General features: G+C 69.9%; 58 protein-coding genes and 1 pseudogene (2 of these 59 running past the window's edge). 27 read left to right on the forward strand and 32 right to left on the reverse strand.

The window, feature by feature from the left end; all coding sequences use genetic code 11:
- Window positions 1-861, forward strand: partial view of a L,D-transpeptidase family protein gene (locus AAHG09_RS10850; RefSeq protein ID WP_342107105.1) — the 3' portion only. It extends 438 nt beyond the left edge of the window; the window shows 861 of its 1,299 coding nt (coding positions 439-1,299); the start codon falls outside the window, past its left edge; the stop codon is at window positions 859-861.
- 180 nt (window positions 862-1,041) lie between these two features.
- The gene (locus AAHG09_RS10855; RefSeq protein ID WP_342107107.1) at window positions 1,042-2,703 is read left to right on the forward strand and encodes a calcineurin-like phosphoesterase family protein; all 1,662 of its coding nucleotides are present in this window, start codon (window positions 1,042-1,044) and stop codon (window positions 2,701-2,703) included.
- 106 nt (window positions 2,704-2,809) lie between these two features.
- Here the strand turns inward: AAHG09_RS10855 and AAHG09_RS10860 are convergent, their stop codons facing one another.
- Window positions 2,810-3,388 (reverse strand): type 1 glutamine amidotransferase domain-containing protein, encoded by a 579-nt coding sequence (locus AAHG09_RS10860; RefSeq protein WP_342107110.1) that lies wholly within the window; start codon window positions 3,386-3,388, stop codon window positions 2,810-2,812.
- Window positions 3,389-3,544: 156 nt separating this feature from the next.
- Here AAHG09_RS10860 and AAHG09_RS10865 point away from each other — a divergent pair, with 156 nt between their 5' ends.
- Window positions 3,545-3,748 (forward strand): hypothetical protein, encoded by a 204-nt coding sequence (locus AAHG09_RS10865; RefSeq protein ID WP_091712736.1) that lies wholly within the window; start codon window positions 3,545-3,547, stop codon window positions 3,746-3,748.
- Window positions 3,749-3,757: 9 nt separating this feature from the next.
- Here AAHG09_RS10865 and AAHG09_RS10870 read toward each other — a convergent pair whose 3' ends face one another.
- Complete coding sequence (locus AAHG09_RS10870; RefSeq protein WP_091712734.1) at window positions 3,758-4,147, reverse strand: hypothetical protein; 390 nt, start codon at window positions 4,145-4,147, stop codon at window positions 3,758-3,760.
- Window positions 4,148-4,464: 317 nt separating this feature from the next.
- Here AAHG09_RS10870 and AAHG09_RS10875 point away from each other — a divergent pair, with 317 nt between their 5' ends.
- The gene (locus AAHG09_RS10875) at window positions 4,465-4,674 is read left to right on the forward strand and encodes a cold-shock protein (protein ID WP_091712733.1); all 210 of its coding nucleotides are present in this window, start codon (window positions 4,465-4,467) and stop codon (window positions 4,672-4,674) included.
- A gap of 231 nt (window positions 4,675-4,905) precedes the next feature.
- Entirely contained in the window at window positions 4,906-5,142 is a 237-nt protein-coding gene (locus AAHG09_RS10880) for an AsnC family transcriptional regulator (RefSeq protein ID WP_342107111.1), read from the forward strand.
- Window positions 5,143-5,157: 15 nt separating this feature from the next.
- On the opposite strand, the gene AAHG09_RS10885 is transcribed toward AAHG09_RS10880, so the two are convergent.
- Complete coding sequence (locus tag AAHG09_RS10885) at window positions 5,158-5,973, reverse strand: inositol monophosphatase family protein (protein WP_342107112.1); 816 nt, start codon at window positions 5,971-5,973, stop codon at window positions 5,158-5,160.
- 404 nt (window positions 5,974-6,377) lie between these two features.
- Here AAHG09_RS10885 and AAHG09_RS10890 point away from each other — a divergent pair, with 404 nt between their 5' ends.
- Window positions 6,378-6,833 (forward strand): DUF6101 family protein, encoded by a 456-nt coding sequence (locus AAHG09_RS10890; RefSeq protein ID WP_342107113.1) that lies wholly within the window; start codon window positions 6,378-6,380, stop codon window positions 6,831-6,833.
- A 13-nt stretch (window positions 6,834-6,846) separates the two neighbouring features.
- Here the strand turns inward: AAHG09_RS10890 and ubiA are convergent, their stop codons facing one another.
- Both ubiA and AAHG09_RS10900 read right to left on the reverse strand, forming a co-directional pair.
- The gene (gene ubiA, locus AAHG09_RS10895) at window positions 6,847-7,809 is read right to left on the reverse strand and encodes a 4-hydroxybenzoate octaprenyltransferase (protein WP_342107114.1); all 963 of its coding nucleotides are present in this window, start codon (window positions 7,807-7,809) and stop codon (window positions 6,847-6,849) included.
- 141 nt (window positions 7,810-7,950) lie between these two features.
- Window positions 7,951-8,430: a hypothetical protein gene (locus AAHG09_RS10900; RefSeq protein WP_342107115.1), complete on the reverse strand. Its 480-nt coding sequence runs from the start codon at window positions 8,428-8,430 to the stop codon at window positions 7,951-7,953.
- Between the two features lie 220 nt (window positions 8,431-8,650).
- On the opposite strand from AAHG09_RS10900, the gene AAHG09_RS10905 reads away from it, so the two are divergent.
- The 5 genes from AAHG09_RS10905 (at window position 8,651) to AAHG09_RS10925 (ending at window position 12,427) form a co-directional block, all read left to right on the forward strand.
- Window positions 8,651-9,403, forward strand: a complete 753-nt coding sequence (locus AAHG09_RS10905; RefSeq protein WP_342107117.1) for a 16S rRNA (uracil(1498)-N(3))-methyltransferase — start codon at window positions 8,651-8,653, stop codon at window positions 9,401-9,403.
- 294 nt (window positions 9,404-9,697) lie between these two features.
- Window positions 9,698-11,065, forward strand: a complete 1,368-nt coding sequence (locus AAHG09_RS10910) for a glutamate--cysteine ligase (RefSeq protein WP_342107119.1) — start codon at window positions 9,698-9,700, stop codon at window positions 11,063-11,065.
- Window positions 11,066-11,205: 140 nt separating this feature from the next.
- Window positions 11,206-11,514, forward strand: a complete 309-nt coding sequence (locus tag AAHG09_RS10915) for a hypothetical protein (RefSeq protein ID WP_342107120.1) — start codon at window positions 11,206-11,208, stop codon at window positions 11,512-11,514.
- 61 nt (window positions 11,515-11,575) lie between these two features.
- Window positions 11,576-11,824 carry a sulfurtransferase TusA family protein gene (locus AAHG09_RS10920; RefSeq protein ID WP_342107121.1) on the forward strand — a complete coding sequence of 83 codons (249 nt, stop codon included), beginning with the start codon at window positions 11,576-11,578 and terminating at the stop codon, window positions 11,822-11,824.
- Window positions 11,825-11,863: 39 nt separating this feature from the next.
- The gene (locus AAHG09_RS10925) at window positions 11,864-12,427 is read left to right on the forward strand and encodes an NUDIX hydrolase (RefSeq protein WP_342107122.1); all 564 of its coding nucleotides are present in this window, start codon (window positions 11,864-11,866) and stop codon (window positions 12,425-12,427) included.
- A gap of 120 nt (window positions 12,428-12,547) precedes the next feature.
- On the opposite strand, the gene AAHG09_RS10930 is transcribed toward AAHG09_RS10925, so the two are convergent.
- From AAHG09_RS10930 to AAHG09_RS10950, 5 genes are all read right to left on the reverse strand, one after another.
- Window positions 12,548-13,411, reverse strand: coding sequence for a WecB/TagA/CpsF family glycosyltransferase (locus AAHG09_RS10930; RefSeq protein WP_342107123.1), 864 nt, complete (start codon window positions 13,409-13,411; stop codon window positions 12,548-12,550).
- Window positions 13,404-14,879, reverse strand: a complete 1,476-nt coding sequence (locus AAHG09_RS10935) for a GumC family protein (RefSeq protein WP_342107124.1) — start codon at window positions 14,877-14,879, stop codon at window positions 13,404-13,406. The genes AAHG09_RS10930 and AAHG09_RS10935 overlap by 8 nt, the downstream gene beginning before the upstream one ends.
- Before the next feature lie 263 nt (window positions 14,880-15,142).
- Window positions 15,143-16,267, reverse strand: coding sequence for a glycosyltransferase (locus tag AAHG09_RS10940; protein ID WP_342107125.1), 1,125 nt, complete (start codon window positions 16,265-16,267; stop codon window positions 15,143-15,145).
- Window positions 16,264-18,150, reverse strand: a complete 1,887-nt coding sequence (locus AAHG09_RS10945) for a glycosyltransferase (protein ID WP_342107126.1) — start codon at window positions 18,148-18,150, stop codon at window positions 16,264-16,266. Before AAHG09_RS10945 ends, AAHG09_RS10940 begins: the two co-directional genes overlap by 4 nt.
- A gap of 325 nt (window positions 18,151-18,475) precedes the next feature.
- Window positions 18,476-19,195: a cytochrome c biogenesis CcdA family protein gene (locus tag AAHG09_RS10950; protein ID WP_342107128.1), complete on the reverse strand. Its 720-nt coding sequence runs from the start codon at window positions 19,193-19,195 to the stop codon at window positions 18,476-18,478.
- Between the two features lie 178 nt (window positions 19,196-19,373).
- On the opposite strand from AAHG09_RS10950, the gene AAHG09_RS10955 reads away from it, so the two are divergent.
- The 3 genes from AAHG09_RS10955 (at window position 19,374) to AAHG09_RS10965 (ending at window position 20,560) form a co-directional block, all read left to right on the forward strand.
- A complete protein-coding gene (locus tag AAHG09_RS10955; RefSeq protein WP_342107129.1) occupies window positions 19,374-19,883 on the forward strand; it encodes a metallophosphoesterase in 510 nt (169 codons plus the stop codon).
- 127 nt (window positions 19,884-20,010) lie between these two features.
- Entirely contained in the window at window positions 20,011-20,334 is a 324-nt protein-coding gene (locus AAHG09_RS10960; RefSeq protein ID WP_342107130.1) for a hypothetical protein, read from the forward strand.
- An 88-nt stretch (window positions 20,335-20,422) separates the two neighbouring features.
- Window positions 20,423-20,560 carry a hypothetical protein gene (locus AAHG09_RS10965; RefSeq protein WP_342107131.1) on the forward strand — a complete coding sequence of 46 codons (138 nt, stop codon included), beginning with the start codon at window positions 20,423-20,425 and terminating at the stop codon, window positions 20,558-20,560.
- Here AAHG09_RS10965 and AAHG09_RS10970 read toward each other — a convergent pair whose 3' ends face one another.
- Entirely contained in the window at window positions 20,561-20,806 is a 246-nt protein-coding gene (locus AAHG09_RS10970) for a hypothetical protein (RefSeq protein WP_342107132.1), read from the reverse strand. It abuts the gene before it with no gap.
- A gap of 167 nt (window positions 20,807-20,973) precedes the next feature.
- On the opposite strand from AAHG09_RS10970, the gene flaF reads away from it, so the two are divergent.
- Window positions 20,974-21,345 carry a flagellar biosynthesis regulator FlaF gene (gene flaF, locus AAHG09_RS10975; RefSeq protein ID WP_342107133.1) on the forward strand — a complete coding sequence of 124 codons (372 nt, stop codon included), beginning with the start codon at window positions 20,974-20,976 and terminating at the stop codon, window positions 21,343-21,345.
- 9 nt (window positions 21,346-21,354) lie between these two features.
- On the opposite strand, the gene AAHG09_RS10980 is transcribed toward flaF, so the two are convergent.
- A complete protein-coding gene (locus tag AAHG09_RS10980) occupies window positions 21,355-21,768 on the reverse strand; it encodes a flagellar biosynthesis repressor FlbT (RefSeq protein ID WP_342107134.1) in 414 nt (137 codons plus the stop codon).
- A gap of 255 nt (window positions 21,769-22,023) precedes the next feature.
- Between AAHG09_RS10980 and AAHG09_RS10985 the strand changes: the two genes are divergently transcribed.
- On the forward strand, window positions 22,024-22,800 hold the full coding sequence (locus AAHG09_RS10985; RefSeq protein ID WP_342107136.1) for an SDR family NAD(P)-dependent oxidoreductase: 777 nt from the start codon (window positions 22,024-22,026) through the stop codon (window positions 22,798-22,800).
- 125 nt (window positions 22,801-22,925) lie between these two features.
- Here AAHG09_RS10985 and AAHG09_RS10990 read toward each other — a convergent pair whose 3' ends face one another.
- From AAHG09_RS10990 to AAHG09_RS11010, 5 genes are all read right to left on the reverse strand, one after another.
- A complete protein-coding gene (locus tag AAHG09_RS10990) occupies window positions 22,926-23,156 on the reverse strand; it encodes a hypothetical protein (protein ID WP_342107138.1) in 231 nt (76 codons plus the stop codon).
- Window positions 23,157-23,377: 221 nt separating this feature from the next.
- Entirely contained in the window at window positions 23,378-23,629 is a 252-nt protein-coding gene (moaD, locus tag AAHG09_RS10995; protein ID WP_342107140.1) for a molybdopterin converting factor subunit 1, read from the reverse strand.
- An 11-nt stretch (window positions 23,630-23,640) separates the two neighbouring features.
- On the reverse strand, window positions 23,641-24,240 hold the full coding sequence (gene pgsA, locus AAHG09_RS11000) for a CDP-diacylglycerol--glycerol-3-phosphate 3-phosphatidyltransferase (RefSeq protein ID WP_342107397.1): 600 nt from the start codon (window positions 24,238-24,240) through the stop codon (window positions 23,641-23,643).
- A gap of 73 nt (window positions 24,241-24,313) precedes the next feature.
- Window positions 24,314-26,380 (reverse strand): excinuclease ABC subunit UvrC, encoded by a 2,067-nt coding sequence (gene uvrC / locus AAHG09_RS11005; protein WP_342107142.1) that lies wholly within the window; start codon window positions 26,378-26,380, stop codon window positions 24,314-24,316.
- 80 nt (window positions 26,381-26,460) lie between these two features.
- Window positions 26,461-27,177 carry a protein phosphatase CheZ gene (locus tag AAHG09_RS11010; protein WP_342107399.1) on the reverse strand — a complete coding sequence of 239 codons (717 nt, stop codon included), beginning with the start codon at window positions 27,175-27,177 and terminating at the stop codon, window positions 26,461-26,463.
- A 290-nt stretch (window positions 27,178-27,467) separates the two neighbouring features.
- On the opposite strand from AAHG09_RS11010, the gene AAHG09_RS11015 reads away from it, so the two are divergent.
- Window positions 27,468-28,274 (forward strand): L,D-transpeptidase, encoded by an 807-nt coding sequence (locus AAHG09_RS11015; protein WP_342107144.1) that lies wholly within the window; start codon window positions 27,468-27,470, stop codon window positions 28,272-28,274.
- A gap of 92 nt (window positions 28,275-28,366) precedes the next feature.
- On the opposite strand, the gene AAHG09_RS11020 is transcribed toward AAHG09_RS11015, so the two are convergent.
- From AAHG09_RS11020 to pgeF, 3 genes are all read right to left on the reverse strand, one after another.
- Entirely contained in the window at window positions 28,367-29,131 is a 765-nt protein-coding gene (locus AAHG09_RS11020; RefSeq protein ID WP_342107146.1) for a DUF2076 domain-containing protein, read from the reverse strand.
- Window positions 29,132-29,350: 219 nt separating this feature from the next.
- A complete protein-coding gene (locus AAHG09_RS11025) occupies window positions 29,351-30,190 on the reverse strand; it encodes an outer membrane protein (protein WP_342107148.1) in 840 nt (279 codons plus the stop codon).
- Between the two features lie 282 nt (window positions 30,191-30,472).
- Entirely contained in the window at window positions 30,473-31,243 is a 771-nt protein-coding gene (gene pgeF / locus AAHG09_RS11030) for a peptidoglycan editing factor PgeF (protein ID WP_342107401.1), read from the reverse strand.
- Between the two features lie 52 nt (window positions 31,244-31,295).
- On the opposite strand from pgeF, the gene AAHG09_RS11035 reads away from it, so the two are divergent.
- Window positions 31,296-31,586 carry a hypothetical protein gene (locus AAHG09_RS11035; RefSeq protein WP_342107150.1) on the forward strand — a complete coding sequence of 97 codons (291 nt, stop codon included), beginning with the start codon at window positions 31,296-31,298 and terminating at the stop codon, window positions 31,584-31,586.
- Window positions 31,587-31,597: 11 nt separating this feature from the next.
- On the opposite strand, the gene AAHG09_RS11040 is transcribed toward AAHG09_RS11035, so the two are convergent.
- From AAHG09_RS11040 to paoA, 11 genes and pseudogenes are all read right to left on the reverse strand, one after another.
- The gene (locus AAHG09_RS11040; RefSeq protein ID WP_342107152.1) at window positions 31,598-32,668 is read right to left on the reverse strand and encodes a class I SAM-dependent methyltransferase; all 1,071 of its coding nucleotides are present in this window, start codon (window positions 32,666-32,668) and stop codon (window positions 31,598-31,600) included.
- A complete protein-coding gene (gene lgt, locus AAHG09_RS11045; protein ID WP_342107153.1) occupies window positions 32,665-33,567 on the reverse strand; it encodes a prolipoprotein diacylglyceryl transferase in 903 nt (300 codons plus the stop codon). The genes AAHG09_RS11040 and lgt overlap by 4 nt, the downstream gene beginning before the upstream one ends.
- Window positions 33,568-33,649: 82 nt before the next feature.
- Window positions 33,650-34,546 (reverse strand): VOC family protein, encoded by an 897-nt coding sequence (locus tag AAHG09_RS11050; RefSeq protein ID WP_342107156.1) that lies wholly within the window; start codon window positions 34,544-34,546, stop codon window positions 33,650-33,652.
- Window positions 34,543-35,445 carry an SMP-30/gluconolactonase/LRE family protein gene (locus AAHG09_RS11055; RefSeq protein WP_342107157.1) on the reverse strand — a complete coding sequence of 301 codons (903 nt, stop codon included), beginning with the start codon at window positions 35,443-35,445 and terminating at the stop codon, window positions 34,543-34,545. The genes AAHG09_RS11050 and AAHG09_RS11055 overlap by 4 nt, the downstream gene beginning before the upstream one ends.
- A 10-nt stretch (window positions 35,446-35,455) precedes the next feature.
- Window positions 35,456-35,905, reverse strand: a complete 450-nt coding sequence (locus AAHG09_RS11060) for a cupin domain-containing protein (protein WP_342107158.1) — start codon at window positions 35,903-35,905, stop codon at window positions 35,456-35,458.
- 87 nt (window positions 35,906-35,992) lie between these two features.
- Entirely contained in the window at window positions 35,993-36,256 is a 264-nt protein-coding gene (locus AAHG09_RS31920) for a DUF29 family protein (protein ID WP_412760025.1), read from the reverse strand.
- Window positions 36,243-36,476 (reverse strand): annotated as a pseudogene (locus AAHG09_RS31925) (DUF29 domain-containing protein); the annotation flags it as partial. The pseudogene AAHG09_RS31925 and the gene AAHG09_RS31920, both read right to left, overlap by 14 nt.
- A gap of 45 nt (window positions 36,477-36,521) precedes the next feature.
- The gene (locus AAHG09_RS11065) at window positions 36,522-38,009 is read right to left on the reverse strand and encodes a replicative DNA helicase (RefSeq protein ID WP_342107159.1); all 1,488 of its coding nucleotides are present in this window, start codon (window positions 38,007-38,009) and stop codon (window positions 36,522-36,524) included.
- 242 nt (window positions 38,010-38,251) lie between these two features.
- Window positions 38,252-40,474, reverse strand: coding sequence for a xanthine dehydrogenase family protein molybdopterin-binding subunit (locus AAHG09_RS11070; protein ID WP_342107161.1), 2,223 nt, complete (start codon window positions 40,472-40,474; stop codon window positions 38,252-38,254).
- A gap of 21 nt (window positions 40,475-40,495) precedes the next feature.
- The gene (locus AAHG09_RS11075; RefSeq protein ID WP_342107163.1) at window positions 40,496-41,467 is read right to left on the reverse strand and encodes an FAD binding domain-containing protein; all 972 of its coding nucleotides are present in this window, start codon (window positions 41,465-41,467) and stop codon (window positions 40,496-40,498) included.
- Window positions 41,468-41,477: 10 nt separating this feature from the next.
- Complete coding sequence (gene paoA / locus AAHG09_RS11080; protein WP_342107165.1) at window positions 41,478-42,128, reverse strand: aldehyde dehydrogenase iron-sulfur subunit PaoA; 651 nt, start codon at window positions 42,126-42,128, stop codon at window positions 41,478-41,480.
- A 254-nt stretch (window positions 42,129-42,382) separates the two neighbouring features.
- Here paoA and AAHG09_RS11085 point away from each other — a divergent pair, with 254 nt between their 5' ends.
- The 9 genes from AAHG09_RS11085 to lptB all read left to right on the forward strand — a co-directional run bounded on the left by AAHG09_RS11085 (window position 42,383) and on the right by lptB (window position 53,331).
- Complete coding sequence (locus AAHG09_RS11085; protein ID WP_342107166.1) at window positions 42,383-43,213, forward strand: aldo/keto reductase; 831 nt, start codon at window positions 42,383-42,385, stop codon at window positions 43,211-43,213.
- Window positions 43,214-43,350: 137 nt separating this feature from the next.
- Entirely contained in the window at window positions 43,351-44,367 is a 1,017-nt protein-coding gene (gene nadA / locus AAHG09_RS11090; protein WP_342107168.1) for a quinolinate synthase NadA, read from the forward strand.
- The gene (locus tag AAHG09_RS11095; RefSeq protein ID WP_342107170.1) at window positions 44,364-45,887 is read left to right on the forward strand and encodes an L-aspartate oxidase; all 1,524 of its coding nucleotides are present in this window, start codon (window positions 44,364-44,366) and stop codon (window positions 45,885-45,887) included. Before nadA ends, AAHG09_RS11095 begins: the two co-directional genes overlap by 4 nt.
- A complete protein-coding gene (gene nadC, locus AAHG09_RS11100; RefSeq protein WP_342107172.1) occupies window positions 45,884-46,756 on the forward strand; it encodes a carboxylating nicotinate-nucleotide diphosphorylase in 873 nt (290 codons plus the stop codon). Before AAHG09_RS11095 ends, nadC begins: the two co-directional genes overlap by 4 nt.
- 147 nt (window positions 46,757-46,903) lie before the next feature.
- The gene (locus AAHG09_RS11105; protein WP_412760016.1) at window positions 46,904-48,892 is read left to right on the forward strand and encodes a potassium transporter Kup; all 1,989 of its coding nucleotides are present in this window, start codon (window positions 46,904-46,906) and stop codon (window positions 48,890-48,892) included.
- Between the two features lie 134 nt (window positions 48,893-49,026).
- Window positions 49,027-50,859 (forward strand): molecular chaperone HtpG, encoded by a 1,833-nt coding sequence (gene htpG / locus AAHG09_RS11110; protein ID WP_342107174.1) that lies wholly within the window; start codon window positions 49,027-49,029, stop codon window positions 50,857-50,859.
- 209 nt (window positions 50,860-51,068) lie between these two features.
- On the forward strand, window positions 51,069-51,812 hold the full coding sequence (gene lptC, locus AAHG09_RS11115; protein ID WP_342107175.1) for an LPS export ABC transporter periplasmic protein LptC: 744 nt from the start codon (window positions 51,069-51,071) through the stop codon (window positions 51,810-51,812).
- A complete protein-coding gene (locus AAHG09_RS11120) occupies window positions 51,809-52,471 on the forward strand; it encodes an LptA/OstA family protein (protein WP_342107176.1) in 663 nt (220 codons plus the stop codon). Before lptC ends, AAHG09_RS11120 begins: the two co-directional genes overlap by 4 nt.
- Entirely contained in the window at window positions 52,468-53,331 is an 864-nt protein-coding gene (gene lptB, locus AAHG09_RS11125; RefSeq protein WP_412760017.1) for an LPS export ABC transporter ATP-binding protein, read from the forward strand. The genes AAHG09_RS11120 and lptB overlap by 4 nt, the downstream gene beginning before the upstream one ends.
- Before the next feature lie 38 nt (window positions 53,332-53,369).
- On the opposite strand, the gene AAHG09_RS11130 is transcribed toward lptB, so the two are convergent.
- Window positions 53,370-54,347: the 3' portion of a dimethylmenaquinone methyltransferase gene (locus tag AAHG09_RS11130; RefSeq protein WP_342107178.1), read on the reverse strand. It continues 174 nt past the right edge of the window; only the last 978 of its 1,152 coding nucleotides appear in the window; its start codon lies beyond the right edge, outside the window — the gene reads right to left on this strand; the stop codon is at window positions 53,370-53,372.

Raw genomic sequence — 54,347 nt, forward strand, 5'->3', positions numbered from 1 at the left:
ATGAGCCTCGCCACCCAGCAGGCCATGAACGTGCCGGCCGAGGTGCGCCTGCGCCAGCTCGAGACCAACGTGGTGCGCCTGCGCTCCTATTCGGGCGATCTCGGCCGCCGCTTCGTGATCACCAACATCCCGGCCGCTCTGGTCGAGACGGTCGAGAACGGCCAAGTCGTCACGCTGCACGCCGCGGGCGTCGGCAAGATCGACCGCCAGTCGCCGATCATGAACACCAAGGCGACGCAGATCAACTTCAACCCGACCTGGACGGTCCCGGCTTCCATCGTGAAGAAGGACCTGATCCCGAAGATGCAGAAGGATCCGAACTACCTCACCGACAACCGGATCCGCATCCTCTCGAACGGTCAGGAAGTCTCGCCGAAATCGGTGAACTGGTTCTCGGACGAGGGCACCCGCTACACCTACCGGCAGGATTCGGGCGCCGACTTCAACTCGATGGGCATCGTGCGCATCAACATCCCGAACCCCTACGGCGTGTTCATGCACGACACGAACACCAAGGGCGTGTTCGGCGACGACTTCCGCTTCATCTCCTCGGGCTGCGTGCGCGTGCAGAACGTGCGCGAGTACATCACGTGGCTCCTGAAGGACACGCCCGGCTGGGATCGCCAGAAGGTCGAGGAGGCGATCGAGAGCGGCAAGCGCGTCGACGCCAATATTGCCCAGCCGGTGCCGGTCTACTGGACCTACATCACCGCGTGGTCGACCCCGGACGGCATCGTCCAGTTCCGCGACGACATCTACAAGCGCGATGGCGTCAACGTCCCCTCGACCATCGGCGCCCCGACCCCGGTCGCCAGCGCCGAGCCGCTGCCGCAGAGCTTCGAGCCCGGCGACGAAGAGTAATCGACCGTCCGGTTGAATCCGGTCTATCCGAGGCCCGCATCTCCGCCGAGATGCGGGCCTCGCGCGTTTGGGGGCGGGATCTGTCATCCGCCGGTCAAGCGCGTCTGCTTGGCCCTCTGAACCTATGCCGCGAAGGCCGCCGCGTCGGCATCCGGACGCAGTTGCAGACGAGGAGTCCCGATGTCGCGTGAACCCGTATCCGGCAGCGGACGCCTCACCCGCCGGGAGACCATGGCGGGCCTCGCGGGGCTCAGCCTCGCGGGCGGCCGTGCCGAGGCGCAGGGCACTGCGGAGGCGACCGGGATCGTCTACGCCACCGACGTCACCGGCGTGGATCGCGCCCCATTGCCCGGCGTGCTGGTCTCCAACGGGCGCGAGATCGCGCGCACCGACGACCAGGGGCGCTACCGCCTGCCGATACCCGGCGACGGGGCGGTCTTCGTGATCAAGCCGCCGGGCTACGCCCTGCCGCGGGACGCCGACAACGTGCCGCGCCACTCCTACATCCACCAGCCGGACGGCACGCCGGCCAGCCTGGGCCTGCGCTACCGCGGCGTCGCGCCGACCGGTCCCCTGCCGGCCGCGATCGACTTCACCCTGACCCGGGTCGACGAGCCCGCGGATTTTGACGTCGTCCTGTTCACCGATCCGCAGCCCGAGAGCCGGTTCGAGCTCGACCACGTGCGCGACACCGCGGTCGCCCGTGCCATGGCGATCCCGGCCGCCTTCGGCATGACCATGGGCGACGTGCTGTTCGACGATCTCTCGCTCTACGGCCGGTCGAACCGGATCGTCGGGCGGATCGGGCTGCCCTGGTACAGCCTGCCGGGCAATCACGACCTCAACATGCAGGCTCCCGATGCCCGCTACAGCCGCGAGACCTGGAAGCGGGTCTTCGGCGCGCCGACCTACGCGTTCCGCCACGGGCGGGCGTGGTTCGTGATGCTCGACAATGTCGAGTGGCTGGGGCCGCCCGTGCCGGTGGGCGCCAACACCTACCGGGGCCGGATCGGCGAACGCAGCCTGACCTTCCTGCGCAACCTGCTCGCCGAGATCCCGCGGGACGACCTGATCGTCCTCGCCATGCACATTCCGCTCGTCACCGACACGACGCCGGACGATCCCCACGGCATCACCACCGACCGTGCGGCGCTCCTCGACCTGCTGGCGGGGCGCAAGGTGCTGAGCCTGGCCGGCCACACCCACACCACCGAGCACCATTATCCGGCCGAAGGACACCACCATCACGTGTTGACGGCCGTCTCCGGCTCGTGGTGGAGCGGGCCCGACACGCGCACCGGCATCCCGTCGGCCGACAGCCGCGACGGGACGCCGAACGGCTTCCACGTCCTGTCGGTGCGCGGGACCGACTACACGACGCGCTACGTCCCGGCGCAAGGCCAGCCGGACGAGACCATGCGCCTCCTGTTCGAGAGCGAGGCGCGGGGCGGTGCCGTCGAGGTGATCCGCCTCACCCGGCCGGTGCAGGGCCTCCGTCCGCCGGTTCCGCAGGACGCGCTCGCCGACACGACCCTCGTGGTGAACGTGTTCGACGGCGGCCCGCGGACCAATCTGGCGTTCCGGATCGGCGAGCGGCCGGCGCAGGCCATGACCCGGACCCGGCGAACCGATCCGTTCGTCGCGGAACTCTTCGCCCGCTATCCCGAGACGAAGAAGAGCTGGGTGCAGGCCACGCCCTCCACCCATATCTGGACAGCACGGCTGCCCGACGACCTCTCGCCGGGAGCCCACCGCGTCACCGTGGAGGGGACCGACGAGTACGGGCGCCCGATCCGGAGCTGCACCGTGCTGGAGATCCTCGGCGAGCGCGGGCGCGGATAATCCCTCCGCCTCCGCTTCCCGCAGGCACGAGAAGGTCCCTGCGGGCCTCTCCCCACATACGGGGAGAGGAGAAGGTGCGTTCTCGGCCCACGCCGATTGAGCTGCCTCAGGCCGCCAACTGCCGCGTGCCGTGGCCGCCTTCCTGGATCTCCTCGACGATCTTCGCGCAGAAGGCGTCGAGGTCATTCGGATTGCGGCTCGTCACGATGCCCTGGTCGGTCACCACCTCCTTGTCGTGCCAGCGGCCGCCGGCATTGACCACGTCGGTGCGGATCGAGCTGAACGAGGTGAGATCGCGGCCCTTGGCCGCGCCGGCCTCGATGAGCAGCCAAGGTGCGTGGCAGATCGCGGCGACCACCTTGCCCGAGGTCAAGAAGGTCTTGATCACCTCGAGGGCCTTCGGCTCGAGGCGGAGCTTGTCGGGGTTGATCTGGCCGCCCGGCAGGACCAGCGCGTCGTAGGCGGACGGATCGACCTGCTCCAGATCGGTATCGACCGAGACGTCCTTCCCCCAGTCGGTCTTGTCCCAGCCCCGGATCGTGCCCTTGCTCTGGCGCGATTGCGGGGCGGCGACCGTCACGGTGGCGCCGGCCTGGGACAGCTTGGATTGCGGAACGGTCAGTTCGCTCTCCTCGAACCCGTCGGTGGCGAGGATCAGGATCTTGGCTTGGCGGATGTCGGGCATGGATAGCCTCCTGCTGATCGGGGTTGGCCCGATCAACCAAGCGCCCGGCGGCCTGTTCCCGGGGATCCGAATGGGCCTACCCTGCGGCAAACGCAGATCGGAACCCGCCGGAGCCCGATCCGTTGGTCCCCATCCCGAACCGATAGGAGCCGCGACATGGCCAATCCCGGCCTACCCGAGCCCACGCCCGGCGATCTGCCGCCGCCCCCGCCCATCCCCGATGAGGAGCCGGACATCGGCCCGACCGGACCGCGCACCCCCTATCCGGTGAACGATCCCGGCATCGGCGAGCCGGGTGGCCCCGGCTCCGAGCCGGACATCTTCCCGGGCACGCCGACCGATCCCGGCACCCGGATGTAGACCGAAAGGTCAGTGGCCGCCGTGCGAGGTGCGTACGTCGCGCGGCGCGTTGAGGATCTCGGAGAGGCTCGTCACCACGTGGCGGGCCTCTTCGTCGGTCAGGCGCAGCTGGAAGGGCGGCAGGGCCCCGGCCTGGAGCGCGACCACGGCCTGCCCCTCCTCGTCGGTGCCGATCTCGATCGCCGACGACGTCACGTCGAGCATGGCGATCTCCTCGTCGCCCATCTCATCCGCCATGTCGGGCTCGTCGGTATCGTCGATGGCCGTGAGGAGCTGCCCGACGGCCCGCACCAGGGCCCGGGCGGCGCGGGCATCCATCACCACCGCCGTCGCCTGATCGTCCTTCTGGAAGGACAGCTGGATGTTCGCGCCGTCCAGCGAAACCGATATGCCTGCCATGTATCGTCCAGAGCCGCGCGCCGTAACTGCTTGCGCGCACACCGTATATGCATCGTCAAGGCCCGAAATCCCAGGGGGCTGCGGATCGCGGTGGCGCCTTCATCCCCGCCTTCGATGCAGAAGATACGCGCCGAGCGCCTTGTTGCGGCCGCAGCGGACGCTTAAATACGTCCTCGGGGGGCTTACCCACCGAGGCTGACGCCATTCAAGGTTCAGCGGCTCGCGCCCCGCCACACTGGCCAAACCCAGAAAGACCGTGGTGCACCACGCGGCCTTCGCGCCGCGCGGGTGGCCTATGGACGAACGAGGTACACTACGTGAATACCGGCACTGTGAAGTGGTTCAACGAGACCAAGGGCTACGGCTTCATCCAGCCCGATGACGGCGGCAAGGACGTGTTCGTTCACATCTCGGCCGTCGAGCGCGCCGGGATGCGCAACCTGATCGAAGGTCAACGGGTCACTTACGAGATCCTGACCGACAAGCGCAGCGGCAAGGACGCTGCGGGTAACCTCCAGGCGGCCTGATCCGTCGGCGGGTCCGACGACCCCCGCTCCCCTGACGCGCCTGACGCGACAGGGGGGCTCCCGCGAGACGGGAGCCTGGGCGAGGATCGCGAACCGGCCGCACGAGGCGGCTCCCCCTTCCGACGCTATCGAACCGGGCAATACCGTTCGGGAGCGGATCGCGTCGGAGGCAATATCCCAGAAACGACGCCGGACGGAGACAACGTCCGGTCCAGAAAAGAAAAGACGCTTATGTTAGTCGAGTACACACGCCGCCGCGGCATCCGGTCCCCCGTGACCGACGCCCCGACCTTCCGGGTCGGCAAGCTGGCCGAGGCCAGGCAGGCGGATCAGAACGGGGTCGACATCAGTCACCTGATCGACCGCTCCTACAACTACCATTCCTCGCGGGAGCTGCATTGGCATCTCGCCGACCGCCTCGGGCTCGCGCCCACCGCGGTCACGCTTCGCGAAGTGCGCGCGGCCTGAGGAGCCGCGCCGTCCTCAGCGGCCCCAGGCCGCCAGGACGGGATCGCGCAGGGCCGCCGGCACCGCGAGCAGTTCGCCGTGGACCGGCTCGGCCCGATTATAAGGGGTCGCCGCGCCGTCGAAGTCGCAGACCACCCCCCCGGCCTCCCGCAGGACGAGATCGGCTGCGGCCAGATCCCAATCCCGGGCATGGCCCGAGATCATCCCGACATCGACGCTGCCCTCCGCAACCCGCGAGAGCCGCAGGGCGAGGGACGGGATCCGGGCGACCACGCTGAAGTCGGGGGCCGGCCCGGCACCCCGCGTCAGCCGGTCGAGCATGGGCTTCGGGCCGGTGATGCGGGCGCCCGCCAGATCCTGCCGTGCATCCACCCGGATCGGCGTGCCGTTCCGGGTCGCACCGCGCCCGCGCACGGCCTCGTAATTCGCCTCCCCCGCCGGCGCATGCACGAAGCCGATCAGCGGCTCACCGCCGGCCAGCAGGGCGACGGCGATCGACCAATCCGGATGACCCGACAGGAACGCCCGGGTGCCGTCGATCGGATCGACGATCCAGACGAGGTCGTGGCCGAGGCGGGCCGGATCGTCCGCCGTCTCCTCGGACAGCCAGGCCGCCTGCGGGACGAGCGCGCTCAGGCGAACCTTCAGAAAGGCGTCCACCGCCACGTCGGCCTCGGTGACGGGCGAGCCGCCGGCCTTCGACCAGATCCGCGCGGAGGTGTGTCCGCCGAGCTTGAAGAACGGCTGCGCGATCTCGGCGGCCTCGCGCATGACGGTGCGCAGCTCCGGCATCAGGGCCGATACGGCGTCGTCGGTGAGGGGCTCGGGCATCGCACTCCGCGCGGGATCCGTGGGGGCTCGGACAGCCCAGCACGCCGTTCATCCGGTCGCGCGGATGGCAGGGCGTTCGGGCTGAGAGGGCCGGGCGCGGATGATCGCGCGCCCGATCCTGCCGTTGTACGGCGCCGCCCGCATCGCCACAAGGACGCTGGTTGATCAATCGATAACGACCAATCCGCGCAAGGAAATGTTGAGCATTCAAGGAAGCATTGAGCATTCCGCAAATGACAGCCCTGTCCAGATTCGCTTAACGACGGCTCTTAAGCGGTGCGGAGGAGTTCGGGTGCGATTTTGCTTGGCATGACGGACGGCCCGACAGGGGCTGCCACTTGCCCCAGGGACTCGGACCGATGAACACTTCCCCGATCACGGACGAACGTCGCGCAGGACATTGCATGCAGGGTGCCGAGGGCCCAACGGAGTTCGCCGCCTCGCCGCTTCCGGTGATCGGCCGCGTCGCCGGCGCCCGTCGCGCCGCCGGGATCGCGCTCGCCTATGCGGTCGAGGAGGCCGAGATGGCGGGGGCCGACCGGTTCAGCCTGATCCTGGTCGATGCCGAGGGCGGGGAACTCCACCGGCTCGGCTGCTACGACGAGGACGATGTGGTCGCCATCTGGCGCGACATCGCGGCGCGCGCCGGTCTGGTGCGGATGATCATCCGGGAGGATGGGATGCTCATGCCGGTCACCGAGCAGATCGGCCGGCTGATCCTCGGCCGCGTGCGGATCCGGCGGCGCCATGCCGGGCTCGGCGGACGCCGCCCGCGCTTCCTGGCCCGGCGCAAGACCGGCCGGCTTCCGGCCCGGCCTCAGATCCACCGCGGCGAGAACGAGATCATCGCCCGCAGCTGAGCGGCGCGGCAACCTACGAGAAGTTGCGCACCAGCGCATCCGCCGTGAGGCCGACGAACAGGATCAGGCCCGCATCGCGGTTCGATCGGAACAGGGTCAGCGCTCCGCGCCCGTCCCGCTCCCGCAGCGACAGGACCTGCCAGGCGAGATGCCCGGCGAAGGCCGCCACCCCCAGGAACCCCACGAGTCCCGCCCCGGCCCGCCACGCCGCCAGCGCCACCAGCAGGGCCGCGAGCGCGTAGCAGAGGCCGACCGCGCCCCGGACATGCCGCCCGAACAGGCGCGCCGAGGAGCGGATCCCGGCCATCTCGTCGTCCTCGATGTCCTGGACGGCGTAGATCGTGTCGTAGCCGACCACCCAGAACCAGGCGCCCGCGTAGAGCAGCAGCGGCGCCGCATCGAGGCGTGCGAACACCGCCGCCCAGCCCATCAGCGCGCCCCAGGCGAAGGCGAGCCCCAGCACACCCTGCGGGAGCGGCATGACGCGCTTCATGAACGGGTAGATCGCCACCGGCAGCAGGGAGCAGAGCCCGATCAGGATCGCCTGCTCGTTGAACTGCAGCAGCACCGCCAGCCCCACCAGGGCCTGGACCACGAGGAACAGGGCGGCGTGGCGCGGCCGGATCTGTCCCGAGGGAAGGGGGCGCAGCCGGGTGCGCTCGACCTGGGCGTCGAGGTCGCGGTCGGCGATGTCGTTGTAGGTCGAGCCCGCCCCGCGCATCGCGACGGCGCCGATCAGGAACAGCAGGCAGTGCCAGGGATCGGGGAAGGCTTGGTCCGCGGCGATCGCCGCCAGGGCCGCCGACCACCAGCACGGGAGCAGGAGCAGCCACCAGCCCACCGGCCGGTCGATCCGCGCCAGGCGGAGATAGGGGCGCCAGGATCGCGGCGCGATCCGCTCGACCCAGTGGCCCGCCACCGCATCGGCCGGGCGTCGATCCTGGATCACGGTTCCGCCCGTGGGCTGCCCGCTCATCGGCCGGGTCTCCGGTCGTCCCGCATGTCGGTCCTTCCTCCGCGGCGGAGGGAGGATCCGCGCTGGATCCGCAACCCCTTAGAGCCGCAGCCGATCGCGTTGCAATCGGTTGCGGCGCAAAATCGCTGTGGCGCGATGCGCTTACAGGGCGCCCTGCGGCAGCTTGAAGCTCCCGGTCAGGCCGGGGCCGCCGAGCAGGCCGCCACCCTGGCCGTTCGCCTGAGCCTGAGCCTGGGCGCGGGCCTGGGCCTCCATCTTGGTCGCCTGGGCGGCGACGCTGCAGATCTTGGTGCGGATGCCGCTGACCTTCAGGTGGTCGGCCTTGAAGCCCTCGGCGAAGGAATCTGGAATCGAGCACCATTCCTTGTTGGCGGTGATCCACTTCAGGCCCTCGGCGCCGTTGGCCTGGAGCTTGCCGAACAGGGCGCAGGCTTCCTGCGGGGTCATCTTCTTCTTCGTCTGGGAGGCCGCATTGGCCTTGCCGACCAGCGCCTTGCGCTCGGCCAGGGTCTTCTGGATGGTGCCGCATTCGGGCGCGGCACCCTGCGCCGAGGCCGCGGTTCCGAACAACACGGTGCTGACCAGCACCGCGGCTCCCAGGCTCAAGCTCCCCTTCACCATTCCGCGACTCCCTCGACGCCCCTGCCGAATCCGCGTGCGGCCGGCCCAATTCCGTAGTGTTGGGTTCGCCATAGGAATGTGGCGTCAATCGAGCGACATCCCGGCTCTCCAACACGCTTGTGCGTTGAAAGCCGAAAAGCCGCGGCCGTAACCCTTTGGCAACACTTCCGCCGATGCCGGGCGCGTTGACAGGCCGGAGGCGCCTTGCGACCACGCCGACATGCCGGCCTACGATTTCACCGCCCCGCGCCTCCACGTCGCGGCCGACCTCACCGAGGGCGTGCGCCTGCCGCTCGACCGGGCGCAGGCCAACTATCTCCTGAACGTCCTGCGCCGGGGGCCGGACGACCCCGTACTGGTCTTCAACGGCCGCGACGGCGAGTGGCGTGCCCATCTGGTCCAGACCGGGCGGAAGGGCGCCGACCTGCACGTCGCCGCGCAGACCCGCCCGCAGCCCGCGCCGGCCGACCTCCACTACCTGTTCGCCCCGCTGAAGAGCGCGCGCCTGGATTACCTCGCGCAGAAGGCGGTCGAGATGGGCGCGGGCACGATCCGCCCGGTGATCACGCGCTATACCCAGGGCGACCGGGTCAACATGGACCGGTTGCGGGCCAACACCATCGAAGCCGCCGAACAATGCGGGATCCTGGCGATCCCGGACTGCCCCGAGCCCGCACGGCTTCCGGAGGCCTTGGCCGGTCTCGATCCGGCGCGGCTCGTCGTATTCTGCGACGAGGATGCACCGGTGCGCGATCCGGTTCGGGCGCTCGCGGGCGCGGCCGACCCGACGGCGCCGCCGCCGCTCGCCGTGCTGGTCGGTCCGGAGGGTGGATTCTCCGAGGAGGAGCGGGCGCTGATCCGCGCCCGGCCGAATACGGTTGCACTCTCCCTCGGGCCGCGGATCCTGCGCGCCGACACCGCCGCGGTCGCCGTTCTGGCCCTGGTCCAGGCGGTGCTCGGCGACGCGCGCTGACAATTCGATCGGCCCTGTAGAGATGTGTGCCCGCGCACATCAGGGCGCCGATGCGGCTGAATGCTTCCTGGGTTGAGACGTGTTGGCGCGCCTGGGTCCACGCCGCCGCGTTGTGGGTTCCGAACGCCTCGACTATGTCCGTCGACGGACGCCGCCTGCGCCGCAGGCTCGTGGGGATCGGGGGCGGGCGTCCGCCCGGATCCCGTTCGCGAGAGGGGGATCTGGACGGACCCACCGGGTAAATCCGGTGCGCCCGCATCCCAAACTCAAGTCAGACGCACGGACGGGCAGCGCATGGCGCGCGACAGCAACGACAGCACGCCGCTCACCACGCGTGCCGAACTGATCGAATGGTTCGCGGCCGGCGAGAAGCCGCGCGCGCGGTTCGCCATCGGCACCGAGCACGAGAAGATCCCGTTCTACCGGGATAGCCGGGCGCCGGTCCCGTATGACGGGGACCAGGGCATCAAGGCCCTTCTGGAGGGGCTCGCCCGGGAGACGGGCTGGGAGCCGATCCTCGACCTGGGCAACATCATCGGCCTCGCGGCCGAGGAGGGCGGGGCGATTTCGATCGAGCCGGGCGGCCAATTCGAGCTGTCCGGTGCCGCGCTGCCGGACGTCCATGCCACCGCGGCGGAACTTGCGACCCATCTCGCGGCCACCAAGCGGGTGGCCGATCCCCTGGGCATCGGCTTCCTGACGCTCGGCATGAGCCCGAAATGGCGCCGGGACGAGACCCCGGTGATGCCCAAGAGCCGCTACAGGATCATGGCCTCCTACATGCCGAAGGTCGGGTCCCTCGGCCTCGACATGATGCTGCGCACCGCGACCGTGCAGGTGAACCTCGATTTCGCCTCCGAGGCCGACATGGTGCGCAAGATGCGCGCCTCCCTGGCGCTCCAGCCGGTCGCGACCGCCTTGTTCGCCAATTCCCCCTTCACCGACGGCCGGCCGAACGGGTTCCTGTCCCGCCGCTCCGAGATCTGGCGCGACACCGACGCGGACCGCACCGGCATGCTGCCCTTCGCGTTCGAGGCGGGGTTCGGCTACGAGGCCTATGCCGACTGGCTGCTCGATATGCCGATGTACTTCGTCAAGCGCGGGGACATCTATCACGACGTGTCCGGCGCCTCGTTCCGGGACCTGATGGCCGGAAAGCTGCCGCAACTGCCGGGCGAGTACGCGACGGTGGCGGATTGGGCCAACCACGCCTCCACGGCCTTTCCGGAAGTGCGGCTCAAGCGCTTCCTGGAGATGCGCGGGGCGGATGTCGGCGATCCCGGCATGATCGCCGCGCAGGCGGCCTTCTGGGCCGGGCTGCTCTACGACGACGCCGCCCTGGATGCCGCGCTCGACCTCGTAAAGGGCTGGAACGCCGGCAACCGTGAAGCCGCCCGCGCCACCGCGCCGCGTCTCGGCCTTGCGACCCCGGTGGCGAACACGACCCTCGGCGTGGTCGCCGCGGAGGCACTGGCCATCGCCCGGTCCGGCCTGCGCGCCCGGGCCCGCCGCGACGCCGAGGGGCGCGACGAGACGGTGTTCCTGCAACCCCTCGAAGCGATCGTGGCCGCCGGTCGGACCCATGCCGACGATCTGCTCGCCGATTACGAAGGCCGGTGGGGCGCCTGCGTGCGCGCCGCCTTCTTGGAATGCGTGTTCTAGGGCGATCCGCGGACGGGCGCCCTTCATAGCCAAGGTTGAGGGCAGGCCGATCGCGCGATCGCGTCGCCGGCGCGAATCGCTTTCCCATCATGCTATTGGAACGTTCTCAGGCACCTGCGCGGTGCACAGGAGAGCGTTTCATGTTCCGTTTCACCGCCGCCGTTCTGGCTGGGGCGGCCGTCCTGACTGCTGGCGTCGGCGCGAGCCGTGCGGCGGACCCCGCCCCGTTTCGCGGGCAGTCGGATCCCGGCCGGCGCGTGCCCGGTCCGACCCGGCCGCCGCTCTACAGCTACTATGGCGAGTACCAGTACCCAGTGCCGTTCGGGTACGGATATTCCTTCGCGCCGACCCGCTCGCACGGTATGGAGTACGGGTATTACGGGCCGCGCTATTCCTGGTCCGAGCCGGACTGGTATTACGGCCCGGCCTTCAGCTATCCCGAATGGTGAGCGGCGGCCGGCCTGCCATCGTCGCGGGGCCGGTGTTGCGCGCGGGACAGGAGCTTGCCGGGTGGACGAGACCGACGTCGTCCTCGATCTCAGCGGCCTGAAATGTCCGCTGCCGGTCCTGCGGACCCGGAAGGCGCTGCGCCGCCTCGCCGCCGGCCGGATCCTCGTGGTGACCTGCACCGATCCGCTGGCAATGATCGACATCCCGAACCTCGTCCGCGAGGAGGGCGCGCGCCTGGATGCGGCGGAGCGGCAGGGCGAGCACCTGCGCTTCCGCATCGTGCCCTCCGCGAAGCCGCCGCATTCGTGAACGATCCGTCACGGCTTCCAGGGGTGGGATGGGACCGGCATGGCACCACGGATCGGGGGCGTGCGCCTCGTGCACGACGGCTGGGCACGCTTTCTCGTGGCCGAAGTCATTCCGGAGGACGGAACCCGCATGACGCGGGAGATCGAGGATCACGGCCGGGCGGTCGCAGTCCTCCCCTACGATCCGGAGCGGCGGGTCGCCACGCTGGTGTCGCAGTTCCGGGCGCCCGTCCTCTATTCGGAAGGTCCGCCGACCCACATGGAGGTGCCGGCCGGACTCCTCGACGAGGGCGCGGCCGAGGACGAGGCCCGGCGCGAGGCGATGGAGGAGACGGGCCTGCGCCTCAGCGCACTGGACCTCATCGCCAGCGCTTGGTCGATGCCGGGAATCTCCACCGAGCGAATGGACCTGTTCCTGGCCGCCTACGGCGTCGCCGATCGGACCGGGGCCGGGGGCGGCTTGGCCGCGGAGGGTGAGGCCGTGGCGGTCCACGAGATCCCGCTGCGGGACCTCGCCGCCATGGGCTGGGACGGGCGGCTCACCGACATGAAGTCGCTGGTGCTTCTATACGCCCTGCAGTTGCGGCGGCCGGACCTGTTCTGATCCGTTGGAGCGTGGCCGCCCCGACGGGCGGGATCGGCCGCGCCTTGCAGACCCCGCCACGGAGGGGTGGAGAAGCTTTGGAGGGCCCACGATCGAGCCCTCCAGAGCGATGGCCGCTTCTTAGCCGCCGTGATCCACGATCCGGCCCCGGGCGGCGATGCCGATGAAGCGCCACGACTTGACGAAGTAGCGGCGGAACAGCCGGCGCGGCGCCTGGAGGAACCGGAAGATCCATTCGAGCCCCAGGCGTTGCATCAGGCCCGGGGCCCGCGTCAGGTACCCCGCCGCCACATTCAGCGCGTCGCCGATGCAGAACACCACGGGATTGCCGAGCACGGACCGGTGCCGGTCGATCCAGATCTCCGATTTGGGCGCCCCGACACCCATCACCAGCAGCGTCGTCCCGTGCGCCCGGATCCGCGCCGCGAGGTCCCGGCTGTAGTCCCGGTCGCTCTCGAAGCCGAAGGGCGGAACGGCGCTCGCCACGGCCCCCTCCGGCAGACCCTTGGCGCGCAGGCGGGCCGCCAGCGCGTCCGCCGCATCCTGGCGCGCCGAGACCAGGAAGATCCGCCGGGCGAAGGGCGGCGGGTCGGCCAGCACGCAGCCCAGGAGGTCGTGGCCGGTCACCCGGTGGACCGGACGCCGGCACGCCGCCCGCGCCAGCCACACCAGCGGCATCCCGTCGAGGGTCCGCGCGGCGGCCCGGCTGTAGGCGCTCCGGAAGGCCGGATCCGCGTTGAGCTGGACGATGTGATCGACATTGGCCGTCACGATCATCCGGGGGCCGTCGTCACGCCGGGCCGCCACCGCGGCCACGATCGATTCGGCACTGCTGGTCTGGAAGCGCAGGCCGAACAGCTCGACCGACGCGCCCGGTAGGGCCGAGCCGGGGAGCAGGGAGGCGGGCAACCGTACGGCGCGCACCTCCCGGGGAAGCGTATCGGTCGCTTCCAGGTCGAGTCCGATCCGCCCGAGGTCACGCATCGGCGGCTCGGAAGCTTGCGGCGGGACGCGGGGCGGTGCGCTGCGACCGGCGCCGGTCGCTGTCGGCGCCGAGCGCCAACGCGATGCCGCCGCCCATGAGCAGGCCGAGCACCAGGGCCAGCGGCAGGACGATCTTCGGCGACGGCGGGAAGGTCCGCTGGCGGGCCGGCGTGGCCACCGAGATGATCCGCACGTTGGTCGTGTTGAGCCGCTCCTGCTCGCTCGCCTCGCGGGCACGCTTCAGATACGCCTCGTAGACCCCCCGGCGGGCATCGAGCGTCCGCTCCAGCTCACGCAGGCCGACATAGGCCCGGTCGCTGGAGACGGTCTCGGTCTTGGCCCGATCGAGGCCGGACCGGATCGCGGCTTCGCTGGCGGCGGCCCGATCGTAGTCCTTCTGGGTCGTGTCGATGATCCGCTCTTTCTCGCGCTGGATCAGGCGCTGCAGATCGCGCTGCTGGGCATATTGCTCGGCCATGGCCGGGTGGCGCTCGCCGAGCCGGGTGGCAAGCTCGGCGGTGTTGCGGGAGAGCGTGGCGTATTGCTGGCGCAGCGCCTGCATCTCCAGCGACTGCAGCATCTCGGGCAGGGCGGTGCTCGGGTCCGAGGAGCGCATCTTGCGCGCCTGATCGAGCCGCGACTTCGCCTCGGCGGTCTTGATCGAGGCGGTGACGAGCTGCTGGTTCAGGTCGCCGAGCTGCTGGTCTGAAAGCAGGCGCCCGCTCGAAGCCACGAGCTTGTGGTCTTCGCGGTAGCGCACCACCGCGTCCTCGGCCTGCTCGACGTCCCGCTTGAGGCTGGCGAGGCGGCCCGCCAGGGCATCCGAGGCGCGGCGGGCGGTGTCGGTCCGGGCGGCGGCCTCCTCGGCGAAGTAGGCATCGCCGATCGCATTGGCGATCTGCGCGGCCTTCTCGGGGTCGCCAGACTGGACCGAGACGTCGATCACGAAGGTCCGCTCGGCCCGGCGGACGCTGAGCCGGTTCTGGAGCGTGTCGAGGGCGATGTTGACCGGGTTGCGGCTCGCGGGCGGGGGCAGCATGCCGAGCGCGCCCTTGATCCAGGTGAGCGTCGCGTTGTTGCCGTCCGGCAGCACGAACTCATCGTCCTGGTCGAGGTGAAGCTTGGCGATCACCCGCCGCAGGACGTTGTCGGACTGGATCACCCGCACTTGGCTTTCGGCGATCGAGACGCCGCTATCGGCCTGGGGCTGGCGGGCATTCACGTCGTTCTCGACGACGCGCAGGTCGCTCGGATCGACCAGGATCTGGATGCCGGAGGTGTAGCGCGGCGGGATCAGGCCGAGCAGCGCCACCGCGACCGCGACCATGAACAGGGCGCTCAGCACGATGAAACTGCGGCCGCGCCAGAGACGGCGCAGCATCACCTTCGGGTCGGTGCGGGGCGTGACCTCCGGAAGCACAATCCGGACGGGTTGCTCACCGCTTATTCGTGTCGAGAAGTCGAACATACGCCTCGCTCCCTGACCTGTTGGGACGGACAGATCGTCCACCGTCCCCGTCGTCCTGTTTCCGTTCCGGTCAGCTTCGTGCCGATTCGGGACAGGACTACGCCGAGGGCAGTGCCTTGGATGATACGTCAGCAAACGGCGTACCGGTAAAGTACTCTCGTCTTGATCCGGCGGACACGACTGAAGGGCTGCAGATCACGTTTCTACAGACACGATGAAGTGACACGCCTTTAAGGCGAGAAAAGCCGCCGTACCGCCGGAGACTACGTATGCGGATCCTGGGCGCCCGGCGCTGCGACACTGGAATCCGCGGCGTCGTAGGCCGTGGGATCACCGGCGAGGAAACGGTGGAAGCGTCCGCGATCCTCGGCTGCGGCGGCGTTCCAGCGCCGCACGTTCTCCCGGCTGGCCTCTGCCGCGCGGGCGAGGCCGTCCCCGGCGAGCCAGTCCATCAATGTGCGTGCGGCGGTATCCGGCGCCTCCGGGCGGATCAGCAGGGCGGACCGGCCCAGCACCTCGCGGAACACGGCCTCGTCGGGTGCCACGACCGGCAGGCCGCCGTGCTGGACCTCCAGCAGCGGCAGGCCGAGGCCCTCCGCCTTCGAGGTCGAGAGCAGGAGGTGGCACGATCCCGCGAGGCCGCGCAGCTCCGCGTCCGACAGGTAGCCGTGCCGGTGCAGGAAGGGCGGAGGATCGTCCAGGAAGGCGTGCCGGCCCCAGCCGACCCGGCCCACGAGGTGGAGTTCCGCCGGCACGCCGGCCCGGATCAGCGCCGCCGTCAGCGCGAGGGCGGCCGGATAGTTCTTGCGCGGCTCGATGGTCCCGATTGCGAGCAGGCGCAGCGTGGCGCCCGGCCCGTAGGGCGCCGACCCCGGCAGGTCGCCGAGGCCGAACGCGTCGCGCACGGGCGGCCGCAGCAGCGCGACCCGGGCCCGATCCGCGCAGACGGCGCGCACGGCCTCGCCCGTGGTCCGGCTGTTGACGAACAGGTTCGGGCACCAGCGCAGGGCGAGGGCGAAGCTCGGGCTCATGTAGAGCCGGCTGCGCAGGCTGAGATCCTCCGGCCGGGTCAGGAGGAAGGTGTCGTGCACGTAGAGCAGGCAGCGCTCGGCCGCGAGCGCGCAGAGCGGGCTCGGCGGGAAGCCCGGGAACAGGAAGAGCGCGGTCCGGTCGCGCAGCGCGTGCAGGGGCAGGGCGATGTGCTGCGCCGCGATCATGCCGGGCAGCGATCCGCTGGTGACCGGCCGGACCGCGTGCGGCGCAAGCGTCTCGGGGGCGAACAGGTCGAGGGTGACCCGCTCGATCCCGGTGACGTGCCCGCGCAGATGAGTCTGGTCGAGATAGATTCGCCGGACCCGTCCGGCCGGTGCGTCGGGTTGCGGTGTCACGGCAGGCTCCGGCGCAGGCGTCCCGCCAGATAGAGGCAGCGGCGCACGAGGAGGGGCATCCGGCGCCCGAGGACCATCTGCTTGGCCCGGCGCAGCCGCCGCACGAGGGGCCGCGAGACCGCCGGCACGGTCCCGACCGCGCCCGCCTGGCGCATGGCCGCGAAGGGGAAATGGCCGAGCATGGCGGGAGCAAAGCGCGGCCGCGCATTCGGGTCCCTGAGCCCGTGACGCCGGAAGACGCCCTCCAGCGACAGGACGGCGGCGGCCGGGCTGTAGCGGCTCTCCAGGGCGATCCGCGCGAAGGCGCCGAGCCGGGCGCGCGCCGACGGATCGTCCACCAGCGCCGCCAGGGCTTCGGCAAGGGCGCCGGGCTTCACCGGTACGAGGCGGCCCGACACGCCGTCGATCACCGCGGAGGTCAGCCCGGAGGTGCGGTAGGCCAGGGTCGGCACGCCGCACAGGCCGGCCTCGATCGGCGTCTGCCCGAGGGTCTCGTGGCGGCTCGCGGTGACGTGGAGATCGCAGGCGCCGTACCACGCGGCCAGCGTGTCCTCGTCGGCGATCAGCCCCGGCGCGTACAGGTTGGCGAGGCCGAGCCGCGCCGGATCGTCGAGCCGGCCGATCGCCACGACGCCCACCTCCGGACGCGCCACCTCCTGGAGAGCGGCGCGCAGGTCGTCGAAGCCCTTGTCGGGGCCGTCGACGATCACCGATGAGATCAGGATCAGCACGTCGTCCGCCGGCAGGCCGAGCCGGCGCCGCAGCCCCGCGCGATCGTTCGGCCGGAACACGGCGGTCGGGAAGGCGAGGCGGATCGGTTCCGCGACGGCTTCCGGGGGCGCGAGTTCCCGGGCGCGCGCCAGCGTCCAATCGGAATTGGCAAGCAGCCACGGGCCGGCGGGGCCGGCCAGGACCGCGCGCTTGCCGGCATGCATGCCGGCGATCCGGCGGGGTGCGAGCTGCGGATACTCGTCCGGCCCCGGACAGGCGGCGTCGCAGCCGATCAAGGCGCGGCCGCAATCCCGGGGGTGGCAGCACCGGCCGGTCAGCGGAAACAGATCGTGCAGCACGAGGGCGACTGGATGGCGGCGCCGCAGGCGGTCCACCACGTCGAGGCTGCGGGTCGCGCCGTGCAGGTTGCCGGCGAGGACGAGGTCGGGCGCGGCCGCCGCGACCGCCGCCTCGGCCTCGGGAAAGGCGTCGGTCCACTCGGCCGCCTCGGGGCGGTCGCTCAGGACGAGTTCGGTCAGCCGATGACCGGCCAGCGCGAGCGCATCGGCCAGCCGCCGCTGCGCCACGCCGGCCCCGCCCTGTGTACCGGTCCCGGTGAGCGACACGATGGACAGGCTGTCCGACCGCGCCGGGACTGTCCCAACCCTGTGCAGCAGCACCGGGCGGCCGATGGTCCGGCGGGCGTCCTCCGGGATGGCCGACCACGCCGCGGTGGCGTCGAGCCGGCCTTCGGGATCGAGCGGGATTTCCGACGCGAAGCGGTCTGGCGTCCAGAGCACACCGCCGCTCGATCGCTCCGCGACGGCCGTGCTGTCGAGGCCGTGAACCGCCGTGTCGAACAGGACGCGCAGGCCCGCCACCGCGGTCGCCCCCGTCAGCGCCGCCTCCAGTGCCAGGGCGATGAGCGCCCCGGGGGCGAGCAGATCGCCGGCCTCGAGCCACAGCAGGTGCGGGACGCCCGGATCGGCCAGGATCCGCGCGACGGCCGACCGGGCGTCGCCGGGCGCGACCAGATCGTGCCGGAGTTCGGGATAATCCTGGCGCAGCACCGAGGCGATGGTCTCGCCGAGCGCCGCTCCGGACCGGATCACGGTGACGACGCGGATCCGGGGCCAGAGCCGTCCGTTGGGCAGGGACGGGGGCCGGGCCAAGCCGCGAACGGCCGGTCCGTACGGCCAACCGGCGACGCCGTGGGCGGGCGGTGATGGGGCGGAGGTATCGGTCAAGGCGTCGCGGGTGGCAGGGCTGAACTCGTATTCGGCCTCACCCTGGAGACCAATGTTGAAGATTGCCTCTCTTGGGTCGACCGGAGGCCCGCTGCCAGCCTCGGACGAGCTTCGTACGTCGTCAGTCGTCCACGCGAATCGATGCGGGTCCGGCCTCTGATCCACCGGGCCGTCCGTGAGCGGGATGAGTCATGGCCACAGGGACGATGACGCAGGGCTATCCCCGTACCCTGGGGCCGCGAAAACCCCGTCAGAAGCGCGTCGTGATCGCGTTCAGCCAATCCGGCGAGGCCGCCACGATGACGGCCTCTGCGCGCTTGTCGAGCCCGCTCAGCACCAGCAGGCCGAGCGCGACGAGGAGAGCGCCCAGGCCCGCCTTCGCGGTCCGGCCGGCCGCCGCGAGCCCGCCGCGCCAGCGCATCAACGCCTCCCGCGAGGCGAAGCCCAGCAGCATCAGCGGCAGGGCCGCGCCGATCCCGAAGGCCAGCATCGTCAGGGCGACGCTCCCGAGGTGCTCGCCGCGGGCCGCCATCAGCGAGGCGGCGCCGAGGGTCGGGCCGACGCAGGGGCTCCAGGCGGCGCCGAGCAGCAGGCCCACGGCGAACTGGCCGGAGAGCCCGCCCGCCCCGACCCCGCCGAAGCGTTCCTCGGCCCAGGCGCCGACCGGACCCGCGGCCGTCGCGACCCGGGCCTGCAGCCGCGGCAGCATCAGCACGATCCCCACGGCGACCATCAGCACCGCCCCGGCCGAGCGGAAGACGTCCCCGTCGAGCCCGATGGCGAAGCCCACGGTCGCCACGAACAGGCCGATCATCGTGAAGGAGATCGCCAGCCCCGCCGCGAGGGCCAGCGGTCCGAGCCGGTGCTCGGCCGCCGCCGTCCCGAGGACGATCGGCACCAGGGGCAGCACGCAGGGCGACAGCACCGACAGCAGCCCGGCCAGGAACGCGAAAGCCATCGTTCCGAGCATCGTCAGCGACCTCCCGCGATATCGGTCTTCGCTTTGCGCGTTGTCGGCAGGCTTCGTCGCCGCCGGATGCGGCGTCAACGGGCCCCCACGTTACGGCTTCGTGGGAACCTCGTCGCCTCCTCGGCGCTTCGGCGCCCATCGGCGCCGGCAAGCACCGGGCCTCACGCGGAGCCGAACGGTGACCACCTTCTTCACGGGCGACACGCATTTCGGCGATGCGCGGGCCCTGCGCTTCGACCACAGGCCGTATCCCGACCTCGACGCCCATGATGCCGGCCTGATCGCGGCCTGGAACGCGACGGTGGCGCCCGGCGACACCGTCTGGCACCTCGGCGACTTCGCCCTCGGCCCGAGCGGCGCGCGGATTCGCGAGATCCTCGTGGGTCTCAACGGCGAGAAGCACCTGATCGTCGGCAACAACGACGGGCCCGACACCCTCGCGGCGCCCGGCTGGGCCTCCGTGCGCCACTACGCGGAATTCGCCGTCGAGGGCCGGATGGTGGTGCTCTGCCACTATGCGTTCCGCACGTGGAACGGGATGAGCAAGGGCGCCCTCAATCTCCACGGCCATAGCCACGGCAAGCTCAAGCCGATGCCCAAGCAATACGATGTCGGCGTCGATCCGATGGGACCGGCGCCGGTGGCACTCCCCGCAATCCTCACCTCCCGCCTGCGGGGGAAGCGCTGATTTCGGCCGGAACCTTCACCACAGCTTCACCGTTTTTGCCCACAGAGAAGGGGTGGTCATGCGCTGCCCCGGGAAACCCGGCAGTGCCCGTTCGGCCTGTCCATCAACCGTGTGCGTGAGTGTAACCGTGAGAGCCAGTTCGGCTACTCTTCTTCGCTGCCTCGCCGGCCCGCTGGCCGGCCTCGCACTGACCTCCTCGGCGCTGGCCCTGCCGGCCTGCCTCGAGGCTCAGCGCAAGGTCGATGAGGCCAATGCCCTGCGCTTCCAGGCACGCCAGGAGGCGCGGCTCGGCAACCACGACCGTGTCTGCGACACGCTCGATGAAGTCGGAGATCGCTACGACGACGCCCGCGACGCATTTGAACGATGCGGCGAGGGTGTTCTGGCGATCGACCTGCGGAGCGAGCTGCGCGGCCTGCGGATCGCCAAGAAAATCAACCGCTGCGACTGACCGGGTGCGCCCGCGCACTTCGAGCTGCCGGCTCTCGCAGCAACGTCCCGTCATGCGCGACGCACGTCGCTCTCAAGGTTTTACGCCGATGACCCCTGCGACCCTGTCGACCGAGATCCAGCCCGCCGCCGTCCGGACCAGCCCGTCCTTCGCTGCCGCGCTGTGCGGCTTCGTCAGCACCACCGTCGCGACGACGATGCTCCTGGTGCTGATCGGCGCGCTCTGATCACGGCGCGACCGACCAGAATCGTTGGCGGTTGAACAGGATGTCCTGAGCCGCCCCCTTCGGAGCAGCCTCCTGGCGGCGGCCGCAATCCGGCTCCGGCGCCTTAGGCGTCGCGGCCAGAGCCATCGGCGGTAAGACCGGCTTCAGACCCAGGCGCGCCTGAACCTCCGGTTGTCGCGCCGCCGCGATGGTGAGGACGGCGGCGATGAGACCGCCGGCCACGGTTCCGAGAAAGAAATTCAACATCGTCGACGCGATCCGGGGGCTGGCCTGTGAGGCCATACCGCGTGGTCGTTGTCCAACCCGGCGTTATCATGGCCGACCCGACGCACACGCAGTCTTAACTCCTGATCTGCGACAGCTATGGCAAGCCTGCCCTGCCGGCAGGACTGATGCCGGGGTCCGCACCGCCGATGAACACCGCCGCCAATGCTTACGCCAGAACCGCCCACAGCGCGCTGACGCCTCGCGAAGCTGAATCACAGCTTCTTTTGAAGGCCGCGCAACGCCTGATCGGTGCCAGTCAGGCCCTCGCCGCCGGAGAGATCGGGCGCCTGAACGAGGCGCTGTCGTACAACCAGCGCGTCTGGACCCTGCTGAGCTCGGAGGCTACCGCGGATCAGAACCCGCTTCCGGTCGACGTGAAGCAGGGCGTCGGGCGCCTCGGGGCGTTCGTGCTGACCAGCTGCCTCGACACGATGATCGCGCCGACGGCGGAGAAGATCGCCACGCTCGTCTCGATCAACAACCACGTCGCGGCCGGCCTCCAGGGCAATCCGGGCTGACCCTATCTTCTACGGGGTTTCTGCGGGTGCCGGATGGTCCGCCGCGGGCATCCGGTCCGCACTCTCCCATTCGACCAGCTTTCGACTGAGCTTGAGCGCCCGATAGTATTCGCCGGCCTCGATCTGGACGGCGATCTCGGCGATCTGCGGCGCGGCCGCCGGAGATTGCCGGATCAGGTCGGTGGCTTGGCGGAAGAACAGGTCGATGCCCTGCGCCGGATCGTCGGCCAGGTAGATCACCGTCAGCGTCAAATGGAGCTGCTTGCAGGCCGTATCGGCCTCGCTCTCCGTGATGATCTCGCTCTCGCGCAGGAACTTGCACTGCGTCTCGATCAGGAAGGTCGAGCGGCGCTCCCCGTTGCGCAGCAGGGCGCCGTTGATGATCAGCCGCTCGAAGGGCTTGAGTTCCAGACGCAGGGGCATCGCGCTGTCCTTTCTGGAGCGCTGAACGCCGACGCTTGGAGATCGGCGGGGCGAGCGCGTCGAAGCGAGGGCCTGGAGCCGTTCCCGATCGCAACCCGATCCGGATGAGCTCGGTATGAGATGCTGTTGTGATTTGCCAATCGTTAATGTTTTGCGAACCCGCCGACGGGTCGGCCGCGATGCGAAGCCTTGTCGGGCTGATGAAACTCAGACAAATGAGGCGCCGAACGAAGACGTGACCGGGGGAATCGTCTGATGTCGGAGTCGATCACGGGCCGCGCACTCTATCCAAGCCTCCGCGACAGGCGTGTCCTGGTCACCGGCGGCGCCTCCGGGATCGGGGAGGGGCTGGTCGAGGCATTCGTGGGGCAGGGGGCCCGCGTCGTGTTTTGCGACATCGCGGACGATGCCGCCGCCGCGCTGGTTGCACGCCTCGCCCCGGCTGCGGCGCACGCGCCACTCTACCGGCATTGCGACCTGACCGACGTGGAGGCGGTCCGCCGCCTCGTGGCGGAGGCCGAGGCGGACTTGGGCGGTCTCAACGTGCTGGTGAACAACGCCGGCAACGACGACCGCCACAGCCTCGACGCGGTGACGCCCGCCTATTGGGACGACCGGATGGCCGTGAACCTACGGCACCTGTTCTTCGCCGCGCAGGCGGCCGTGCCGGGCATGCGGAAGGCGGGGGGCGGGGTGATCCTGAACTTCGGCTCGATCAGCTGGCATCTGGGCTCGAAGAACATGCCGGTCTATCAGACCGCGAAGGCCGCGATCGAGGGCATGACCCGGGCGCTCGCCCGCGATCTCGGCCGCGACGGCATCCGTGTGGCGACCATCGTGCCCGGCAACGTCCAGACCCCGCGCCAGGAGAGGTGGTACACCCCGGAGGGCGAGGCGGAGATCGTCGCCGCGCAATGCCTCGACGGGCGGATCCAGCCCGCCGACGTCGCCGCGCTGGTCCTGTTCCTGGCCTCGGACGATGCCCGGATGTGCACGGGCCACGGCTATTTCGTGGATGCCGGCTGGCGCTGATCGCCCCTGCCATCGGCGCCGTCGGGATCCCGATCGGATCCGAGCAGATAACCGTGGTGGGCGATCCCCTACGGTGTTCTCATCACGGGCGCCGGGCGAAACCAGCACCGGCGCCCGGCTGCGACTCAGTCGCAGGATTCTTTCTTCACCGTCTTGGAGTCGCCCATGTCGTTCTCCTTGCGCACCGTCTTGGAGACGCAGCCGTCGCCGTGATCATGGACGGTGACGGACTTCGATTCGGTGGCCGGACGATCGACGACGACGGCGGGCCGGTCGCGTTCGATGACGGTGGTCTGAGCCTGCGCGGAGGCGCAGACACTCAACAGAGCAGCGGTGGCGAGCAGTACAGTGCGCATTCTGGGACTCCAGGACCGGACTTCGGCACCGAGTAACGGCAAACGCAGCTTAAGCGTTCCGCCGTTCGAGAGACCCGTGAAACGGACCGAACCCGTAAACAACTTGGCTCGGTCCGCGCGCCGTTCGGCATGAGGGATAGCCGGAGCGACCGTTCCATTGGGGCCGGCGCCGGGGCCGGCGCAAGTCCGCGGAGACTACCGGCCCCGCGGCCGTGAACGCCTCAGCCGCCCGTCATCGGCGGGAAGAAGGCGATCTCGCGCGCGCCCGCGATCGCGGTGTCCGGCTTGGCGTGGACCCGGTCGATGGCGGCGCGCACCACGCCGGGATCCTCGAAGGCGTGGACGTATTCCTCGCCGCGCCCGCGGAGCCACGTCACCAGCTCGGCCACGGTGGCGACCGCGTCCGGGGGCGTCAGCTCCTCCTCGGGCCGGCCGATCCGCTCGCGGACCCAGGCGAAATAGACGAGCTTCATCGGATCACTTCTCAACGCGGGTCGTCGATGACGTGCTTGATCCCGGCCCGCATGTAGTCCCACCCGGTCCAGATCGTGAGCGCGGCGGCGAGCCACAGCAGCGCGATGCCGATTGGCTCCGTCCCCGGCAGCACCGTCTCGCCCGCCGGCCCGGCCACGAGGAAGCCGAGCGACACGAGCTGCACGGTGGTCTTCCACTTGGCGATCTTGCTCACCGGCACGCCGACCTTCAGCTCCGCGAGATATTCCCGCAGGCCGGAGACCAGCACCTCGCGGCACAAAATCACGATCGCCGCCCAGACGCTGGATCCGACGATCGTATGGTCGGCGGCCAACATCAGCAGGCAGGCCGAGACGAGGAGCTTGTCGGCGATCGGATCGAGCATCCGGCCGAGCGCCGAGCTCTGGTGGTAGGTGCGCGCGACATACCCGTCCAGGTAGTCGGTGATCGCGGCCGCCACGAACACCCCCAGCGCCGTCCACCGGGCGGTGTGGGATTCGGGCCAGAACAGCAGCGCGACCATCACCGGCACCGCGGCGAGGCGCCCGTAAGTCAGGCAGTTCGCGAGCGTCCAGGCCGGCGACCGTCGTCGGGGAAGGACGGCGTTCATCGCCGCGGTGAAATCAGAGCCCGGCCCGGGCGTCAACGCCTCGGTGCCCGGCTCGGCCGCGGCGGCGGGGGTCTCAGGCGCCGGCATGGAAAAAGTCGTAGACGGCCCGTGCCGTGGCGGCGTTCACGCCCGGGGTCTTGGCGAGGTCCTCGAAGGCGGCCCGCTCGATCGCCTTGACGGTTCCGAAATGGTGCAGGAGCGCGCGCTTGCGGCTCGGGCCGATGCCGGCGATCTCGTCCAAGGGATTCTTTACCATCTCACGCTTGCGCTTGGCCCGGTGGCTCCCGATGGCGAAGCGATGCGCTTCGTCGCGGAGTCGCTGCACGAAGTAGAGCGTCGGATCGCGCGGCGGAAGCTTGAAGGCCGGTCGGCCGGGGACGAAAAAGGTCTCGCGTCCGGCATCCCGGTCGCGGCCCTTGGCGACCCCGACCAGGGGCACGTCGGTCACGCCCACCGCGTCGAGGGCGGCGCGTGCGGCGTCGAGCTGGCCCTTGCCACCGTCGATGAGCACGAGGTCGGGCCATGCCGGGAAGGCGTCGCTCTCCTCGGCCGGGGCGGGAACGGGCTCCGGCGCGCCGCCCTCCGCGGCGGCCACTTCCGCCTCCCGGGCGGTGCGGGGCGCTTCCTTCACCAGCCGCTTGAACCGGCGCTGCAGCACCTCGCGCATCATGCCGTAATCATCCCCCGGGGTGAGTTCCTCGGACTTGATGTTGAACGTGCGGTAATGCGTCTTCATGAAGCCCGTGGGCCCGGCGACGATCATGCCGCCGACGGCGTTCGTGCCCATGATGTGCGAGTTGTCATAGACCTCGATCCGGCGCGGCGCCTTCTCCATGCCGAAGGCCTGGCCCAGGGCGGTGAGCAGCTTGCCCTGCGAGGCGGTGTCGGCGAGGCGCCTGGCCAGCGCCTCCTTGGCGTTGCGCTGGGCATAATCGACGAGATTCTTCCGCTCGCCCCGCAACGGCCGGTGGATCTCGACGCGGTAGTCGACCCGGCTCGACAGGGCGGCGGCCACCAGCTCGGCATCCTCGATCGCGTGGCTGGTCAGCACCGTGCGCGGCGCCGGCTTGTCGTCGTAGAACTGGCCGATGAACGAGCCCAGCACCTCGTCGGCCGTCATGGTCCGGTCGGCCTTCGGGAAATAGGCCCGGTTGCCCCAGTTCTGGAAGTTCCGGAAGAAGAACACCTCGATGCAGAACTGTCCGGCCTGGTCGTCGAGGGCGAACACGTCCGCCTCCTCGACGCCCTGGGTGTTCACGCCCTGCACCCCTTGGATCGCCGAGAGGGCGGCGATCCGGTCCCGGTAGCGGGCGGCGCGCTCGAATTCCAGGGCCTCGGAGGCCTCCTGCATCTCGGCTCGCATCCGGTCCTTCACGGCGTTGGACTTGCCGGCGAGGAACGCCCGGGCGGAATCCGCCATGGCGGCGTAATCGTCCTGGCCGATCTCACCCGTGCAGGGGCCGGAGCAGCGCTTGATCTGGTAGAGCAGGCAGGGCCGGCTGCGGTTCTCGTAGTAGCTGTCGGTGCAGGTGCGCAGCAGGAAGGCGCGCTGCAGGGCGTTCACCGTCCGGTTGACCGCCCAGACGCTGGCGAAGGGGCCGTAATAATTGCCCTTCCGGCGCCGCGCGCCACGGTGCTTGACGATCTGCGGGGCCGGTCCGTCGCTCGTCACCAGGATATAGGGGAACGACTTGTCGTCCCGCATCAGCACGTTGAAGCGGGGCTTCAGCTGCTTGATCAGGTTGGCTTCGAGCAGAAGCGCCTCGGTCTCGGTCGCGGTGGTGACGAACTCCATCGCCGCCGTCTGCGAGATCATCCGGGCGATGCGGTTCGAATGCGCCTGGCCCCGGGCATAGGAGCCGACCCGCGCCTTCAGGTTCTTGGCCTTGCCGACGTAGAGGACGTCGCCGCGATGGTCGAACATCCGGTAGACGCCCGGCGAGGCCGGCAGGGTCGACCAGAACCGGCGGATCACCTCGGTGCCCGCCTCCACGGCGCCCGGCTCGAAGTCGAAGTCGATCTCGGCGGCCGTGTCGTCCGACAGCGGGGCCTCGGCCTCGTCGGCGGGTTCCTCCCGCTCGGCGTCGCGGCCGTCGTCGAACGTGTCGGGGGGCAGGTCTGAGAGGGCTCTGCGGCTCATGCCACAGATTTAAGCCTTCCCGCCCCCGAGGGGGACGGGGGCAGAGAATAAATTTGCCGGGTTGCCCGGCGGGCGCCGGATCAGTCGAACAGCGAGTCGATGTCGCTCTGGTCGACGTGGCCGATATCGTGGTCGAGCTTCGGCCCGTTGAGCAGGCTGCTCTCGTCGTCCAGCGCGCTCGGCGCCGACGGCATCACGGCGATCAGCTCCTTGAAGCTGTCCAGCTCCGACCACGTGGTGATCAGCCGGTCGAGATGCTCCTCGATGAACTTCATCACGCCGACGATCTTGCTGATCCGCTGGCCGGTCAGATCCTGGAAGTTGCAGGCCTCGTAGGCCGAGATCACCCGTTCCAGGATCACGTCGACATGGGGCTTCATGCCCGGCGGCAACGTCGAGGCGTTCAGCATGCCGGCATGGCTCTCGATCTCCTCGATCGCGCCGAGCAGCTGGGTCGTGGCGCGCTCGGTCGAATCTACCACGGCATCGAGTTCGTCGGCCGCCCGGCGCATGCCCTTGCCGGTGTTCTCGGTCCGGTGAAGGGTCGCGAGTTCCGACTTGGTGCGGGTGATGGCCTCCTTCATCACGTCGAGCTCGGAGCGCATCGCCAGCGCCTCGTGCAGGTCGCGGCGGCACGCCTCGATCGTCTCGCTGGCGCTCATCTGCGTGATGCGGCGCAGGTCCTGGATGGCGGAGAAGATCTCATCCAGGCGCTCGCTCGACGCCGGGACGGCCGAGGATGGCGTAGCGGCGGGTAGCCCGAGGCTGTCTTCGATGCGGTAGCGCTTCTGAGTCATCATCCGGGGCGTCGACGTTCGGGGTGCCTGGTCGCCATTGTCTAACATATCGGTTGACGGACTGTGACTGCCAAGCTTGCCGGAAGCCGACCGGCCACCCCCGGCGCCGTCGTGTTTCGGGCCGGCGCGACACGACGGCCACTTTACCGCGGATTCACGCTGCTTCCCGGCGACGGGGGAGGCACCGGTGAACGAACCGGATTCACCACGTTCCTTCACCTGATTCGGTAAAAACCGGCCTCATCGTGCGGCAGCCGGGATGGGATTCCGGGGTGCGGGAGCAGGGTACGATGCGCGGTTCGGTCCGACTGTGTCTCTGGGCGGCGACGGCCGCCTCGCTCTGGAGCGCGTCCGCCCAGGCGCAGCAGGCCCGCTACGGTGAGGGCGGCTATGGCGGTGGGCTGATCGAGTATCTCGTCACCGGCAATGCCGGCCGCGACGGCCGGAGCTGGCCGCAGCGCGCCGTGCAGCCGCAGCGCGCCATGGCTCCGCAGCGCGTCCTGGCTCCGCAGCGCGTCGAGGCCTATACCGGCGAGCTGCTGCCGGCCGAGCCCGAGCCCATGCCGGTCTCCACGACGCCGGTCTACGCCGCGCCGCAAGCCGCGGCCTACGGCGCGGTTCAAGCTGATCCCGGTCGGATCGCCCGTGCGGTCTCTCCCGAGTATCAGCGCCAGGAGGTGACGTTCACCGGGCGGCAGCGGCCTGGGACCATCGTGATCGACACCGCCGGAAAGCATCTCTACCTGGTGCAACCCGGCCAGCGCGCCCTGCGCTACGGGATCGGCGTGGGCCGGCCGGGTTTTGCCTGGAGCGGTCTCAAGACCGTAAGCCGCAAGGCAGAGTGGCCGGACTGGACGCCGCCGCCCGAGATGCTGGCCCGTCGCCCCGATCTTCCGCGCCACATGGCGGGCGGCCCGGCGAACCCGCTCGGCGCACGGGCCCTCTATCTCGGCTCGTCGCTGTATCGGATCCACGGGACCAATGAACCGGGCACGATCGGGCAGTCTGTCTCGTCGGGCTGCATCCGGATGATGAACGACGACGTGGTCGATCTGTACGAGCGCGTACCGGTGGGGACGCGCGTCGAGGTCCTGTGACGGCTGGGCCTGCTGCGTCGCGCCCTTTTTTCACACGAAAGCCCGGCCGCGCCTGAGCACGGCCGGGCTTCCTGTCGGGACCGATCGGCCGATCAGGTCCAGTCGCTGTCGTCGCCGCCGCCGAGGTCGCCGCCGAAATCCCCGCCGGGATCGCTGTAGCCCGCGTCCTGGAAGCCACCCATGTCGCCGCCGCTGTTGTCGAGGGCCGCGCCGAGATCCTGGTTGCCGCCGTCACCGTAGTAGTTGTTGACGATCGTCTCGCCGCTACCGCCGCCGAGCCCGGCCGCCGCAGCGCTGCCGAGGCTGGAATGGCCGCCCGCAAAGGCGTTCGAGAGGGCGCTGCCGAGCAGCATGCCGCCCGCCGCGCCGGCCGCCATCGGGAGCGCCGAGGCGAGGAAGCCGCCGCCGCGTGCCGGAGCCTGGGGCTGGCCGCTCCAGGGGCCTCCCTGCTGCTGCGGATAGCCCTGCTGCGGGTAACCCTGCTGGGGATAGCCCTGCGGGGGAGGGGCGGCGTTGCCCCAGGGCTGGCCGGCCGGGCGCTGCTGCGCGTAGCCCGGCTGTGGCTGCGTCTCCTGGCGCTGGCTGCCGCCGCCTCCGAAGATGCTCGACAGGAACCCGCCGCCCCCCGACGACTGGGCCTGCGCACCCTGGCTGCGCGCCTGCTCCAGCTGCTGGTTCAGACTCTTGATCGCCTCTTCCTGCACGTAGATCAGCTGCGCCATCGCGTAGGGCGCGTAGGGCTGTGCCCGGATCTTGTCGGCGATGAAGCGCTCGGCCTCCGCGTCGCGGGGCTGAGACTGTGCCTGCTCCAGACGCTGGAAGATGCCCGAAATGACATCGCGTTCTTCGCTGTTCATGGAGTCGTCCTCCTCGAATCTAACCCGCGGGCCCGAACGCGCCGCATGGCTGACACGACATGGGTGCGCGGCGACGCTTTGTCAGGGGTCCTTTCGAAAACTTCATTCGATCCGGCCGAAACGCGAAAAGCCCGGCTTGCGGCCGGGCTTCTCGAAAGCGTCGGAACCATAATCTTCCGACGGTAGCCGGCGCGTCCGATGACGCGCCGACGCCCGGTCTCAGTACGAGCCGAACTTGTAGTTCAGGCCGGCGCGGACGACGGCGAACTCGTCGGAGCGGCGACCGATGCCGCTGTAGACGACCGGGAAGTTGTTGGCGGCGTTGATGACGAACGCGCCCTGGTTGCGGGTGTTGCGGTCGAGGTTGACGTACAGGCCTTCGACCTTGAGCGTCACGGCCGAGGAGCGGAAGAAGTTCAGGAACGAGTCGGTGGGGAGCGCGTACTCGATGCCGCCGCCGACCGCGTAGCCGGTGCGGAAGCTGTCGTTGCCGGCGAAGCCGCCGAACGAGCGATCCGAGGAGCCCGAGCCGTAGGCGAAGCCGCCGGTGCCGTACACGAGGGTGCGGTCGAAGGCGTAGCCGAGGCGGCCGCGCACGGTGCCGAAGTAGTCGAGGCTCGACAGGCCGCGGGGGTCGGTCACGTAGTAGCCGGGGGCCAGTGCGCCGCCGGTGATGAAGGCGCTGTTCCGGTTGCGGCCGAAGTCGAGGTACTGGGCGTCGGCCTCGATGCCGACGACGACGCCGGAGCCCGGGGTGAACTGATAGTTGTAGCCGATCTGACCACCGCCGGAGAAGCCGTCCTGGCTGTTGTTGCGGAAGGTGGCGACGGTGCCGGGGGTGGCGTAGGGGAAGGGCACGCCGAAGGAGTTGCCGTTGGAGCGGCTGGAGGCGTCGAAGGCGTAGCCGGCGTTGATACCGAAGTAGGCGCCGGTCCAGGTGAACACCGGCACGGGGGTGAACACGGGCGGCGGGGCGGCGCGGCGCGGCAGGTCGGCGGCCGAGGCGGCGCCGGTCAGGAGGGCCGTGGCGGCGCTCGCGAGAAGAAGCTTCTTGATCATCAGGTCCTCACGGGTTGCTCCGCACCGACCGCGCACGGTCGGCGATGGGGCATGGATCGGTTTGCGTTCCAGCGGTTCCAGGGCTGCTCTGCGCTCCGCGGTATCGCCGACCGCTTGCGCGGCCCCTTTTGGCAACCCGCCGTTTTTCCCCGGCACCTTGACCCCACAACGCGCTCGAATTGCCAAGGTTCAGTTACGGCCACGCTTTTTCATGGGCTGGCTCATCGACAAATTGTCGCACCCCCTTCCCGGTTCCGGCCAAGCTGCCGGAACCGTGATGTTTCAGGGCCCGATCGCGATGGCGGAGATCAGCCGGCCGTAATCCGGCTCGCCGCGATGGGTGGCCCGGCGATAGCTGTAGAAGCGCTCGGCATCGGCATAGGTGCAGAGATCCAGGGATGCCGCCTTGCCCACTTCGGCCTCGGCGAGCCGGGCCTGAATGAAGCCGGGCAGGTCGAACTGGGCATGATCCGGGCGCGTGCCGGGACCGAGGAACCGATCCATGCCCGGGGCCTCGCCGCGGAAGCGCGCGATGAAGTCGGGGCCGACCTCGTAGGCCGGCTGGCTGATCGTGGGTCCGAGCACCGCCACGATCCGGTGCCGACGGGCGCCCAGGGCTTCCATGGCGCGCACCGTGGCCTCGATCACCCCGGTCAACGCCCCTTTCCAGCCCGCATGGGCGGCCCCGACCACGCCCTCCGCGGGATCGGCGAACAGGATCGGCCCGCAATCGGCCGTGGCGATGCCGAGGGCCAGCGACTCAGCGCGCGTCACCATGGCGTCCGCCCGCGGGCGCTCCGCCGGGGCGAACGGCGCCTCGACGGTGACGGCCTCGGCCGAGTGAATCTGGTACAGGCTCACCAGCCGATCGGCCGGCAGACGCAGCTGCGCGCACATCCGCGCCCGGTTCTCGGCGACCCGCTCCGGGTCATCCCGGGAGCCGAGGCCCCCGTTCAACGAGGCGTAGTCGCCCTCGGACACGCCGCCGCGACGCGTGAAGAACGCGTGGCGGATGCCCGCGCAGGCGGACAGGTCCGGCGCTTCGATCAGCAGGCCTGCGGTCACGGTCGAGCCTCCACGCGTCGGGATCGCGCCCCGATAGCGCATGGACCGCCCCTTGACGATGTCGTTCAGACGTCAGATTCTTGTTGCATTGCAATATGGGGTCGAATCCGACCTCAATCCGAGAAGGATCGCAATGACGCACGGGATCGAGTCCGAAGCCCTGAAGGACACGCCCAAGCCGGTGGCCGAACCGCCGCGCAGCCCGAACACGACCGCGCATCCCGTGACGGGAGAGCCGGGAGCCTTCGACCCGAACGATCCGAATCCGCCGGCGCCGCCAAGCCCGCGTCCGGCGAGCCAGACAGATTCCGGTTTCGGCTCGTTCGGCTGATCACCCCGGCATCACGATGCCGGGAAGCCCGGGAGCGGCCCGAGATCCGGGCCGCTCACCGCCAGGACCTTGAACAAGCTGCCCATCCCGGTCGCACCGGGATCTGTGAGCCGCGCGACCGCCGCGTCGATCCCCGCGGCCTGATCCGCCGTGGCGCGGGCCTTCAGGCGCTCTGCCCGTTGGCGCAGACCGAGACTGAGCAGGAAATCCCCCTGATCGACCGGTCCGTGGACCTTCGCCCCGGCCCCCGCGGCCGCGCGCGCTAGGGCGGCGAAATCGACATGATGCGTAAGATCCGCCTCCCCGGGGGCTTCGAGCGGATCAGCGAAGCCGTGCCGCGCCATCGCCTGGAGCGTGTCGCCGAAGCCGAGGCGGGCGTGACCGTAATCGAGGATCAGCAGGACGCCGCCCAGGGTGCGGACGCGCTGCGCGAAGGCGCGGATGAGGTCGAGGCCGGCGCTCGGCACGCTCAGGAGCGCCCCCTCGGGCCCGGCGGCCTCGATGCCCGGGGTCGGTTCCGGCGCCAGCCCGAAGGTGAAGCCACCCTGTGGGTCGAGGCCGACCTGCCGGGCGTGCCAGCCCCCCGGCCGGCGCACGAATTGGAGCACGGGCAGGCAGTCGAAGAATTCGTTGGCCAGGAGAATTGCGGGCCCCTCGGGCAGGGTCTCCGGGCTCTCGTGCCAGACGGCGCCCGTTCCGGCGAGGGTGCGCGCCTGCGCCGCTTGCAGCACCGGACTGGTCTCGACGAGGTGCGGTGCGACGGGCAACCCCGGCGCGGCGGCGCGCAGGGCCCGCAGGGCATCCGCCATCAGCGTGCCGCGACCGGGGCCGAGTTCCATCAGGACCAGCGGATCCGGGTGACCCAGGAGGCCGTAAACGTAGGCCGCCCAGGCGCCGATCAGCTCGCCGAACATCTGGCTGATCTCGGGCGCCGTCGTGAAGTCGCCCTGCGCGCCGAGGGGATCGCGGGTGCGGTAATAGCCGTGGACCGGGTGGCCGAGGCACAGGGCCATATAGCGGTCGATGCCGATCGGCCCGTTCTGGCGGATCAGCGCGGCGATCTCCGCCGCCAGCGGCGTCACGCCTCGACGGGCGCCTTGCGCGCCTCCTCGGAGGTCGGCGCCTCGACCGGGTGGCGGGGGCGCGTCCGGCCGGTCGCCGCGAGCACGATGTAGGTGAGACCGACGATCATCATCGGCACGCAGAGCAGCATGCCCATGGTGACGCCGCCGCCCATGGGTCCGAGATGGTCGCCGAACAGGAAGCCGAGCTGCCGGTCGGGCTCGCGGAAGAACTCGCAGAACGTCCGGGCCAGCGCATAGCCGAGGACGAAGATCCCGCCGAGCAGCCCCGGCTTGCGGAAGCCGAAGCGGCGCACGCTAATCGCCATCACGATGAACAGCAGCAGGCCTTCGGTCGCCGCCTCGTAGAGCTGGCTTGGATGGCGGGGCAGAGGCCCGCCGCTGGGGAACACGATCGCGTAGGGGAAGTCCGGCGCCACCCGGCCCCACAGCTCGCCGTTCACGAAATTGGCGATCCGGCCGAAGAACAGGCCGATCGGCACCACGACGGCCCCGATATCCAGCAGCGTGTAGCCGTTGAGGCCCTTGGATCGGGCAAACAGCAGGAACGCCAGGATCGCCCCGAGGAACCCGCCGTGGAACGACATGCCGCCGTTGCGGATCGCCAAGATCTCCCACGGGTCGGACATATACATCGGCAGATTGTAAAACAGCACGTAGCCGATCCGCCCGCCGAGCACGACGCCGAGTGCTACCCACACGACGAGGTCGTCGATGTCGACCACCTGCGGGCGCTTCACCACGCCCCAGAGGCTGTCGGCCATGACGAGGCGGCGCGCGTAGTACCAGCCGCCGATCAGGCCGGCGATATAGGCGAGCGCGTACCATTTGATCGTGATCGGCCCGATCGCGAGCGCCACCGGATCGATGGCCGGAAAGGGCAGGGCGAGGAGCGGCATGGGTCTCACCTCCGGGGCGGCCGGATTGGACGCCGGAGGGACGGCACGTCAAGCCCGAGGGCGTTCTTCCGAAATGGAGGCCTCAGGCTTGTACGAACAAGAAGCCGTGTCTGTCCGGCCCGGCGCAAGAGACCGCCGCGCCGTCGGCAGAGGCCCGTGGGGCCCATCCGGCGTCGCTTAGGCGCTGCGACAGGGCCAGCGGATCGCCTGCCGACAGGACGTAGCGCGTAGAAACTTGGTCGGCGGGGCCGAAGGTGAGTCGTCGTTTGGTGGCGGGCACCCGATAGTGCAGGAGCTCCACGTGCGGCGCCGAGACAGGGGGCTCGAGCGCGATCACGTCCACCTGCGGATCGTCGACTCCGTCGAGGCGCGCCTGTTCCGGGCCCCGGTTGAGCCCGCGCTGAGCCACGGCCAGGCCGAGCGGTCCGGTGAGAAAGGCCAGGGCTGCATCGAGGTCGGTGACGGTGATCGCCGAATGGTCGATGCCCAGGAACAAGCCCGGCGCGTCGCGCCAGCGCGCGGCCGGCGCCCCGTCGGGGAAATAGATCAGCTCCAGCGGATGCCCGTCCGGATCGCGGAACTTGTAGGCCGTGACGCCCCCCGAGGCGGCCGGCAGCACCTGTGGGCCGCCTCGGCTGATCGGAGTCGGATGCCGGGACGCCAGTTGCGCCATCGCGGCGTCCATGCTGCGCACCGGGATCGCGAGGTGCTGGAAGAACGGGTCCGTCGCCGCGGGATCGGCCGGGTAGGGCGCGCCGGGGGGATCCAACGCCAGGAAGGTCACGGTCTGGTGCCCGAGCCGCATGCGCAGCTGCGTCGCACGCCGATCCGCGAGCCCCATTGCGTCGGCCTGGGCGGCCGGCAGAGGCTCCGGCGGCGCGATCCGCGTAAAACCGAGGGCGTCACGATAGAAGTCTTCGGTAACGGCGAGATCCGCGACGGTGCGGCCGAAGCCCGCGATGGCCCGCACGCCGCTCATAGCAACGGCGCTCCGCGCACGTTGACGTAGATCGCGTAGAGCGTGTGCGAGGCGCACAGGAACAGCCGGCTGTTGTTCCGGCCGCCGAAGGCGAGATTGGCCACCGTGGAGGGCACCAGGATCTTGCCGACCAGTTCGCCGCCGGGGTCGATGCAATGGACGCCGTCCCCGGCGCTCGACCAGATATTGCCGTGCTCGTCGCACCGGATGCCGTCGGCATTCCCCGGCGCGATCCTGAAGAGCACCGCGCCGCCGGACAGGCTGCCATCCTCCGCGACGTCGAAGGCGCGCACATGCTGGACCGGTTCGGGGTCGAACTGCAGCCCGGTCTCGACGATGTAGAGCCGGCGCTCGTCGGGGGAGAAGCACAGGCCGTTCGGGCCCTGAAAATCGTCCGCCACCACGCGGAGCGAACCGTCCCGCGGGTCGAACCGGTAGACCGACGCGGGCAGCTCGGCTTCCTGCTTGCCGCCCTCGTAATCCGTCTGGATGCCGTAGGGCGGATCCGAGAACCAGATCGTGCCGTCCGACTTGCAGACGATGTCGTTGGGCGAGTTCAGCCGCCGACCCCGGTAATGCTCCACGAGGCTCGTGACGCGGCCGTCGAGTTCCGTCCGGTGGATCCGCCGGCCGCGGTGGGAGCAGGACAGCATCCGCCCCTGCCGGTCGCGGGCATGGCCGTTCTCGAAGTCGCTCGCCTCCCGGTAGACGCTGAGGCCCGCATATTCCGCCCAGCGCATCACCCGGTTGTTCGGGAGATCGGAGAACAGCAACTCGTCGCGGTCGCCGAACCAGACCGGCCCTTCCGTCCAGCGAAAACCCTCGGCGAGCTTTTCCAACGGCGCGTTCGGCAGGACATACGCTTTGAAGCGCGGCTGCGTGAACTCAAATCCATCCATGGCGCCGGCCCTACTTGAAGCGGCCCGGCTGGTTCACGGTCGGCTCGACCTGGAGGCCGGTCACGATCATCGTGCAGGGCGCGTCGCCGACGGTGCCGGAGAGGTGACCCTTCTTGCCGTCCCGCGCCTTGGTGTTCTGATCCTCGCCCATCATCAGCTCGCCCGGTCCCATCTCGACGCGGTGGCCGTCCATGGTCTCAACGAACCAGCGGCCTGAGAGGATCGCGATCCATTGCGGGCGCGGGTTCTCGTGCCACTCGCCGACCCAGCCCACCGGCAGGACCGTGAAGGTCACCACCGACTGGGCCGGATCCATCTTGTCGTTCCATTGCGGCGCAGTCTCGGGGTTGATTCCCTCGAACTTGAAGCGCTCGAGGTGGAACAGCTCCTGGCGGCTCATCCCCTCCGCGTCGGTGTAGACGTGCCAGTAGGGCATCTTCGGAGGGGTGGGCTCGCTCATCGGGGCTCCTGCGGCAGCGGGACAATCGTCCTCGCTCAACGGCCGGGTTCGGCGATGGTTCGCGGCGCGTCAGCCGGCCTCAGACCTTCAGGTTTGCGGGTCAGCCGGCGGCCAGGCCATCGGCCGTGCCATGATGGCGTCCCAGGCATAGGGGCCGACCTGTGGGAATGTCTCTTCGTCGAGCCCCGTCTCGCCCGCAGCGGCGATCCGCGCACGGTGGTCGGCGCGCGCGATAAGCTTGTCGATCTGCGATCGAAGGCTCGGACTGTCCTCGAGCCGTTCCTCGACCTCGCTGCGTTGCGTGCGGATGGAGGTGACCCAACTGCGAGTCCCGCCAGCCGGGTTGGTGATCCCATTTCAGCAGTTGAAGCAGGATCACGCTCAGCGCGCTGGTTAGCGCATGACGTTCACTGCGACCCACGTCGGCGATCGCGTCTGCAAGATGCGCGATATCGAGGCGTGCCCACGCGCCGGCGCGCAGGAAGCGCACCTGCTTCTGCGCCCAGGCGTGGACGTCCGCATCATAGCCCGTGGCGTCCGTTCCGCGCGGCAAACGCTTCGGAGCTGTCACAGCCGCCTCCTCGTCGCTGATCCGTAATCCGGCGGCGCAAGCGTATCACATCTGCTCGGGGATCCGGTCGGTCTGCGCGAGGTTCGAGAACCGGGTGATGTTGGCGTCGAACTGCAGTTCCACGGTGCCGGTGGGGCCGTGGCGCTGCTTGCCGATGATCACCTCGGCCTTGCCGTGGACGCGCTGCATCTCGGCCTCCCAGGCGAAGAACTCTTCCGTGCCTTCGCGGGGCTTCTTGTTGCCGACATAGTATTCCTCGCGGAATACGAACATTACCACGTCGGCATCCTGCTCGATCGAACCCGATTCGCGCAGGTCCGAGAGCTGCGGGCGCTTGTCGTCGCGGCTCTCGACCTGGCGGGAGAGCTGGGACAGGCCGATGATCGGACAGGCCAGCTCCTTGGCCAGCGCCTTCATGCCGGTGGTGATCTCCGTCATCTCCTGCACGCGGTTGTCGCTGCGCTTGCCGGAGCCGGAGAGCAGCTGGAGATAATCGACGATCAGCAGATCGAGGCCCTTCTGACGCTTGAGGCGCCGGGCGCGGGCGGCGAGCTGCGCGATCGAGATACCGCCGGTCTGGTCGATGTAGAACGGGATCGTCTGCATGTCCCGGGCGGCGTCGGTGATCTTGTAGAAATCCTCCGGCCGGATGTCGCCGCGGCGGATCTTGTAGGAGGGCACGCCCGATTGCTCGGCGATGATACGGGTGGCGAGCTGCTCGGCCGACATTTCCAGCGAGAAGAAGCCCACTATGCCGCCGTTGACCGTCTTGGTCACGCCGTCCGGCCCCTTCTCGCCGCGATAGGCCTTGGCGATGTTGAAGGCGATGTTGGTCACCAGCGAGGTCTTGCCCATGGCCGGGCGGCCCGCGAGGATGATCAGATCGGACGGTTGCAGACCGCCGAGCTTGGAGTCGAGATCGCTGAGGCCGGTGGCGATGCCCGAAAGCTTGCCGTCGCGCTGGTAGGCCTTGGCGGCCATGTCGACCGCGGCGGTCAGCGCCTCCGAAAACTTCTGGAAGCCGCCGTCGTAGCGCCCGGCCTCGGCCAGCTCGTAGAGCCGCCGCTCGGTCTCCTCGATCTGATCCCGGGGCGCCTGCTCCACGGGCGCCTCGTAGGCGCCGTTCACCAGATCCTCGCCGATCGTGATCAGCCGGCGGCGGATGGCGAGGTCGTAGATCGTGCGGCCGTACTCACCGGCGTTGATCACCGTGGTGGCGTCGGCGGCGAGCCGGGCGAGGTATTGCATCACCGTCTGGCCGCCGAAATCGGCGTCGCCCAGATAGGTCTTCATGGTGATGGGCGTGGCGAGCTTGCCGGCCTTGATGAGGGACGCCGCAACCGAGAAGATCTGCTGGTGGGCATCCTCCATGAAGTGCTCGGCCAGCAGGAAGTCCGACACCCGGTAATAGGCGTCGTTGTTCACCAGGATCGCGCCGAGGAGCGCCTGCTCCGCGTCGATGTTGTGCGGGGCGACGCGGTACTCGGCCTGGACCGCTTCGAGCTTGGCCGTGAGCGCATTGGGCAGGGCCATCGGCGGACGACTCCGTATCAGGCGCCGCGGCGGGCGCGCCAGGATCACACCGCACGACCTTGGCCACGGTATGGTTACCGAAGCCTAGCCGACCGTCCGATCATGCGGGTGATCCCGGACAAAAGAACGCCCGCCGACTCTCGCGAGGGGCGGGCGTCCATGCTGGAACAAAACTGGAACGTGTCAAGTCTCGCGGGCGATGATCCCCAGTGTTCACCGCCCTACAGGTGCAGGCCTCGAGCTCAGGTCCGCCGCTGCGCCTGCCCGTCCTGCTCCTCGAAACCCTTGAGCATCTTGTCGAGCGTCAGCGGGTAGTCGCGCACCCGGATCCCGGTGGCGTTGTAGACGGCGTTGGCCAGCGAGGCGCCGGCTCCGCAGATACCGAGCTCGCCGAGGCCCTTGCTCTTCAGCGGGTTCGTCTTGTCGTCGAGTTCCGGCAGGAACACCGCGTCGATCTCGGGGACGTCGGCGTGGACCGGGACATGGTATTCGGCGAGATCGTGGTTGACGAAGTAGCTGTAGCGCGGATCGACCACCGCATCCTCCATCAGCGCGGCGCCGACCCCGAAGGTCATCCCGCCGATTGCCTGGCTGCGGGCCGTCTTGGCGTTGAGGATGCGCCCGCCGGTGAACACGCCGAGCATCCGCCTCAGCCGGATCTCGCCGGTATCGACATCGACACCGACCTCGGCGAAGTGGGCGCCGAAGGAGTATTGCGAGAACTTCTGCTTCATCTCGCCGGGCTTGATCTCGCCGGAGGCCTCCAGCCCGGATTTGGCGAGATCGGTCAGCGACTCCGTGCGGTTGCCGGACGTGACGGCGCCGTCCCGGAACGTCGCGCCCTCCGGGTTGAGGTCGCCGGCCTTGAGCAGGGCCTGCCGGAGGTTGTCGCAGGCGACGTAGAGCGCCGAGCCCGCCGATCCGGCGCCGAACGACCCCCCCGACCCGGAGGCGAACGGGAAGTCGGTGTCGCCCATCTCGACCCGCACGCGCTCGGGCGGCAGGCCCATCATCTCGCCGGCGATCTGGGTGAGGATCGTGTAGGTGCCGGTGCCCGGATCTGTCATGGCCATCTTCACGACCAGGATGCCGTCCGGCCCGAGCCGGACCTTGGCGGAAGACGGCATCAGCGGGTTGAGGCGGGCGGCCGCCGACATGCCCATGCCGACGAGCCAGTTGCCCTCGCGCCGCGAGCCCGCGGCCTGCCGCTTGTCCCAGCCGAACAGGCGCGCGCCCTCGCGCATGCAGGGCACGAGCTTGCGGGTCGAGAATGGCACCTTCTTCTCGGGGTCCTCGGCTGGCTCGTTGCGCACCCGCAACTCGATCGGATCGATCTTCAACTGCTCGGCGAGCTCATCCATCGCGCACTCGAAGGCGAGCTGGCCGACGGCCTCGCCGGGCGCGCGCATCGCCGAGGCGATCGGCATGTTGAGATTAACGAGCCGGTGGCGCGTCACGCGGTTCTGCGCCGCGTAGAGGGAGCGCGTGACGTTGGCCGAGGTCTCGAAGAACCCGTCGCCCTCGGCCGTGTCCGACCACGATTCGTGGCTGATCGCCGAGAGGCGCCCATCCTGATCGGCGCCGAGGCGGATCTTCTGGATCGTGTCGGTGCGGTGGGTGGCGACGTGGAATTCCTGCTGCCGGGTCAACGCGACCTTCACGGGGCGCTGGATCAGCTTGGACGCCAGGATCGCGAGCGTCGCCTCAGGCTGGACCTGGAGCTTCGAGCCGAAGCCGCCGCCGATGTAGGGGCTGACGATCCGCACCTTCTCGGGGGGCAGCTTCAGCACGGAGCCCAGGGATTTCTGCCCCCGGTTCAGCATCTGGTTGGCAGTGTAGAGCACCACTCCGTCACCCTCCCATGAGGCGATCGTGGCGTGCGGCTCCATCTGCGCGTGGATCTGATTCGGGGTGACGTACTCGACGTCGAGCTTCACGGGCGCCGCCGCGAAGGCGGCATCGAAGTCGCCGAGCTTGGAATCGGGCGGCGAATTGACCGGCTTCGGCTCGTAGGCCGAAGCGAGGCTATCCTTCAGAAGCCCCTTGGGCTTGGCCGCATCGTACCGGACCTTGACCAGCATGGCGGCAGCGCGGGCCTGCTCGAAGGTCTCGGCGACCACGAAGGCGACCGGCTGGCCGTAGAACTTGACCTCGGTGCCCTGGAGCTGCGGCCAGACCTGCTCCTTCTTCTCGCCCTGCTCGGGCACGTTCTCGTGGGTGAGAACCAAGATCGTGCCCGGCGCCTTGCGGGCGGCATCCGCGTCGATCGAGCGGATCGTGCCGGAGGCGATCGTCGCCGGCACGATATAGCCGTAGGCGGGGTTCTTGAGCGCGTGGGTTTCGTAGGCGTAGGGCGCGTGGCCCGTCACCTTGAGCTTGCCCTCGACCCGGCTCAGCGGCTTGCCGACGAGGCCGTCGGGACGGTCGTCGAGCGGCGTCCGGCCGATCGGCTGATTCATCTCCATGGGAACGGTCCTTGCCGGGATTTAAGCGCGGGTCGCCTGCGCCACGACGGCGCGCAGGGTCCGACGGGTCAGCGGGATCTTGAAGTCGTTGCTGCCGTAGCCGCGGGCGCCCTTGAGCACCGCATCGGCGGCGGCATCCGCCGAGCCGGTCTGCACCAGGGCCGTCTCGGCCTCAGCGACCCGCCAGGGCTTGTGGGCCAGCCCACCGAAGGCGAGGCGTGCGGCCTGCGGCTTGCCGCCGTCGCCGGCGATCACCGCGGCGACCGAGACGGTCGCAAAGGCGTAGGACGCCCGGTCACGGACCTTGCGGTAGATGTGCAGGCCGGGAACCGGCTTCGGCAGGGTCACCGCCGTGATGATCTCGCCCTTGCGCAGATCCGTCTCGATCTGCGGCGTGTCGCCGGGGAGCTTGTGGAAGTCGGCGATCGGGATGCTGCGTGCCTGCCCGTCCGGGTTCATTGTCTCGACGGTGGCGTCGAGGGCCCGCATGGCGACGTTCATGTCAGATGGGTTGGTGGCGATGCAGGCCTCGCTGGCGCCGACCACCGCCATGATGCGGTTGAACCCGCCGATCGCCGAGCAGCCGGAGCCGGGCTCCCGCTTATTGCAGGGCATAGCCGTATCGTAAAAGTAGTAGCAGCGCGTCCGCTGCAGCAGATTGCCGGCGGTGGTCGCCTTGTTGCGCAGCTGTCCGGAGGCGCCGGCCAGCAGCGCCTTCGCCAGCACGGCGTAGTCCTTCCGCACCCGCGGGTCGGCGGCGAGGTCGGAGTTGCGCACCAGCGCGCCGATGCGCAGGCCGCCGTCCTGCGTGGCCTCGACCTTGTCCAACGGCAGGCGGTTGACGTCGATCAGCGTCGCCGGGGTCTCGACCTGGAGCTTCATCAGGTCGAGCAGATTGGTGCCGCCCGCGATGAACCTGGCGTTCGGCCGCTCGGCCGCGAGCTTGGCGGCGTCCTGCACGGTGGTGGGACGCTCGTACGTGAAGGCCTTCATGTCCGGCCCCTCAGAGGTTGCTGGCGGCGGTGTCGCGGATCGCCGCGACGATGTTCGGATAGGCGCTGCAGCGGCAGAGGTTGCCGCTCATCCGCTCGCGAATCTCGGCGTCGCTGAGCGACGGGGTCGCGGCGACGTCCTCGGTGACGTGGCTCGGCCAACCGGCCTTAGCCTCGTTCAGCATGCCGACCGACGAGCAGATCTGGCCCGGCGTGCAGTAGCCGCACTGGAACCCGTCATGCTCCAGAAAAGCGGCCTGCATCGGATGCAGCTTGTCGCCGTCGGCGAGGCCCTCGATGGTCGTGACCTGATCGCCCTCATGCATGGCCGCCAGCGTCAGGCAGGAATTGATGCGGCGTCCGTCGACCAACACCGTGCAGGCGCCGCACTGGCCGTGGTCGCAGCCCTTCTTGGTGCCGGTGAGCGCCAGATGCTCGCGCAGGGCGTCGAGGAGCGTGGTGCGGGTATCGAGGACGAGATCATGCGGCTGGCCGTTGATGGTGAGCCGCACCGGCATGGTCTGCGGCGTGGGATCACCCGGCGCGGCTGCCGCGGGCGCCGGCCGAAAGCCCAGGGCGCCCAGCGCCCCGGCTGCGGCGCAGCCCTCCACGATGGCACGCCGCGTCAGGGCGAACGTCGACTTCGAGATCTCGTCGGTCATGCTGCTATCCCGCCGGGGCGCAGCGCGACACGGCGCGGCGCAGCCAGGTATCCAGCGAATCAACGCCGGCTTAGCGGTTTAGATCCGGTCCAGACTGCGCCCGTTCAGCGCGGGCGATCGGTCGGCCTCGGGTCCGCCGGTCGCGCGGTCTCGCTCGCCGGCTTCCTCATCGTGCGTCCAGCGACGACGGTGCGGCGGAACGTGTCGTGCTCAGGTCATTTGGGTTGATCGACACCCTTACTGAGGCTGCCCGCATGGCCGAAACCGCCCCGACCCTCGCCCTCAACGACGGGCGCCGCATCCCGCAGATCGGCTACGGCTGCTGGCAACTCTCGGATGCGCAGGCGCCCGACCTCGTCGGCCAAGCGCTCCAGGCCGGCTATCGTCTGCTCGACACCGCCGCGGCCTACGGCAACGAGGCCGGCGTCGGCCGCGCCATCCGCGACGCGCAGGTCCCGCGGGACGAGATTTTCCTCACCACCAAGCTCTGGAATGACCGCCAGGGCCGCGACGAGGCGCGGCGCGCGTTCGATGAGAGCCTGAAGCGACTCGGCCTGCCTTACGTCGATCTCTACCTGATCCACTGGCCGTGCCCGCAGCGGCGCCTGTTTGTCGAGACCTGGAAGACTCTGATCGAACTTCAAAAGGAGGGCCGCGCGAAGTCGATCGGCGTCTCGAACTTCACGGCCGAGCACATCGCCACGCTGGTGGCGGAGACCGGCGTCACCCCGGCCGTAAACCAGATCGAGCTGCACCCGCATTTTCAGCGCAAGGCGCCGCGCGCCGACGACGCCCGTCACGGGATCGTGACCGAGTCGTGGAGCCCGCTCGGTCAGGGCAAGGAGCTGAACGACCCGGCCATTCTCGCGATCGCGAAGGCGCACGGAAAAACCGCCGCCCAGGTGATCCTGCGCTGGCAGGTGCAGATCGGCTGCGTGGCGATTCCGAAGTCGGCGCGGCCGGAGCGCATCCGCGAGAACATCGCACTGTTCGACTTCGAACTGTCGCCTCAGGAGATGGATCAGATCGCCGCCCTCGACCGGCCCGACGGCCGCATCGGGCCGGATCCCGCCACCTTCTGCTGAGCCGATCGCCTCCCGCGGTGCACCATGACACCGCGTCGCAAAACATTTATGCTCAGAGCTAGCATATCTAGACAGGCGTCCCCGGCCCCCATAAGTTAGGCGGCACAATGCTCAAACTGAGCATAATGGAGGACGCCATGGCGGCGACCGTTGCACCCGTCTCCCGCACGCCCATCCCCGGCCTGCCGCTGCCCGATCTCTACGCCCGCGTCAGCCGGCACGTCCCGGCGATCGAGTGGCCGGCGCTCGCCCCCGACATCGAGGCGATCCTGCGCCTGAAGCGGGAGCGCAACGCCGTAATCCTGGCGCACAACTACCAAGCGCCGGAGATCTTCCACACGGTGGCCGACATCGTGGGCGACAGCCTCGCACTGGCCCGCGAGGCGGTGACCGTCGACGCCGACGTGATCGTGCTGGCGGGCGTCCACTTCATGGCCGAGACGGCCAAGCTCCTGAACCCGTCCAAGACGGTGCTGATTCCCGACATGGGGGCGGGCTGCTCGCTGGCCGATTCGATCACTGCCGCCGACGTGCGCGGCCTGCGGGCGAAGTACCCGGGCGTGCCGATCGTGACCTACGTCAACACCTCGGCGGCCGTGAAGGCCGAGTCGGACCTGTGCTGCACCTCCGGCAATGCCGTTGCGGTGGTGAAGTCGCTGAACGCCCCCCGGGTGCTGATGATCCCGGACGAGTTCCTCGCGCAGAACGTCCAGGCCGAGATCCCGGAGGTCGAGATCCTGACCTGGGCCGGCCACTGCGAGGTGCACGAGCGCTTCACCCCGGCCGATATCCGCGACGTCCGCGATAGCTACCCCGGCGTTACGGTGATCGCGCATCCGGAATGCCCGCCCGACGTGGTGGCCGAGTCGGACTTCTCGGGCTCCACCGCCATGATGATGGACTTCGTCGTCGAGAAGCGGCCGAAGCAGGTGGTGCTCGTCACCGAATGCTCAATGGCCGACAACATCGCGGCCCAGAACCCGGACATCGAGTTCATCAAGCCCTGCAACATGTGCCCGCACATGAAGCGGATGAGCTTGGCGAACATTCGGCGCTCGCTCGAGACGATGACCCACGAGGTCACGGTCGATCCGGCCCTCGCCGACCGCGCCCGGGCGGCGGTGGTACGCATGCTGCAGGTGCGCACGCGATGAACGCCATCTCCCCCAACGCGGCCGACCGCGTCGTCGTGGTCGGCGGCGGCGTCGCGGGCCTCAGCGTCGCGCTGCGCCTTGCGCCCCGTCCGGTGACCCTGGTCACCGCCTCGGCGCTCGGGCTGGGAACCGCGACCGGCTGGGCCCAGGGCGGCATCGCCGCCGCGATGGGCGCCGACGACGCGGCCGGCCTCCACGCCGCCGACACCGAAGCCGCCGGCGCCGGGCTGACCGAGCCCGACGTGGCGCTCCGGGTCGCCCAGGAAGGGCCGGCCCTGATCGACTGGCTGGTGCGGATCGGCGTCCCGTTCGACCGCAGGGATGATGGCACGCTGGCCCTCGGACTCGAGGCAGCGCATGGCCGCCGCCGCATCGTCCGCTCGGGCGGCGACGCCACCGGCGCCCGCGTGCTCGAAGGGCTGGTGCGGGCCGTGCTGTCGGCGCCGTCGGTGGAGGTCGTCGAGGCGCGTGCCTGCGACCTGCTGCGCGATACGAACGGGGCCGTGGCCGGCATCGTCGCCGAGCGCGACGGCGCCCGGTTCCGCATCCCGGCCCGCGCGGTGGTGCTCGCCACCGGCGGCGTCGGCGCCCTCTACGCGGCGACCACCAACCCGCCGGGCGCCGTCGGCCGCGGGCTCGCGCTCGCCGCCCGCGCCGGGGCGGTGATGCGCGACATGGAATTCGTGCAGTTCCATCCGACCGCCATCGCGGCTGGTGCCGACCCGATGCCGCTTGCCACCGAGGCCCTGCGCGGGGAGGGCGCCCGGCTGATCGACGAGACCGGCGCCGCCGTGATGGCCGGCATCGCGGGCGGCGATCTCGCCCCGCGCGACGTGGTCGCCCGGGGCATCTTCCAGGCGCTGCAGCGGGGCCGCACGGTCTATCTCGACGCCCGGGGTACGCTCGGCGCCGCGATGCCGACGCGCTTCCCGACCGTGGCGGGGCTCTGCGCCGCCGCCGGCATCGACCCGGCGGTGCAGCCGATCCCGGTCCGCCCGGCGGCGCACTATCACATGGGCGGCGTGAAGGTGGATGCGCACGGCGCCACCTCGGTGCCGGGTCTCTATGCCTGCGGCGAGGTCTCCTCGACGGGACTCCACGGCGCCAACCGCCTGGCCAGCAACTCCCTGCTGGAGGGCTTGGCCTATGCCCGCTTCATCGCCGAGGAACTCGACGCGCCGCCGCCCGCTGCCATCGTGCCGGAGGCCGCGTCGGTGCGGGCCGGCAGCGACCTGCCGGCGCTTCGGGCGCTGATGGAGAGCAAGGTCGGCGTCGTGCGTGACGCTGCCGGGCTCGCCGAGGCCGTGGCTTCCCTGGAACCGAAGGCGGAGACCTGCGACGCCGCCCTGGTGGCCCTGCTCATCGCCCGCGGTGCGCTCGACCGTCACGAGAGCCGTGGAGCCCACTGGCGCAGCGACTTCCCCCACCTCGCCCCGCCCGCGCACACCGAGACCACGCTGGCCGACGTGACCGCCGCGCGCCGCGCGCCGTCGTCTGCCGAGAAGGCGCTGACACCATGACCCAGTCGGTTCTCTCCGAGGAGATCCTGCCCCTGCCGCGCCTCCTGGTGGAGCCGGTGGTCCGCGCCGCCCTGCTGGAGGATCTCGGCCGGGCGGGCGACATCACCACCGACGCCATCGTGCCCCCGGGCGAGCGGATGCGCGGCGTGATCGCCTCGCGCCAGGGCGGCGTCATCTCCGGCACCGACGCCGCCGCCATCGCGTTCGCGCTGGTCGATCCGGCCGTGACCGTCACGGTCGAGCGTGGCGACGGCGCCCGCGTGGCGCCGGGGGACGTGGTGCTGCGCCTCGAAGGCCCGGCCCGGGCGATCCTCACCGCCGAGCGCGTGGCCCTCAACCTGCTCTGCCGGATGTCGGGCGTGGCCACCGCGACCCACGGCCTCGTCGAGGCGGCGCGTCCGCACGGCAAGGCCTCGATCGTCTGCACCCGCAAGACCACGCCGGGCCTGCGCGCCCTGGAGAAGCACGCGGTGCGCGCCGGCGGCGGCTCGAACCACCGCTTCGGCCTCGACGACGCGGTGCTGATCAAGGACAACCACGTGGCGGTGGCGGGCGGCATCGTCCCGGCGATCGAGCGGGCCCGCGCCCGGGCGGGCCACCTGGTGAAGATCGAGTGTGAGGTCGACAGCCTGGAGCAGCTGGAGGAGGCCCTGTCGATCGGGGTCGACGCCGTGCTCCTCGACAATATGGGCCCCGACCAGCTTACCCGCGCGGTGGCGATGATCGACGGCCGCGCCCTCTCGGAGGCCTCAGGCCGGATCACCCGGGAGACGGTGGGGGCGGTGGCGGCCTCGGGCGTCGACCTGATCTCCTGCGGCTGGATCACCCACTCGGCGGCGATCATCGACCTCGGGCTGGACGCCGCCTGAGCGACCGTCGGGGCTGACGTCCGACTGTCATCACGTTCGGGTGACAAGTCTTTGGCGTGGTCGCTCGGGTGATACCCTGAGTCTATCGCCGCGCGAGGAGCTTGCTAAGGTTTCGCGCGACAGCGACGCCATCGACTGGACCCGCCCGTGAGCCAAGCCCTGAACCCTGCGGCTGCCCCGGCGGTCGATCTGCCGGCCGCGCGCGTGCCACGCAAGCCCGGGGCTGTCCGGCATGGACCCGGCGCGGCGCTGATGCTCGGTGCGCTGGGAGTCGTCTACGGCGATATCGGAACGAGCCCGCTCTACGCGTTCAAGGAGGCCGTGAAGGCCGCCACCAGCGGCGGCGCCTCGGTGCCGGCGGCGGCCACCGGCGCGGTGTCGCTGATCCTGTGGTCTCTGATCCTGATCGTGTCACTCAAATACGCGGTGCTGATCCTGCGCGCCGACAATCGCGGCGAGGGCGGCATCGTCGCCATGCTGGCCTTGCTCGGCGCCCGACAGGCGCGGCCCGGCAGCTGGAAAGCTTTGCTGCTGGTGGTCGGGCTGGTGGGGGCAGCCCTGCTCTACGGCGACGGTGCGATCACGCCGGCGATCTCGGTGCTGTCGGCGATCGAGGGTCTGAAGGTCGACGCGCCCTCGCTCGGGCCGTACGTGGTGCCGATCACGATCGTGATCCTGGTCGGGCTGTTCCTCGTCCAGCACAAGGGCGTGGCCGCCATCGGCCGGGTGTTCGGGCCCGTGATGCTGGTCTGGTTCGTGGTGCTGGTGCTGCTCGCGATCCCCAGCATCCTGCGCACGCCCGAGATCCTGGCCGCGGTCAATCCCTGGCGGGCGGTCGACTTCCTGCTCCATGCCGGATGGCACGTCAGCTTCCTGATGCTCGGTGCGGCGTTCCTGGCGGTGACGGGCGGCGAGGCAATGTACGCCGATCTCGGCCATTTCGGCGCCCCGGCGATCCGGATCGCGTGGTTCGCCCTCGTGCTGCCGGCGCTGCTGATCCATTATTGCGGGCAGGGCGCGCTGGTCATCGCGGATCCGGGCGCGATCGAGAACCCGTTCTATCTGCTCGCGCCCGACTGGGCGCATTACCCGCTGGTGGCCTTGGCCACGATGGCGACCGTGATCGCTTCGCAGGCCGTGATCTCGGGCGTCTACTCGCTGACCCAGCAATCGATCCAGCTCGGCTTCATGCCGATGATGCGGGTGGTCCACACCGATCAGGACGAGCGTGGCCAGATCTACGTGCCCGGCGTCAACTGGCTGCTCGCCGCCGCGACGCTCACGGCGGTCGTGGTGTTCGGCTCCTCCGATGCGCTCGCCGGGGCCTACGGCATCGCGGTCTCGGCGCTGATGGGCATCACGACGCTGCTCGCCGCTTTGATCGCGCTCCGCTGGGGCTACAACCCGATCCTGGTCTTCGCGGTAAACGGGTTCTTCCTCATCATCGACGCCGTGTTCTTCGCCGCCAACAGCGTGAAGCTGTTCGAGGGCGGCTGGTTTCCCCTGCTGCTCGCCGGCGCGGTCGCGTTCCTGATGCTGACGTGGATGAAGGGCAACCACGTCCTCGAATCCGTGCGGCAGACCATGCGGATGTCCGAGGCGAGCTTCCTCGGCCAACTCGCCACCCACCCGCCCGTGACGCTGCCCGGAACCGCCGCCTTCCTCACCGCCGCCACGGAGGGCATCCCGATGGCGCTCGGCCGCCTGCTGGAGCGCAGCCGCTGCCTGCACGAGCGGATCCTGCTGATCACCGTGCTCTACGAGGAGGAGCCCGTCATCCCGGCGAGCGAGCGGGCGCAGGTGACCCTGGTGGCGCAGGGGATCCGCAAGGCGATCTCGAAATACACCCCCGGCATGGAGCGCGTCGTCCTGCGCTACGGCTTCATGCAGACCGCCTCGATCCCCGAGGGACTGCAATGCGCGGTGGCGAGCGGCCTGCTGCCGCCGGAATATCTCGAGGACATGACCTACTTCGTCGGCCACGAGGTGGTGATCCCGTCGCCGACCCATCCCGGCATGGCGCCCTGGCGGGAGGGCCTGTTCGCCTTCATGAAGCGCAACGCCGAGCGCACCGGCGCCCATTTCGGCCTGCCGACCCGGCAGATCGTGGAGGTGGGGACCGAAATCGAGATCTGATCGAAAGCAGCACGCAAGAACCTGTTGCAAAGCCGGGCATCGGGGGCGGGAGTCGCCCGCCCTCCGCATTGAAAACGGCCGCGTTCGCCAGCATATCGCCACCGCGCATTTTCCCCACAGCGGAGGCATCACCCGTGAGCGAGACGATCGAGCGGCATGAATTCGGGGCGGAGGTGGGACGCCTCCTCGACCTCGTCGTGCACGCGCTCTACTCCGACCGCGAGATCTTCCTGCGCGAACTCGTCGCCAACGCGGCCGACGCCATGGACCGGCGGCGGTTCGAGGCCCTGACCTCGGCGGCGAGCGCCCTGCCGCCGGACGCCAAGGTCCGCATCGCCCCCGACAAGGAGGCGCGGACCCTCACCGTCTCGGATGCCGGCATCGGCATGACCAAGGAGGATCTGGCCACCAACCTCGGCACCATCGCGCGCTCCGGCACGCGGGCCTTCTCGCAGACGCTCGAATCCGCCAAGGTCGAGGACCGGCCGAGCCTGATCGGCCAGTTCGGCGTCGGCTTCTACTCGGCCTTCATGGTGGCCGACCGGGTCACCGTCACGTCGCGCCGCGCCGGCAGCGACGAGGCCTGGACCTGGGCGTCGGAGGGGCAGGGCAACTACACGCTGGAGCCCGCCACGCGGTCCGAGCCCGGGACCGACATCGTGCTCCACCTCAAGGCGGATGCCGACGAGTATCTGGAGCCGTACCGGCTCGACCATCTCGTGCGGAAATGGGCCGACTTCATCACCGTGCCGATCGCGGTGGTGCGCGACGGCAAGGACGAATCGGCCAACCAGGGCACCGCCCTCTGGCGCAAGCCGAAATCCGAGGTGACCGAGGAGCAGTACGAGGAGTTCTACCGCTCGATCGGCATGAACTTCGACAAGCCCTGGGCGACGCTCCATTGGCGCGCCGAGGGGCAGCTCGAATTCTCAGCACTCCTGTTCATCCCGGGCTCGAAGCCGTTCCAGGCGCTCGACAACGAGCGGCAGAGCAAGGTCCGCCTGCATGTCCGGCGGATGTTCATCACCGACGAGGCCGAGCTGCTGCCGCCGTGGCTGCGCTTCGTCCAGGGCGTGGTCGACACCGAGGACCTGCCGCTCAACGTCTCCCGTGAGATGCTGCAATCGACGCCGGCGCTGGCGCGGATCCGCCGGGCCGTCACCGGCCGGGTCGTGTCCGAACTCGCCACCCGCGCGAAGGACGCCGAGGGCTACCAGTCGTTCTGGGAGAATTTCGGCCCTGTCCTCAAGGAGGGCATCTACGAGGATTTCGAGCGCCGGGGCGAGATCGCGCCCCTGCTGCGCTTCCGTTCCTCGGCGGTCGAGGGCTGGACCTCGCTGCCCGACTACGTGTCCCGCATGAAAGACGGTCAGGAGGCGATCTACTACCTCGTCGCCGACGATGCCGAAGCGCTGAAGTCATCGCCCCAGCTGGAGGGCTTCAAGGCGCGCGGGCTGGAGGTGCTGCTCCTCTCCGATCACGTCGACGCCTTCTGGCCGGACCAGCTCGGCACCTTCGAGGAGAAGCCGCTCCGGTCGATCACCAAGGGCGGGCTCGACCTCTCGAAGTTCGCCCTGGAGGGCGAGCAGCCGGAGGCTCCCGAGGGCATCGACGCCTTCGTGGCCGCCGTGAAGACGGCGCTCGGCGGCGAGATCTCGGACGTGCGCACCACCGACCGGCTGGTCGATTCGGCGGTCGTGCTCTCGGCCGGGACCAGAGGCCCCGATCTGCAGATGCAGCGGCTCATGCGGCGCGCGGGACGCGCGGGCGCCGGGCAGCCGGTGCTGGAGATCAACCCGCGCCACCCGCTGATTCGCGCGCTTGCCGCGGCGCCCGAATCGGAGGTGCCGCAGGCGGCCGGGACGCTGCTCGACCTCGCCCGCATCCAGGACGGCGACAGTCCGCGCGATCCGGCGGCCTTCGCCCGCACCGTGGCGGCGGCCCTGGCCGCGGCCCGGGGCGCCTGAGGCGCAGCACCGGTCCGGCCTCGCGGCGTGTGTCGGCGCACATGCCGTGAGAACTTCGATAAGTCCGGTTGATCAAACGGAAATGGTCAAGCCATAACTTCGCCACCGGTCGGGAGCATTGCCCGGCCGGTGGCGCGGGCGCGGTGGGGGCCGCAGGCGTCTGATCCGATCCCTTTCGCGCGCGGACTGCCGCGCCTCACGGACGCTGCATGAACCCGGTCGAGGCTGAAGCCGGCACCAGACAGGCGGTCGCGGCGGCGCGGACCCGGGCCCATGCCCGGGCGTACCGCCACAGCGGCCGCGTGCGCACGATGCGCCGGCTGATCCCGGTGGCGGCCGGCGGCTCGGTGGCGCTGCTCCTCGCCTACCTGTTCAATCCCTTCGCGGCCACGCTTCCGGGCGTCTCGGTCGGCCAAGTGACGCTGGCGGGCTCGAAGGTCCGCATGGAGAATCCGCGCCTTGCCGGTTTCCGCCAGGGCACCCGCGGCTACGAGGTGACGGCCGATGCCGCCCTGCAGGACGTGCGCAAGCCCAGCCTGATCGAGCTGCAGCAGATGCGCGGCCATATCGCCACCGACGACAACGGCGGCATCGCCCGGCTCTCGGCCACCTCAGGCCTGTTCGACAGCGCCCGCGAGGCCCTCGACCTCAAGGACGACATCCGGATCTGGACCGACAAGGGCGAGGAGGCGCGCCTGCGCTCCGCGGCCGTGACCTTCAAGACCGGTTCGATCACGTCCCAGGAACCCGTCACCGTGTCGAGCCCGCGCGCGACCGTGAACGCCGATACCCTCGACGTGGTCGAGAGCGGCAAGCGAATCTCCTTCGTGGGCAACGTCCACGTGGTGATCGTCGATGCGGACCAGGGCGGCGGGCCGCACGACGGTCCGGCTGAGACATCGGCCCTGCGCATCCAGACCTCGGACGCACAGCCCGCGGACGGTTCGCGATGAGCGCCCCCCGCACCCTGGCCGCTGCCCTCGCGGCATGCCTGCTGCTCGCCGCGCCGGCGCTGGCCGAGAAGCCGGCGGCCCGGAAGGATTCGCCCTTCGGCAATATCGGCGGCAGCGGCAAGGACCCCATCAAGATCGATGCCGACCGGCTCGATGTGTTCGACCGGGAGAACAAGGCGATTTTCGCCGGGAACGTCGTGGCCGTGCAGGGTGAGAGCACGATCCGGTGCTCGACCATGACGGTCTATTACAAGCGCGGCAAGGACGCGCCGGGCAAGGACAAGGGTGACGCCAAGGGTGAGGGCACCGAAGCGGCGGCCCCGCGCAACCCGGCCGAGAACGGCATCCAGAAGGTCGATTGCGCCGGCCCGGTGACAGTGGTGCAGAAGGATCAGGTCGCCACCGGCGACCACGCGGTGTTCGATCAGGACGCCAAGCGCATCGTGCTCACCGGCAATGTCGTGCTGAGCCAGTGCCAGAACGTCACCCGCGGGCAGCGGCTCGTCTACGACATGAATTCCGGCCGGGCCAACATGGACCCGGTGGCCGGCGGCCGCGTCTCGGCCCTGTTCGTGCCGGGCGAGAAGGCCGACGCCCGGGACGGCAAGGCCAAGGGCTGCGCCCCGCCGCCGCCCAAGCCGAAGGCGCAGGTCGATTGAGCGGCGCCGTGGCGTTCCAGGCGAGCCCGCAGGAGCCGGCGGCCCGGGCCGGCTGGCTCGGGCGCCTGTTCGGCCGGCGGTCGCGCCCGCCGGATGGGGCCGCGTCCGAGGACCCGTCCGTGGCCGACATGGGCGGACCGGGCATCCTCTGCGTGCGCGGCCTGCGCAAGAGCTACGGCGCCCGCACCGTGGTCCACGAGGCGGGCTTGACCGTCCGCACCGGCGAGGCAGTCGGATTGCTCGGGCCCAATGGCGCCGGCAAGACCACGATCTTCTACATGATCACCGGACTGGTGGCGGCCGATCGCGGCGACATCACCCTCGACGGCCTGCCGATCACCCACCTGCCGATGTATCAGCGGGCGCGGCTCGGCATCGGCTACCTGCCGCAGGAGGCCTCGATCTTCCGGGGCCTGAGCGTGGAGGACAACATCCGCGCCGTGCTGGAGGTGGCCGAGCCGAACCGGAAGGAGCGGGCGCGCAAGCTCGATTCCCTGCTGGAGGAGTTCGACATCGCGCGCCTGCGCAAGTCGCCCTCGATCGCGCTCTCGGGCGGCGAGCGGCGGCGCTGCGAGATCGCCCGGGCGCTCGCCTCCTCGCCGACCTTCATGCTGCTCGACGAGCCGTTTGCCGGCATCGATCCGATTGCGGTCGGCGACATCCAGGATCTGGTGAAGCACCTGAAGCAGCGCGGCATCGGCGTGCTGATCACCGATCACAACGTGCGCGAGACGCTGGGCCTAATCGACCGCGCCTACATCGCCCATTCCGGCCGGATCCTCACCGAGGGGACGCCGGAGGAGATCGTGGCCAACCCCGAGGCGCGGCGGCTGTATCTCGGCGAGGATTTCAGGCTTTAAGCTTGCCGCCGCGCCCGCGGGGCCGGGTGAGCGATTGCTCACCCCTTCCAGTTCTTCAGCGCCGCGAACGGGCTATCCGACCCTGCCGGCTTCTCCGGGTTCAGCACCGGCTCCACCTGCGCGATCGCGTCCGTCATCGAGAAGGCTGAGCCGCTCTGCAGCCGCCCGCCCGCGGCGTCCCGATGGCCGCCGCCGCGGAACAGGCGGGCGCCGTCGAGCGCGGTCCCGTCGTTCGAGCGGAACGACAGCGTGCCCATCCGCTGGACGTTGACCACGCGCTTCGCCCGGCCCGCATCCATGATCAGGTCGGAGACCCGCTGGAACGTGCCCGAGTCGAGGGCGAAGGATAGGAGCGTGCCGTCCTTCAGCGGGCGGAACAGGGTGTCCGAGCGGGCGAGCGCCCGGGCGAGGCGCATGCGGGTGGTGAGCGCAGGGTCGTCGTCCGGCGCCTCGCGGAGCAGCGCATCGACCACGCCGGTGCGGATCGCCGTGGCCCGCTGCTCCAGCTCGGCCGGGCTCGCCCCCGTCCGCAGGATCTCGGCCGCCGCGAGCAGGATGTCGGACACGAACCGGTCGTGCCAGGGATGCCCGACCGGGATGAAGCTCGACACCGTCTCCCAGAACAGCTCGTCGAGCGCCAGACCGCCCCGGAAGGCGGGGCTTTCCTTGCGCCAGAGGTCGAGGGCGTCGACCGCCGCCAGCAGGCTCGACAGGTCGGCCGCCGGCTCGTGCGTCGCAAACAGCGCCCGATGCTCGAAGGTCATCCGCGTGGCGCAGAGGTCTTCCTCGATCAGCACGGACATCTCGGGATCGCCGAGGTCGACCCGGTTGAGGCCGGATCTTGCCGGGTCCGCGGCCGGCTCCAGGCCGAGGCGCCGCAGCTGGTCGAGGGACGAGGCGTGGTGATCGAGGACGACGAGGCGGTGTTTCCGGCCCTCCTCGCGGCGCTTGTTGAGCGCGGCGAACTTCTTCAGGCCCGCGATGGTCTGCTCCTCGAGGCCGAGGTCGGTCATCAG

Source organism: Methylobacterium guangdongense, from assembly GCF_038442355.1.
GTDB classification, from domain to species: domain Bacteria; phylum Pseudomonadota; class Alphaproteobacteria; order Rhizobiales; family Beijerinckiaceae; genus Methylobacterium; species Methylobacterium guangdongense.

What these genes read in the sequence shown, in the direction of transcription:
- AAHG09_RS11120 (WP_342107176.1), top strand. Translation starts at nt 51,809, where the DNA reads ATGAGCGCCCCCCGCACCCTGGCCGCTGCCCTCGCGGCATGCCTGCTG.
- AAHG09_RS10925 (WP_342107122.1), top strand. Translation starts at nt 11,864, where the DNA reads ATGGCACCACGGATCGGGGGCGTGCGCCTCGTGCACGACGGCTGGGCA.
- AAHG09_RS11010 (WP_342107399.1), bottom strand. Translation starts at nt 27,177, where the DNA reads ATGACTCAGAAGCGCTACCGCATCGAAGACAGCCTCGGGCTACCCGCC.
- lptC (WP_342107175.1), top strand. Translation starts at nt 51,069, where the DNA reads ATGAACCCGGTCGAGGCTGAAGCCGGCACCAGACAGGCGGTCGCGGCG.
- nadA (WP_342107168.1), top strand. Translation starts at nt 43,351, where the DNA reads ATGGCGGCGACCGTTGCACCCGTCTCCCGCACGCCCATCCCCGGCCTG.
- AAHG09_RS10930 (WP_342107123.1), bottom strand. Translation starts at nt 13,411, where the DNA reads ATGCGTGACCTCGGGCGGATCGGACTCGACCTGGAAGCGACCGATACG.
- AAHG09_RS11065 (WP_342107159.1), bottom strand. Translation starts at nt 38,009, where the DNA reads ATGGCCCTGCCCAATGCGCTCACGGCCAAGCTCGAAGCGGTCCAGGCC.
- AAHG09_RS10970 (WP_342107132.1), bottom strand. Translation starts at nt 20,806, where the DNA reads ATGTTGAATTTCTTTCTCGGAACCGTGGCCGGCGGTCTCATCGCCGCC.
- AAHG09_RS11085 (WP_342107166.1), top strand. Translation starts at nt 42,383, where the DNA reads ATGGCCGAAACCGCCCCGACCCTCGCCCTCAACGACGGGCGCCGCATC.
- AAHG09_RS10885 (WP_342107112.1), bottom strand. Translation starts at nt 5,973, where the DNA reads ATGCCCGAGCCCCTCACCGACGACGCCGTATCGGCCCTGATGCCGGAG.
- AAHG09_RS11025 (WP_342107148.1), bottom strand. Translation starts at nt 30,190, where the DNA reads ATGATCAAGAAGCTTCTTCTCGCGAGCGCCGCCACGGCCCTCCTGACC.
- AAHG09_RS10980 (WP_342107134.1), bottom strand. Translation starts at nt 21,768, where the DNA reads ATGCCCCTGCGTCTGGAACTCAAGCCCTTCGAGCGGCTGATCATCAAC.
- nadC (WP_342107172.1), top strand. Translation starts at nt 45,884, where the DNA reads ATGACCCAGTCGGTTCTCTCCGAGGAGATCCTGCCCCTGCCGCGCCTC.
- AAHG09_RS10990 (WP_342107138.1), bottom strand. Translation starts at nt 23,156, where the DNA reads ATGCGCACTGTACTGCTCGCCACCGCTGCTCTGTTGAGTGTCTGCGCC.
- moaD (WP_342107140.1), bottom strand. Translation starts at nt 23,629, where the DNA reads ATGAAGCTCGTCTATTTCGCCTGGGTCCGCGAGCGGATCGGCCGGCCC.
- paoA (WP_342107165.1), bottom strand. Translation starts at nt 42,128, where the DNA reads ATGACCGACGAGATCTCGAAGTCGACGTTCGCCCTGACGCGGCGTGCC.
- AAHG09_RS10935 (WP_342107124.1), bottom strand. Translation starts at nt 14,879, where the DNA reads ATGTTCGACTTCTCGACACGAATAAGCGGTGAGCAACCCGTCCGGATT.
- AAHG09_RS10905 (WP_342107117.1), top strand. Translation starts at nt 8,651, where the DNA reads ATGCCGGCCTACGATTTCACCGCCCCGCGCCTCCACGTCGCGGCCGAC.
- AAHG09_RS11035 (WP_342107150.1), top strand. Translation starts at nt 31,296, where the DNA reads ATGGACCGCCCCTTGACGATGTCGTTCAGACGTCAGATTCTTGTTGCA.
- ubiA (WP_342107114.1), bottom strand. Translation starts at nt 7,809, where the DNA reads ATGAGCGGGCAGCCCACGGGCGGAACCGTGATCCAGGATCGACGCCCG.
- AAHG09_RS11055 (WP_342107157.1), bottom strand. Translation starts at nt 35,445, where the DNA reads ATGGATGGATTTGAGTTCACGCAGCCGCGCTTCAAAGCGTATGTCCTG.
- uvrC (WP_342107142.1), bottom strand. Translation starts at nt 26,380, where the DNA reads ATGAGCCGCAGAGCCCTCTCAGACCTGCCCCCCGACACGTTCGACGAC.
- AAHG09_RS11060 (WP_342107158.1), bottom strand. Translation starts at nt 35,905, where the DNA reads ATGAGCGAGCCCACCCCTCCGAAGATGCCCTACTGGCACGTCTACACC.
- AAHG09_RS10965 (WP_342107131.1), top strand. Translation starts at nt 20,423, where the DNA reads ATGACCCCTGCGACCCTGTCGACCGAGATCCAGCCCGCCGCCGTCCGG.
- AAHG09_RS10985 (WP_342107136.1), top strand. Translation starts at nt 22,024, where the DNA reads ATGTCGGAGTCGATCACGGGCCGCGCACTCTATCCAAGCCTCCGCGAC.
- AAHG09_RS11075 (WP_342107163.1), bottom strand. Translation starts at nt 41,467, where the DNA reads ATGAAGGCCTTCACGTACGAGCGTCCCACCACCGTGCAGGACGCCGCC.
- AAHG09_RS11050 (WP_342107156.1), bottom strand. Translation starts at nt 34,546, where the DNA reads ATGAGCGGCGTGCGGGCCATCGCGGGCTTCGGCCGCACCGTCGCGGAT.
- pgsA (WP_342107397.1), bottom strand. Translation starts at nt 24,240, where the DNA reads ATGAACGCCGTCCTTCCCCGACGACGGTCGCCGGCCTGGACGCTCGCG.
- AAHG09_RS10855 (WP_342107107.1), top strand. Translation starts at nt 1,042, where the DNA reads ATGTCGCGTGAACCCGTATCCGGCAGCGGACGCCTCACCCGCCGGGAG.
- lgt (WP_342107153.1), bottom strand. Translation starts at nt 33,567, where the DNA reads ATGCCGCTCCTCGCCCTGCCCTTTCCGGCCATCGATCCGGTGGCGCTC.
- AAHG09_RS11070 (WP_342107161.1), bottom strand. Translation starts at nt 40,474, where the DNA reads ATGGAGATGAATCAGCCGATCGGCCGGACGCCGCTCGACGACCGTCCC.
- AAHG09_RS10890 (WP_342107113.1), top strand. Translation starts at nt 6,378, where the DNA reads ATGCAGGGTGCCGAGGGCCCAACGGAGTTCGCCGCCTCGCCGCTTCCG.
- flaF (WP_342107133.1), top strand. Translation starts at nt 20,974, where the DNA reads ATGAACACCGCCGCCAATGCTTACGCCAGAACCGCCCACAGCGCGCTG.
- AAHG09_RS11095 (WP_342107170.1), top strand. Translation starts at nt 44,364, where the DNA reads ATGAACGCCATCTCCCCCAACGCGGCCGACCGCGTCGTCGTGGTCGGC.
- AAHG09_RS10900 (WP_342107115.1), bottom strand. Translation starts at nt 8,430, where the DNA reads ATGGTGAAGGGGAGCTTGAGCCTGGGAGCCGCGGTGCTGGTCAGCACC.
- AAHG09_RS11015 (WP_342107144.1), top strand. Translation starts at nt 27,468, where the DNA reads ATGCGCGGTTCGGTCCGACTGTGTCTCTGGGCGGCGACGGCCGCCTCG.
- AAHG09_RS10915 (WP_342107120.1), top strand. Translation starts at nt 11,206, where the DNA reads ATGTTCCGTTTCACCGCCGCCGTTCTGGCTGGGGCGGCCGTCCTGACT.
- AAHG09_RS10860 (WP_342107110.1), bottom strand. Translation starts at nt 3,388, where the DNA reads ATGCCCGACATCCGCCAAGCCAAGATCCTGATCCTCGCCACCGACGGG.
- AAHG09_RS10910 (WP_342107119.1), top strand. Translation starts at nt 9,698, where the DNA reads ATGGCGCGCGACAGCAACGACAGCACGCCGCTCACCACGCGTGCCGAA.
- AAHG09_RS10880 (WP_342107111.1), top strand. Translation starts at nt 4,906, where the DNA reads ATGTTAGTCGAGTACACACGCCGCCGCGGCATCCGGTCCCCCGTGACC.
- AAHG09_RS11020 (WP_342107146.1), bottom strand. Translation starts at nt 29,131, where the DNA reads ATGAACAGCGAAGAACGCGATGTCATTTCGGGCATCTTCCAGCGTCTG.
- AAHG09_RS10870 (WP_091712734.1), bottom strand. Translation starts at nt 4,147, where the DNA reads ATGGCAGGCATATCGGTTTCGCTGGACGGCGCGAACATCCAGCTGTCC.
- AAHG09_RS10865 (WP_091712736.1), top strand. Translation starts at nt 3,545, where the DNA reads ATGGCCAATCCCGGCCTACCCGAGCCCACGCCCGGCGATCTGCCGCCG.
- AAHG09_RS10950 (WP_342107128.1), bottom strand. Translation starts at nt 19,195, where the DNA reads ATGCTCGGAACGATGGCTTTCGCGTTCCTGGCCGGGCTGCTGTCGGTG.